This window comes from Trichococcus patagoniensis (genome assembly GCF_003051085.1).
In the GTDB taxonomy this organism is placed as follows: domain Bacteria; phylum Bacillota; class Bacilli; order Lactobacillales; family Aerococcaceae; genus Trichococcus; species Trichococcus patagoniensis.
The window spans coordinates 1-57,671 of sequence record NZ_QAOM01000020.1; the positions used below are offsets into that span (position 1 = coordinate 1).

Consider the following 57,671-nt stretch of genomic DNA (forward strand, 5'->3'; position numbering starts at 1 on the left):
GACAAATGAAATCACTCCTTAAAATATCTGGCTTAGTCACCTTTATTTTAACAGAGTATTTCATTTGTCCTTTTTTTTGCACTTTTCACAAAAAAGGTGTTGATGAAATTTACTTCATCAACACCATTTATTATAGAACCAATTACCTCAGTGTGCAGGCATCATGAACAAAAAATAGTATTACTATTTTGCGGAAATCTGCTTGCAGACAATCAGAATGTTGGGTAAAGTGGATAAGTACGCCCAGATTGTTCATCGGCAACAATCCAATCGGGCAAGCATCTTTATTCATAGAAAGGGGAAGTGATATGACAGACAGAAGAAAGGGACAGATCGGACTTATTTTTGTGACGATGATCTGGGGTTCGGGATTCGTCGTGAGCGCCATCTCATTGGACTATTTTTCCCCATACCAAATATTGACCATGCGTTTTTTGTTGGCATTTATACTGATGGGGGCTCTTTTTTTTGGCCAGCTGAAGCATGCGAACAAACAGACCTATCTGAAAGGTATAGGTCTCGGGACCATCCTATACTTGGCTTTCTTGTTTCAGACGGTAGGGTTGGTCTACACGACACCTTCGAAGAACGCGTTCCTTACCGCCTTTAATGTCGTGCTGGTGCCGTTCATCGGGGCACTGTTTTTCAGGAAGAAAGTTACAGCACCGGCCATCATAGGCGCGCTGTTGTCGATCAGCGGCATCGCCGTCATTTCGTTGACCGACTTCCATTCCGTCAACTTCGGAGACATGCTGACGCTGCTTTGCGCCTTGTTCTTCGCCTTGCAAATCATCTTCACAAATCGGTTCGTGTTGGGTGAAAACATTTACGCATTGACCACCATCCAGATTGGTACCGCCGCTGTATTGGGAATGATCGTATCGCTCGTAAGGGGAGAATTTTTGTTACCGGTCGCCGGGGAAGGCTACTTTTCCATCTTTTATCTGGGAACGGTCAGCACGATGTTGGGCTTTCTGATTCAAACGGCCTCGCAGCAGTTCACCAAAGAGACGGAAACGGCCATCATCCTGTCGTTGGAGGCCGTATTCGGGATGATCGCTTCCGCGCTTTTTCTGAAGGAAGCAATCACGTTGCGAATGCTCATCGGAGCAGCCTTGATTCTGACTGGCGTGCTTGTGGTTGAGTTGAAGCCGAAGCAAGAAAAAGTGAACCCAACATTCCGTGATCAGGATATACAGGGTTGAATGGGATAAGTATCCTATACTGCAAAAAACACAGGGCGGATTCCTAGACGGACTCACGTCACTGTGTTTTTATTTGCATTTGACGATTCTGAGTATTACGGGTATGATGAAGGTGAAATTTTTTACTGAAAAGTGGGTGCGAATATGGCAACGTTAAGGGATATCGCTAAAAGGACAGGTTTTTCGATTACAACTGTTTCACGTGTTTTGAACAATGATCCAACCTTGTCTGTTCCGGAGGAAACGCGTGATCGGATATATGAAGTAGCTACAGATTTGGAATACCGTAAAAAGGTCTCTCGGCCACTCGTCAAAAATGTCGCGCTGTTGTATTGGGTTTCCGATATGGAAGAATTGCAGGATGTCTATTTTAAGACCATGCGGACAGAATTGATCCGACAAGCGGATAAACAAAATGTATCGTTGACGGTATTCAAAAAAAACCAAGGTATGGAGATGATTCCAACAGACATCAATGGTTTTATTGCTGTGGGATCGTTCAGCAGCGAGGAAATCGCTTATCTTGAAACACTGACAAAAAACGGAGTGTTTTTGGACAGTTCACCGTATTCGGATATTTATGACGCCGTTCGTCCTGACTTGGATTATATCACCCGGAAAGCAGTCCGTTTTTTCAAGGATAAAGGACATGAGGAAATCGGGTTTGTAGGTGGCACCTATGTGAATCCTGATTCTCAGCTGGATGAAATGGATATACGGGAACGGTCTTTCCGTGACGAGATGCAACAACAAAATTTGCTTAATGAAGCGCATATCTATATCCGTAGGGGCTTTTCGCTGGAAACCGGGTATCAGTTGATCGAAGCAGCCTTGAATTCTGGGGAAAAATTGCCTAGTGCCATCTTTGCCGCTTCGGATCCCATTGCCGTGGGTGTGCTGCAGGCTCTGAATGAGCATCATGTCCGCATTCCGCAGGATGTCAGTGTCCTGAGCATCAATAATATCTCGGTTGCAAATTATGTTTCTCCTCCTTTGAGCACATATGCCATCGATATGAAGGAGCTGTGCCAGACTGCAGTCTCATTACTGTTGGAGCAGCTGATAGACAAAAGAGGCATCACCAAAAAAGTACTATTGAATGCTTTTCTCATAGAAAGGAAAAGTACATAGTCTTGAAAGATAAAGGCATTTTTGAACATCTAAACAGATGGGAGGAAGTGCTTTTTCTTATTTCACCAACAAGTAAAATATTTTACCAAATAATCAGTGAAAATTTGTTTACTTTATTTAACCGATTTGGTATTATGTTTTTAGTAAAGCGATTACATTATATGAAGGAGTGTTTCGGATATGAAGAAGAGAGCCTTATTGTTATCACTCAGCAGTGTAGTTTTATTATCGTTGGCAGCGTGCGGCCCAGCCGAAAGTAATTCGGATTCCACCAACGCAGCTGATTCAGCTGCTAGTCAAGGTGGAGATTTTGAGGGTCAAACCTTGGTCGTGTGGGAAGATATTGACAAATCAGTTGGTATCGAGGAGGCCATTACCGAGTTTGAGAGTGAGTACGGCGTTACTGTGGAAGTGACTGAAAAAGCATACGGGGGTCAACTGGAAGATCTGCGGTTGGATGGACCAGCCGGAACGGGACCCGATGTATTCACGATACCAGGGGACCAAGTCGGAACTGCAGTAGTTGAAGGCTTGCTGAAAGAGATGACAGTAGAAGAAGCTGTTCTGGATCTGTATACGGATGTAGCTCTAGAATCGCAGATGGTGGACGGAAAACTTTACGGATTACCGAAAGTCGTCGAGACGACCATTCTGTATTACAACAAAGATATTATTTCTGAAGCGGAAGTGCCTACGACTATTGAAGAATGGTATGAGCTTTCAAAAACTGCGACGAAGGATGGCCAATACGGGTTGTTGGCTTTATGGGATCAGATTTATTATGCACAAAGCGTAATCGGCGGTTATGAAGGCTATATTTTCGCAAAAGATGCAGAAGGGAAATACGATACAGCGGATATCGGCTTGAATACAGATGGTGCAATCGAAGCGGCAACCTATATTCAAAAATGGTATGAAGAAGGATTATTCCCGTCCGGTATGATTGGGGAGCAAGCCATCAATGTGTTGGATTCCTTGTTCAGTGAAGGGAAAGCCGCAGCTGTGATCTCGGGGCCATGGAATTTGGAACCTTTCTCAAGTGCCGGTATTGATTACGGCATCCTGCCTTTGCCGGAATTGCCGAACGGAAACCCGATGAGTGCATTTGTGGGCGTGAAGAGTTACAACGTGAGCAGTTATTCAAAAAATTCCGAATTGGCGGAATTGTTCATCGAGTTCATCACAAATGAAGAAAATTCGCTTCGTCGCTACCAAACAACAAAAGAAGTACCAGCCGTGAAATCTTTGGCTGAAGGAGACGCTCTAGCGGAGGATGCTGCAGCACAAGCAGTCGCACAACAAAGTCTGCATTCAGAATTGACACCAAATATTCCTGAAATGAATGAAGTCTGGTCTCCTGCGGATGCAGCATTACAAACCATCGCTACAGGGAAAGCAACACCTAAAGAAGCTATGGATCAAGCTGTAGAAACTATTGAAGGTCAAATTATGGCGAACCACGGTGGACAGTAAATAATACAACATATAAAGAAAATGGGGTGAGAAGAATTGAAACATAGTAAAACTGCAGCTGTCCTCTCTCTCTTGCCGGGAGGGGGGCAGTTTTATAATAAACAGTGGTTAAAAGGACTGCTCTACCTAGTCGTAACAGTAAGTTTTGCATTTGCTTTTGGGGATTTATTGAATATGGGCTTATGGGGCATCACTACCTTGGGGGAACAAATCCCGCGCGATAACTCGGTATTTTTGTTGGCAGAGGGCATTTTGGCCATCATCATTCTTTTTTTTGGAGTGACTCTTTACTATTTGAACATACGCGATGCCTACAAAAATGGTGAAAGAAGGGACCTTCAATTACCGGTTACATCATTAAAAGAAAGCTATTTCAACTTGGTTGAACAAGGCTATCCCTATTTGATCAGTGGCCCGGCAATCCTATTGCTTGTTTTTGCAGTGATCTTTCCAATCATGTTCAGCTTTGCTTTGGCATTTACCAACTATGATCTATACCACAGCCCACCGGCACATCTGTTTGATTGGGTAGGATTCAAGACTTTTGCAAATATCTTTACTGTTGATATTTGGCGCTCCACCTTCTTCGATGTGTTGGGTTGGACCGTCGTCTGGACATTGTTGGCATCTACATTACAAATTACAATCGGAGTATTTTTAGCTATATTGGTGAACCAAAAGGATTTGAAACTAAAACGCTTCATTCGCACGGTATTTGTTTTACCTTGGGCTGTTCCTGGATTTGTAACGATTTTAGTGTTTGCGGGTATGTTTAATGATAGCTTTGGAGCAATCAATAATGATATCTTGGCATTCTTCAGCATCAGTCCGATTCCATGGATGACAGATGCATTGTGGACAAGGGTTGCTCTGATTATGATTCAAGGTTGGTTAGGTTTTCCTTACATATTTATTGTCACAACGGGCATTTTGCAATCAATTCCAGAGGACCTTTATGAAGCCGCAGTTATTGATGGCGCCACTTCGTGGGATAAATTCATGAATATCACACTGCCAGTGATACTGACCTCGATGGCGCCAACGTTGATTACGCAGTATACTTTCAACTTTAATAACTTTAATATCATCTATCTATTCAACGGTGGAGGACCAGCAACACCAGGGTCTACAGCCGGAGGAACAGATATTCTCGTATCGTGGATTTATAAATTGACAATGCAGTCCAGTCAATATGCATTGGCTGCTGCGCTCACGATTCTGTTATCTATTTTTGTTATCGCGATTGCCATGTGGCAGTTCAGAAAATCTAATTCGTTTAACCAAGAGGGGAGATAAGTATGAAAACGACAAAAAATCGCAGATATGCACGATTATTCTTTTCTTACCTGATCATTGCATTCTTTGTTGTGGTTATTGCGTACCCTCTTTTGTGGACAGTCGGTGCAAGTTTTAATCCCGGGAATAGCCTAATCAGCACAAGTATGTTCCCTGAAAAACCGACATTAGACCATTATAGGGAGCTCTTTGCTGGGAAAAAAAACTTGCCGTATGGAACCTGGTATTTAAATTCTCTTAAAATTAGTTTATTCACGATGATTGGTACAGTCATTAGTGTGAGTATGACAGGATACGCATTCTCGAGATTCCGTTTTAAAGGAAGAAAGAACGGGCTGACGCTCTTCCTGTTGTTGCAGATGATTCCACAATTTTCGGCCTTAGTGGCGATATTCGTATTAGCGCAATTATTGGGATTGGTCAATAGTCATGTATTGCTGATTTTGTTATACATCGGCGGACAGATTCCAATGAACACGTATTTAATGAAAGGCTACATGGATACCATCCCGTATGATTTGGACGAAAGCGCACGGATTGACGGTGCAAGCCACACAAAAATATTTCTCGACATTATTCTGCCGCTTTCCAAACCCATGATTGCAGTAGCTGCCATGAACGGTTTTACTGGGCCTTTGGGGGATTTCGTCATTTCCTCAACGATATTAAGGAAGACGGAGGCTTATACGTTGCCGATAGGACTATATAATTTAGTGAACGATGTGATGGGGGCCAGTTACACAACTTTTGCGGCAGGCGCCATTTTGATCAGCTTACCCGTTGCAATCATCTTCATACTGCTGCAAAAAAACTTTGTGTCCGGTCTGACTGCAGGTGGGACAAAAGGTTAATATAATTAAAGGAGTTTTCAACTATGGCAATGAGAAAATACGTCACCAAGAAGAAACGTTTTCTTCACGGTGGTGATTACAATCCGGATCAATGGCTGGATCGACCGGATATACTGGCAGAAGATTTGGAGTTTATGCGCCTCTCTAAAACAAATACCTTTTCATTGGGGATTTTTGCATGGAGCGCACTGGAACCAAGTGAAGGTGAATATGAATTTGGTTGGCTGGATGATCTTTTCGAAACAATCCACAACAATGGCGGCAATATCATTTTAGCTACACCGAGCGGAGCCAAGCCAAGTTGGATGGTAAAAAAATATCCAGAAATTCGTCGTGTCACAAGTAAGCGAGAGCAGGAACTGCAGGGGCGGAGGCATAATCATTGTTTCACATCGCCAGTCTATCGTGAAAAGACAGCTCAGATGAATCGTAAGCTGGCTGAACGTTACGGGCAACATCCAGCTTTGTTGATGTGGCACGTATCAAATGAGTACGGTGGAGAATGTCATTGCAATCAATGTCAAGCAGCTTTCCGAGAGTGGTTGAAAGAGAAATACGGAAATGATCTAGAAAAATTGAACAAGGCCTGGTGGACGAGCTTCTGGAGTCATCGATACGGGGAATGGGATGAGATTGAGTCACCCTCACCTCTAGGAGAACACGAAATGCACGGATTGGTCTTGGATTGGAAACGGTTTGTGACAGATCAGACGATATCGTTCTATGAGAACGAAGCAGCCCCTCTTCGCGAATTGACGCCGGAAGTGCCGATTACGGTGAATTTTATGGCCGATACAGATGAGCTGATTCCTTTCCAAGCTTTGGACTACAGCAAGTTTGCTGAACATGTTGATGTCATTAGTTGGGATGCTTACCCTGCTTGGCATAAAGAAGGCGTTTCGACAGCCGATTTGGCGATGCGTGTTGGTTTTGTAGATGATTTATACAGGTCGTTGAAACAACAACCCTTCCTCTTGATGGAATCAACGCCCAGCGGAGTCAATTGGCATGGCGTAAATAAAACCAAACGGCCAGGCATGCATCTCTTGTCATCTATGCAGATGCTTGCGCACGGTTCGGACAGCATCTTGTATTTCCAATGGCGAAAATCGCGGGGCTCATCAGAAAAATTGCATGGTGCGGTTGTGGATCATGATCGTGATCCGAACAATCGTGTTTTCCAGGATGTGACTGAGGTAGGAGAAGTACTCGAGCGGCTCCAGGATGTTGTCGGTAGTTTCCGTGAGGCAGAGGTGGCCATTCTTTATGATTGGAACAACCATTGGGCTTTGCAGGAAATTCAGGGCTTCAGCAAAGAAACGCTGCGCTATCCGCAAACGGCGCAAGAACATTACCGCTATTTTTGGGAACATGATATTCCAGTGGATGTGATCACGGAGAAACACGATTTTTTGAACTATAAAGTGCTGGTTGCGCCGATGCTTTATATGTTGCCGATAGCCATGCAGGAGCGTTTAAAAGCATTCGTGGATGCAGGTGGAACGCTGGTGACTACTTACATTACGGGGATTGTGGATGAAAACGATTTGACTTATTTAGGCGGCTGGCCGGAGATCATGCAAGAAATCTGCGGAGTGAAATTGGGTGAAACGGATACTTTTTACCCATCCGATACCAATCGGATAACTTACGCTGGGCAGACCTTTGAAGTGAAGGATTACGCTGCTCTGCTTACGGTAACGAATGGGGAAGTGCTTGCGACCTACTTGGATGATTTTTATAAGGATACTCCAGCTGTGACGAGGCATGCATTTGGAAAGGGCCATACTTACGTGATAGGAGCCCGCACGGAACAAGCGTTTCATGAAATGCTTTATAAGGAAATTACCGATAAAATAGGAATTGGGGCACCTTTCGCGATTGAACATGAGAAGGGCGTTTCTGTGCAAGTACGTATGGCCGATGAAACAGCTTATGTATTCGTGATGAACTTTACAGAAGAGGAACAGACGATTCGTTTGCCTTTCCAACTCGAAGACATGATTACGCAACAGAAGGAAGAAGGGCAAGTCAGATTGGAAAAGTATGCCGTAAGGGTATACGTTCATAAGGGGATATAAATTGAAAGAGGCTGGGATGCGTTGATCCCAGCCTCTTTCGCATGTCCTGCTAGTAGAGTTTGAAAATGTTCTAAATGACAGTACCGCCTGAAATGATTTTTGAAGGGGCACTGTTTAACAATTAGTCCTGCACTTCAAATTTGTAGATTGTTTCAGCCGCATAAACCTCACCCGGCCGCAGCGTGATATCGCCAAAGCCCTCTTGATTGATGGCATCAGGTAACGCCTGTGTCTCCAAGGTGATGCCCGCATACTGGATGACCGGCTTGCCGGCGATCGTGTACTTATCGATGGCGGCGTTATGCATATAAATCACGACGCAATCCTGATCCGTGTACATCTTGACGCTTCGGCCGGATTCCGCCTCACTGAGGATCGCATCGGGTTTTCCATCATCATGCTGCAGCAGGAAAGGATGATCGAAGCCAGCGACTTTTTGAGTCTGCGGGTGGTTCTGTTCAGCGGCAATCGCAAGTTTTCCGCCGTTGCGGAAGTCAAAAGGGGTACCTTCTGCCGGCAACAAGGCTCCGGAAGGGAGATTTTCATCGCCCAATTCGGCAAAGACCGCGCTGTTCAGCTGCAGCTCGTGCTGCAAAATCGGCTTATTGATATCCCCGCTCAGGTTGAAATAGACATGGTTGGTCGGATTGAATAAGGTCGCCTGATCCGTCGTTGCCCGATAAGTGACTTTCCATTCGTTGTCGGTTGTGAGTGTATAGCTGACCGTTACCGAAAGGGTGCCGGGATAGCCGTTGGCACCGTCCGCATCGGTCGTTGTGAAATGGATGCTGGCTTCATCCGCGGATGCCTGGATCTCCGCATCCCAAACACGCGTATCCAATCCGGCCGGTCCGCCGTGGAGTTGATTCGCTCCCTCATTCACGACTAATTGATGTGATTTATCATCCAAAGCAAATGCCCCTTTGGTGATGCGGCCGGCGATCCGGCCGATTGTGGCTCCGTAATATGGCCGATGCGTCACGTAATCATCCAACGAATCCATCGCCAAAATCACATTTTCGGTCTTTCCGTTTTTATCCGGCATCAAAAGTTCCGTGATGGTTGCGCCATACGTCATCGCTGTCAGGGAGATACCGTTCGGATTCGTCAGAGTGTAAGCTGTGATATCCGTGCCGTTTACTTGCCCAATTATTGTTTCAGATACTTTCATTAATTTTCCACGCTCCTGGTTGTTTAGTTGTAGGCGAATCCATCGAATCACTTTCTGTTTCTTTGGAAGTATAGTCATGGTTCCTCTCTATTGTAAGCGTTTGAATTTCGCGAAGCAATAAAAATGGTAAAATATTCCGTAATTTAAGTAAATGTTTACTGATGTTTGTGCCCCTACTAGAAAAAATTGCTCACTTTCAGCAGAAAATGCCTGAAAAACGTGATTCCAGCAAGTGGAAGCGGTATAATGGAAAGAAGTGCGGGAATGCTGTTTCAGGATAAATCGGATGGTGGCAACGCACGTGAAAACTAACCAATTGGAGTGAGATATCTATGCTAGTAGGTGGAATTGAAGCAGGCGGAACAAAATTTGTGTGCGCCGTCGGAAATGAAAAAAATGAATTGTTGGAGCGGGTTGCTTTCCCGACGACGACGCCGGAAGAAACATTGGAGCAAGTATTTGCTTTCTTCGATCGTTTTGATTTAGCTGCAATCGGAATCGGTTCCTTTGGGCCAATTGATGTCAACAAAGAGTCGGAAACATATGGCCATATCCTTTCAACACCGAAGCTGGCCTGGAAAGATTTTGATTTCCTGGGTGCCATGAAAGCCAGATACGATGTTCCGATGGGGTGGACGACGGATGTGAATGGCGCTGCTTTAGGGGAATCTGCGATGGGCGCCGCCAAAGGGATGAAGAATATCATGTACATCACGATCGGCACAGGTGTTGGGGCCGGTGCGATTGTTGACGGGAAAATTCTGCAAGGCATCGGCCATCCGGAAATGGGGCATATGCTGGTGCGTCCGCATGAACACGACCACTATGAAGGTTTCTGCCCATACCACGGTAATTGCCTGGAAGGTATGGCTGCCGGTCCTTCAATAGACGGACGACTGGGTAAAGCCGGTAAAGACGTTGAACCTACCGATGCGGTCTGGGATTACATCGCTTATTATATCGCTCAAGCTTTGGAAGCTTACACGGTCATTCTGCGTCCGGAGCGTATTGTATTGGGAGGGGGCGTCATGAAGGTCCCTGGTATGCTTGATAACATCAAAGCGAAATTTACGAAGCTGCTTGCCGACTATGTGCCCGTCCCTGCTGTCGATGAGTATCTCGTGACGCCTGGCTTGGGAGATGATGCCGGCATTACCGGTGCGATCATTTTAGCAAACGAAGTGAAAGTGTAAGCAACTAGCGAACATTTTAAGACAAAAGGAGGATGTTATGGAATGAAAATCAGATGGGCAATACTGGGCACAGGAACCATCGCCACCGAATTTGCTTCCGGTTTTGAGGCAGCCAATGCGGAGTTGGTTGCAGTAGCATCCCGGTCCAAAGAAAAGGCACAGTTTTTTGCGGAAAAGTTTGCTATTCCCGCTTATTACGACGACTACGCGGAACTGTTGGCGGATGATGCGGTCGACGTCATTTACATCGCTTTGCCGCATAGCCACCATCATCAGTGGATCAAAGCCAGCTTGGAGGCAGGTAAGCACGTTCTTTGCGAGAAAGTCATCACAATCAATAAAGCGCAATTGGATGAACTCGTTCAATTAGCTGAAGCAAAGGGCTTGTATTTGGCCGAGGCGATGACCATTTACCATATGCCGCTCTACCGCAAACTGAAGGAGTGGATCGAAGAGCATGATTTGGGGCCGTTGAAAATGATCCAAGCTTCTTTCGGCAGTTTCAAGGATACCGATCCCTCCGTTTATTATTTCAATAAGGAATTGGCTGGCGGGGCGCTGTTCGATATCGGGACGTATGCTTTGTCATTCGTGCGCAATTTCATGACCAGCAAGCCAACGGAAATCATGACGATGGGCAATCTGCATGAGTCAGGCGTGGACGAGTCTTCAGCAATCATCCTGCGGAATGCGGAAGCGGAACTTGCGACAATCTCTTTGACTTTCCGGGCAAAAATGCCGAAACAAGGAGTCGTTGCCTACGAAAAGGGCTTCTTCACGATCATGGACTATCCAAGGCCGACTAAAGCTGTCTTCACTTCCTATGACGGGAAAGAAACCATCATTGAAGCAGGTGCATTTGCCCAAGGATTGAACTATGAAGTGGCGGATTTCAGCGAACTGATTCTCAACGGATCGGCAAACGAAACATTGGCCTACACATTGGATGTCCTTGAAGTGATGGATAAAGTCCGCAAAGACTGGGGTCTTGTCTATCCATTCGAGTAAGCAACAGAATGGGCTGTCTCGAGAGAGGCAGCCTTCTTTGTGCCCGCTGACCGGAGGCGTGCGTGTAATCCGTCCCCAGCTCCGGTGAACGGTCTGCTCACCGGAGTAAACCGGTAATAATCGGACTGAACTTCGACGAGGCCACCTTCACCGGAGAACGCAATTCGGAATGCATCCTGAACTCCGGCGAAGCCTCCGTTCGCCGGAGAAGAGAGGGACAGATAGCCTTATTATTACCCGACCAGCTGTTACTGAGGCTTCAAAAAAAAATAAAAGAGGCCCGCTCATTGAATTAATGAGCGGGCCCCGTTTTTTTAGCTGTTTTTCGGGCCTGGGTTGGAGGCTATCAGTTCCATGCTGCCGGATAGGGACCAAGCTGAAACGGTCGCAGGCAGGATGAAGTGAGCGCCTTTTTGCAACGGATAGGTTTTTCCGTCGACGGTCAGGTCGCCGCTGCCTTCGATGACGCTGACCAACGTATAGGGAGCTGTTTTGCTGAATGCCAGTTCCGAAAGGATATCCCATTTATAGACAGTGAAATAATCGCTCTCGATGAAAGTCGTCACGGTATTGCCGTCCACTGCGGTGGTTTCGAAATGGTTGGCAGGATCTTTGTGCGGAATCAGCGATACATCGATGGATTGTTGGATGTGCAGATCACGCGTGTTGCCTTGATCATCCTTGCGGTCGAAGTCGTAGACGCGGTAAGTCGTGTTGCTGCTCTGTTGCGTCTCCAAAATCGTGATGCCGCCGCCGATGGCATGGATGGTGCCGCTCGGTACGAAGAAGAAGTCGCCTTTTTTGACTTTGATGGAGCGAAGCAGGCCATCCCAGTTTCCTTCTGCAATCATGGCCGCGAATGCTTCTTTCGTTTGGGCATTGTGTCCGTAGATGATTTCGGCATCTTCATCGGCATCGATGATGTACCAGCATTCGGTTTTTCCTTGTTCTCCTTCATGCTTCAGTCCATAGTCATCATCCGGATGCACTTGGACGGATAATGCTTCGGCAGCGTCGATTATTTTGGTCAGCAACGGGAAGACGGGCGAAGCCGGGTTTTCGAAAAGTTCCGGATGCTCCTTGTAGAGGACATCCAGCTTGGTGCCGGCGTATTGGCCGTTCTCCACAGCTCCGGTGCCGTCGGGATGGGCGCTGATGGCCCAGCATTCCCCGGTATGCTCGCTGGGGATGTCGTAACCGTAGATGTCGCGCAGTTTTGTGCCGCCCCAGATTTTTTCTTGCAGGACAGGTTGGATGAACAATGGCTCTTGCATATTTTCCCTCTTTTCTTATTGTTTGATGATGTCCGTGATGGTGTAGGATCGTGTATCGAAGCGGCTGCGGGCCGTCGAATATTCGAAAGGGGTCCCGTTGGTCAAGTAGACGACCTGTTCCACTTCAAGGATCGGAGTATGTTGATCGCACACGAGTTCTTGCCAATCCAGTTCATTGGATCGGTCAGCATGGATTTTTCGGTAGGCACCACCAATTTTCAAGGATAGCGTATCGCGGATATGATCGTAGATGGAACGGTGGATGATGTCCTCCGTCAGATCCTTCACCAATCCGGCCACAAAATAGGTATTTTCCAATATATACGGTTTGTCGTCAATGATCCTCAGGCGTTGCAGATGATAGACTGGCTGATTATCCTCCAGCATCAACAAGGATTGGATATTTTTTGGAGGGAACAGGATTTCGAAAAGGATGATTTTGCTCTTTACAGCTTTATTCGGAAACTGCCTGGATAAGCCTGCATATTCATCTGCTTTGGAATCTCCACTGTTCCAGAGCGCACTCTTGATGACAAAGGTGCCGACACCCCTTTTGCGGAAAATCAGTCCTTCCATTGCGATCATGTCGATGGCTTTCTTTAAGGTCATACGGCTGACGCCGAATTCTTCTGCCAGGGCGATCTGGTCCGGGAGCATTTCATCTTCCGCGTATTCGCCATCAGCGATGCGGCGGCGCAGTTCATCCGCTATTTCTTCATATTTTTTCATAAAGTGAGTCCTCCCGGGAATTAAACGATTTCACACTCCATTATACCTTAACGGTTGCGTCCGAAACAAGGCGCCCGTGCCTTGGGAAAAGCAGACTTGGAACGATAGTTATCAAAAAAAGGCCCGAAGCTTGCTGCTTCGGGCCTTCATTTCGGGAAAACCAATTATGCAGCAACTTCCTCGACAGTAAGTGCCAAATTCGCTTTATCGACAACCATCAGGAATGGATACCACATTACTCCGACGATTGCGAAGTCAATCAATTGCAGCACGCCGCCCATAACGGAGTTGGTGGCCATCATACCGCTGAAAAACAACGGAACAGTCCAAGGAACCGTTACGCCTGTTGGAGTAGGGAACAATCCGGAGGCCATTGATAAGTAGTTTACGGTCGTTACGATTAAAGGTGTCAAAATCCAAGGGATAGCGATGGATGCGTTCAATACAATCGGCAAGCCGAAGATGACAGGTTCGTTTACGTTGAACAAGCCAGGTCCGATCGCCAGACGGCCGATGTCCTTCATTTGACGGCTCTTCATGACGAATGCCATCAAGATGACTACCATCAACGTCATGCCGGAACCACCTAAACCAACTGTGAATGTTTCCATGAATGGCTTTGTGATGATGTGCGGCAGTGCTTCGCCAGCTTTAAAAGCATCCAGGTTTTCCAAAGCCAAAGTGTTCCAGATCGGATCCATGACGGAGTTGACGATGATTTGGCCATGTAAGCCGAAGAACCAAAGGATTTGCACGAAGAATAGAGAAACCAAAGTAGCAGGCAAGCTGCTTCCCAATCCGACAAGCGGTTTTTGGATGACTGTGTAGATGACATCATGCAAGTTTGTCGTGAACACGCCAGAAACCAATGCATTAAGCAGCAGGAAAACGGTAAGTGTAGAAATTGCCGGAATCAGGGCAGCGAATGAGCGGGCAACGGCATCAGGAACACCTTCAGGCATTTTGATGACGATCCCTTTTTTGGTGATTCTCACATAAATCTCAGCTGCGATGAAGGCAGCCAACATGCCGATGAACATCCCTTTAGCGCCCAAACGATCCAAGGAAAGGGCGCCGCTGACTTCAGCACCGTCTGCAGTCGTAAAGTTGAAGGGTGTCAAAATCAGATAGGAAGCCAGTGATACAGCGCCACCGAAGATGCCATCCTCATCGTAGGAACGGGTCAGGTAGTAACCGATCCCGAAAGTGATGAAGATGGTCATGATGGACATGGTGGCATTTTGCCCATTGCCGAATAGGCCGCCGAGCGTTCCTTTCATATCATCACTCCAGAACGGTAGGTTGTTCAATACAACGACGATTGAACCGAACATCGTCAGTGGGAAAGAAAGCATAAAAGCGTCACGCAATACTGCTAAGTATCTGTTTGAGCCGAGTTTGCCGGCAAGCGGAGTCAATTTTTCGGCTAAATTATCAATAAAATTATTCATTAGTCATTTTCCTCTCTTAGAAAACTTATGCGTCAAAACCGTTGTTGTCTGAAACCTCTTTGAACCAGTAACCACTTTTCTTGATTGTGCGTTTTCCTTCATCCGCCAGATCCACCGCTATGAAGCCGTAGCGGTTTTTGTAGGCGTTGGTCCAGGACCAGTTATCCATGCACGTCCACATGTGGTAGCCTTTCACATTGCAGCCTTCCTGCAACGCTTGATGGACATACTTCAGATGATTTTGGACAAATTCGATACGGTAATCATCTTCGATCCTGCCATCCGCGTTGATGTAGCGCTCTTCGCCTTCCACACCCATCCCGTTTTCGGAAATGAAGCACGGCAGGTTGCCGTAGTTGTCTCGGACGTTGATCAGGCAATCGTAAATGCCTTTTTCATATATTTCCCAACCACGGTACGGATTCATTTTCCGTTCCGGCCAGATGTAGTTGTCGAAGTAGTCATCCGGCATCGGTTTATCCGACAAGCGTTCTGTGCTTTCTTTTTTCATGATGCGTCTTGGCTGATAGTAATTGATTCCCAGAATGTCGATGGTATTTTGTTTGATGAGTTCTAATTCCGATTGCGTATATTCTGGCAGGTAATCCAATTCCTTCAACAGCGAAACCAAATCTTCGGGGAAGGTGCCTTTGATGGCGGGATCCAAGAAGGAGCGATTGAAGAAGGCGTCAGCGAGACGGGCAGCCTTGACGTCTTCAGGATCGTTCTCATTGCGTGGGTAACTAGGCGTCAGATTGAGGATGATGCCGATTTGTCCGTCAAGGTTCATTTCATGGTAAATCTTTATGGCCTTCGCGCTTGCCAAAGTTTCATGATAAGCGACTTGAACGGCTTTTTTCATATCCACGACACTAGGGTAGTGGAATTGGTAGAGATAGCCGCCTTCGACCGGAACGATCGGTTCATTGTGAGTGAACCATTTTTTCACGCGGTCGCCGAACAGTTCGAAGCAGATGCGTGCGTAATCCGCATAGGCATCCACGACTTCTTTGCTTTCCCAGCCTCCTTTCTGTTGTAATGACAACGGCATATCAAAGTGATAAAGATTCATAAAAGGTTCGATGTCGTTGGCCAACAGCTCGTCGATGTAGCTGTTGTAAAAGGCTACCGCTTCTGGATTCACTGCGCCGACCCCGTCCGGAATCAGACGGCTCCATTGAATGGAGGTCCGGAACGTAGTGTGTCCCGTTTTTTTCATGAGTGCTATATCTTCTTTGTAGCGATTGTATACATAGGATGTGTCTTCAGGCCCGACTTGATTGAAGAACAGCTCAGGCTTTTGTTCGTACCAATGATCCCAGATGCTGGCACCTTTGCCGTCCCCGGGGATTGTCCCCTCTGTCTGCGGTCCGCTTGCTGCCGATCCCCACCAAAAACCTGCAGGAAATTCGTATTTCATCTAAACAACCTCTTTTCTATGTCTATACATAACTTCAAATAGAATTATACAAAACTAAAAAAGGAAATGCAATCGATTTCAACGAAAAATATATATATTTTTATTTTTGGGTTATTTTCGCCTTATAACGAGAATTCACAGCAAGATTATGGTATAAAAAGAACAAACAGGTTTGGAGGCGATAGATGATGAAGATTGGAGTCATCGGGTTAGGGAACATTGCGCAAAAGGCGTATCTTCCGGTTATGGTCGAGATGCAGGATGAGGTCGAATGGCATCTGTGTTCCCGGAATAGGGAGACGCTGGAAACTGTAGGGAAAAAATTCGGCTTCCAGCATTTGTATACGTCGATTGAAGAATGGTTGGACAGCGGCATCGAGGCGGCTTTTGTGCATGTAGCGACTGTTGCCCATGCGGAAATCATCCGCAAGTTACTGGAGCGGGGCATTTCGGTGTATGTGGATAAGCCCATCAGTGAGGATTTGGAAGAAACAAAGGAACTGATCGAGTTGGCGGATGCGAAGGGATTGCTCCTGACCGCCGGATTCAACCGCCGCTTTGCTCCGATGGTGGAACGTCTGAAAGGGATTCCTGACAAAAAAATGATCCTGATTCAGAAGGATCGCGTGAAGAACGTGGAACCGGTGCGTTTCGCTGTCTATGATCTGTTCATCCATATCGCGGATACGGCTTTGTATTTGTTGGATGATGAGATTGTTTCGGTGCAATCGCATCTGGTCGAAAACGAAGGGGAATTGAAACGGCTCTGGCTGATGCTTGAGACAAAGAGCACGACTTGTTTCGTCTCGATGAATTATGAAGCGGGCGCCAATCAGGAAGTCATGGAAGTCCAAAGTCCGGAGGGGATTGCGCGTGTGCTGAACTTGACGGATATGACATTAACGCAAAAAAATGGCAAGCAGCAAGTTGCTTTTGGCGATTGGGAAGGAACGCTCCGCAAGCGAGGATTCGCACCGTTGATCGGTTCGTTTGTCGCAGGCATAAAGGAACATACTAACCCCGTCTCCACAGAATCGAGCTACCTGAGCCACTCTTTGTGTGAGAAAATTCTCGCCGAAAACGGATTCGCAAGTAAGCAAAACGAATAGAACGGGATTTTTGTAGGTACAAATTATATATTTTTGTTAATTTGTTCGTACATATCTGGTATAATGTAAATCAGCAAGACCAGGATCATCAAATGGAGGTGAAGGATGACAAAAGATATGACTGCCGGCAGTCCTGCGAAACTGCTTCTGCTGTTCTCGGTCCCGATGCTGATAGGGAATGTTTTTCAACAACTGTACAGTTTAGCGGACACGATCATCATTGGCAGGACGATGGGAGTGGATGGGCTGGCTGCCATCGGATCGGTCGGAGGGGTGCTCTTTTTTATCCACGGTTTCGGGATCGGAGTCACTTCAGGGTTGGGGATTGTCATCGCGCAACGCTTCGGCACGAAAAATGAGGAGCGGATCCGTAAAAGCATCACGACCAGTGTCTGGATAACCCTAGTCATGACGGTCTGCATCACCGTGCTGAGCGTTTTGCTCGCGGAAGATATCCTATTGTTCATGAATACCCCAAAAGAAATATTCAAAGAAGCCGAAGCGTATTTTTTGACCTTGATGTGGGGCTCGGTGGCGATCATGGTATTCAATTTGTTGAGCAACATCTTGCGTTCGCTGGGTGACAGCAAACTGCCGCTCGTCATCCTGGTGATTTCTTCCATATTGAATGTCGCATTGGATTATGTGTTTATTGTCTGGTTTTCCATGGGAGTCGCAGGCGCAGCACTTGCGACGGTTGCAGCGCAATTGTTCGCCAGTTTTCTCTGCTTCTTATACATACGTAAAAAAATGGCAATCCTTCAATTATCCAGTGAAGATTGGCGCATGCAGCCCGCGGACTTCTCTTTGCCGTTGAAAATTTCGCTACCGATAGGTCTGCAAGCCTCCATCATTTCGATCGGTTTGATTGTATTGCAGAAAAGTCTGAATGGCTTTGGACCGGAAGCGGTAGGTGGATACGCCATCGCTCAAAAATTGGACATCATGGCAACTTTGCCGATAGCCTCCATCGGTATCGCGATGGCGACTTTCGCAGCCCAAAACTACGGGGCCGGATTGTATTCGCGTATTTGGGCAGGCGCGCGCATCAGTTTGCTGCTGTCCTTTGTCTACAGCATTGTTTTAGGAGCAGCGCTTTTGTTCTTCGGGACTGATCTCATCCGGCTGTTGTTCAATCAGAATGATCCGGTCGTATTGGCATATGCGCATACGTATTTTATTGCGACGGCCAGCTTCTATCTTGTATTGACGACGTTGATCATTTTGCGGTATACGCTGCAAGGTGTGGGCGACAATGCCGCGCCTACCTTTGGGGGTGTGATGGAGATGGTCGCGCGCGTCCTCGTTCCATTGGGATTTTCCGGTCTGCTAGGCTACAAGGCTGTCGCCTTTGCCAATCCCGTTGCGTGGGTGGGGGCTGCCATCCCCATGATGTACGCTTATCGTCAGTTGAAAAGGAAATTGACTCCATTGGAAGAGTACAGATGCAGGGAAGCCGAAGGGGAGCGGTTAGTGGAACTGTCGGATTGATAATCCATTATTGCTACATATCTAAGTTAATAAACTGATATAAACCGATTCGGAATATGTTATAATAGAATGAAATCATGTTTATAAAAGTTGGTTACCCATCAAATGAAATAGTTGAGGGCAATCCGGCATAGTTCAGGTTGTGTGTTCGTTTAGGAGTTCAATACTAGATTCACTATCTTGAGGAGGAAAAAAATGTTTGATCAAATTGATGAGTTAGCAGTTAATGCAGTACGTACACTTAGCATAGACGCCGTACAGAAGGCCAATTCAGGGCACCCTGGTTTGCCTATGGGAGCCGCTCCGATGGCATACGCGCTTTGGACAAAACATTTGAAAGTCAACCCTAAGAACAGTTTGTGGGCAGACCGTGACCGTTTCGTATTATCGGCTGGACATGGGTCATCCATGTTGTACAGCTTGTTGCACTTATCCGGCTTCGCTGTAAGCATGGACGATGTGAAGAACTTCCGTCAATTCGGCAGCAAGACACCAGGACATCCGGAAGTGCATGACACGGACGGCGTGGAAGCGACAACTGGTCCATTGGGACAAGGTATCGCGAATGCGGTCGGTTTCGCGATGGCGGAAGCGCACTTGGCGGCTACTTACAACAAAGAGAATTTCCCGGTTGTGGATCACTATACCTACTTCCTGAACGGCGACGGAGATCTGATGGAAGGCATTTCCCATGAAGCAGCCAGCTTGGCTGGCCACCTGAAATTGGGCAAACTGATCGGTCTTTACGACTCCAACGACATCTCTTTGGATGGCCCGACATCCAAATCCTTTACGGAAGATGTAGCTGCCCGTTTCGAAGCGTACGGTTGGCAACATATCTTGGTTAAGGATGGCAACGATCTGGAAGCCATCTCGAAAGCCATCGAAGAAGCGAAAGCTGAAACGGAAAAACCGACTCTGATCGAAATCAAAACCATCATCGGCTTTGGTGCTCCTGATGCAGGAACGCATAAAGTGCATGGCGCTCCATTGGGAGCGGAAGGCGTTGCCTTCGCTAAAGCGGCATACGGCTGTCCGGATGAAGCTTTCTGTGTTCCGGCTGAAGTCACAGCCCGTTTCAATGAAAAAATGGTTGAAGAAGGCCAACAGGCTGAAGCAGCCTGGACAGCATTGTTCAACGACTACAAAGCGGCTTATCCGGAATTGGCGCAACAATTCGAAGATGCCAGCGCGAACAAATTGCCTGAAGGTTGGCAAGACAAATTGCCGACTTATGAAGTGGGCAGCGCAGCCAAAGCAAGCCGTGTGACCAGCGCGGAATCCATCCAAGCATTGAGTGAAGCGGTACCGTACTTCTGGGGCGGTTCTGCAGACTTATCGTCTTCAAACAACACAATGATAAAATCGGCAAGCGACTTTGAGCCGGGCAACTATGCCGGACGCAACATCTGGTACGGCGTGCGCGAATTCGCGATGGCCGCCATCATGAACGGAATCGTATTGCATGGGGGAACCAGAACATATGTAGGGACATTCTTCGTCTTCACGGATTATCTGCGCCCAGCGATGCGTTTGGCAGCCATTTCACATTTGCCTGGCACTTACGTGATGACGCACGACTCAATCGCAGTCGGCGAAGACGGCCCGACGCATGAGCCGGTGGAACACTTGTCCAGCTACCGCGGCATGCCGAACTTGACGGTACTTCGCCCGGCCGACGGCAACGAAGTCAGCGCGGCTTGGGAAATTGCGATTTCTTCTGAGACCAAACCAACTATGTTGGTGCTGACGCGCCAAAACCTGCCTGTTTTGGAAGGCACTAAAGAAATGGCCCGCGAAGGCGTTAAGAAAGGTGCTTATGTCCTTTCTCCACAACAAGGCGAAACGCCTGTCGGCATCCTGATCGCAACCGGTTCGGAAGTGAGCTTGGCTGTGGAAGCACAGAAACAATTGCGTGAAGCTGGAGTGGACGTGTCTGTCGTCTCCATGCCGAGTTTTGACCTGTTCGAAGCCCAAGATGCAGCCTACAAAGAGCAAGTTTTGCCTGGCGCAGTCCGCGACCGTATGTCCATCGAAATGGGCGCGACCTTCGGTTGGGAACGTTATGTCGGTCTGGATGGCCTTGCATACGGCATCGATACTTACGGCGCAAGCGGCAACGGCAACGTTGTAATGGCGGAATATGGCTTCACTACTGAAAAAGTGGTTGCAGCCTACCAATCTAAATTCGCAAAATAGACTTCATAATAAATTAAAAGCGGGGGCTGTCTCAAGAGGAGGCAGCCCCCGCTTTGCTTACTGATCAGGATTCCGCATCGGAAAATCGGGCGGATCGGATGAAAATCCAGCAGATTAGCTTCTTACTCCGGCGAACGCAGGCTGCGCATTACTGGAGTCCGTCAGTCAATCGGAGGAAAGCCAAAAAAACTGCGACCCACTCCTTTCGGAGCGGATCGCAGCTTTTTTGTGTCTTGTCAGGAATAGTAGGCTTTGAAGTTGATATCCTGGTCATGATTTCCGAATTTCTTGCCAAATAGGGTCATACCTCCGACATGTGCGGCATCCGGCTTCACTTCGATGCGGATTTCCCATGTTTCGGATGTCGTATCCAAGTCGGATATACTTATTTGAGACAGCGGGTCTCCATCCATATAGGTACCGTGATGGGTTACCCTGAGTGTCTTCAACAAACCGTATTGGTTCAGATTCGAAGGCCACCAAGATGGATTCAGTTTTCCGCGCGTGTCCGCGAAGTCACCGGGACTCGTCCACGTGCCCAACTCAGTTCCATTCAAGGTGAACGTGATATCGGATGGCCAGACATCATTCGAAAAAGGAAATTCCGAACTGATTTCCATACTGATGTCAATTTGTTCCAGCGAATCATCAGGAGTCAGAAAATTCGGAGTTTTGTATTCCACATAACCCGAAGTGAACCAAAGGATACTGGCGTCCATTCTTCCGGAGTCCATGAAGTATTTCGGCTCATCCACCTGCCCGATGAAGTCTTTGGAATTAGCCAACCCGCACGTCGGAGTGACGTGATAATCTGTGTAGTGTCCGATCGGGATGGCGGTGTCGAAAGTTTCGAAGGAATGGTAAATTTTCTTCGGAAAATTGATGTCGATATGATCCACTTTCAGGATGGACACTTTTTGCATGCCGGATATTCCAGGGATTCTTTCCGTTTTGATTATGCCTACGCCTTCAAGTTTTTTGATGTGCTTTGAAATGATGGCACTGCTGAGATTAAGCTCAAGTGCCAGATCTTTTACATTCATTTTTTGTCTGGATAATAATTGGATGATCTTTAGGCGTACATCGCTGGCCAATACTTCATATACAGCCAAGGATGATTCGGATATGTCCAATTGCATAAGCTCACCACTTTTCTTAGTTTAGTTAACGATAAGGTTGATTATTACTTATGATAAATATAGAAGTTTATCATTGAGTTGTCAATGCTTTGTTTTCAGATTGTTTAATAAGTCAATAAGAACCGATGCTTTTGCTACCGACGGACCGAGTATACTGATTTGGAAACTTGCTACAGCAACGTTCGGACCTTTAGTTAACCGATATGTTGATTTAAAGATGTATTTTTTTATCAAAACAACACAATTAGCGTTGACAACGTTTGCATACTTATGTATGATTACCTCATAAGTTAATTTTATTAATCTTAGTAAACTGTTTAGTTAACCAAGTTAGTAAGGAGGACAAATGGAAGCAAAATTATCGATCAATAGGCAGAATACCATCAGCAAGATAGATAAGCGTTTGTATGGTTCGTTCATCGAACATTTGGGCAGGGCCGTCTATGACGGCATTTACGAACCAGAACACAAAGATGCGGATGCGGATGGCTTTCGGACAGATGTCAAAGAGGTGGTCGCGGAACTGAATGTACCGCTTATCCGTTATCCTGGAGGGAATTTTGTTTCAGGATATAAGTGGGAGGATGGGGTCGGGCCAAAAGAGACGCGTCCGAAGAAATTGGATTTGGCGTGGCGCTCTTTGGAAACGAATCAGGTAGGCATCCATGAATTCGCCAAATGGGCAAAAGAAGTCAACGCAGAAGTGAACATGGCAGTCAATTTAGGCACGCGCGGCATCCAAGAAGCTGTAGAATGTTTGGAGTATTGTAACTTCGAGGGCGGAACCCACTGGAGCGACTTGCGCAAAAAGAACGGATCAGTGGAACCTTTCGGGTTCAAAACATGGTCGCTCGGTAACGAAATGGATGGGCCTTGGCAGATCGGTCATAAGACCGCAGAAGAATACGGACGGTTGGCGGCCGAGACCGCTAAGGCGATGAAGTTAGTCGATGACAGCATCGAACTGGTTGTCTGCGGAAGTTCGACAAGCAAAATGCCGACTTTCGGTGACTGGGAACGCATCGTTTTGGAACATACCTATGATTATGTCGACTATCTTTCCTTGCATTGTTATTATGGAAATAAGGAAAATGATATAGGCAATTATCTGGCACAATCTTTGGATATGGATCGCTTCATCAAGACTGTCGTTTCCATCTGCGATTTCGTGAAGGTCAAAAAAGGCAGCGATAAACAGATCAATCTCTCGTTTGATGAGTGGAACGTATGGTATCACTCAAATGATCAGGATAAGGAATTGGAACCTTGGCAAATTGCACCGCCTTTATTGGAGGACATCTACAATTTTGAAGATGCCTTGATGGTAGGCTGCTTGTTGATTACGTTGTTGAAAAATGCTGACCGCGTCAAAATCGCTTGTTTGGCCCAATTGGTGAACGTCATTGCACCGATCATGACGGAAAAAAACGGAGACACCTGGAAACAAACCATTTTCTATCCGTTTATGCAAGTATCCAACTATGGAAGAGGAGTGGTGCTGACACCGCATGTCGATTCGGAAACCTATCAGTCGAAGGATTTTGCCGAAGTACCGTATATCGAAACGATTGCGGTGCATAACGATGAAACGGATGAACTGGTTGTCTTTGCGGTGAACCGTTCGCAAGACAGGGATATCGCATTCACCTTCGAAGAAGAAGGATTCGAGCTGGAGAGCATCGTCGAAGCGACTGAATTAGCGGGATATGATAAAAAAGCTACAAATGCAACAGATCATGATTTGGTCAAATTAAAAGAAAAATCGGATGTGGTATTGAAGGAAGGCAAGTTGTCCGTAGAATTGAAACCGTTATCTTGGAATGTCATCAGAATAAAAACCAAATAAAAAATGGAGGCATTAAAAATGAAAAATGCACATAGAAAGTTTTTATCAGCAGCGACGTTGGCAGGCATCACCTTATTGGCAGGTTGCGGTAACGCAAATACGATCACATTCTGGAACCCTTTGACCGGTGATGACGGTGCCTACATGGATGCCTTGGTTGCCGAGTACAATGAGACAGACCCTGAATTCCCTGTCGAGAGCGTCATCACAGCGGATATGTACACCAAGATATATACAGTCATGAACTCCGGCAAAGATATCCCCGATTTGGCCTTGATCCACGCGGACCGGGTTCCCCAATTCGCTGACCTGGATATGTTGGAGCCGGTCGAAGGCTTGATGGCAACGCATACCGATCTGACAGCGGATAACTACTTGGAAGTAGCCTGGAATGCGGGCAACTATGAAGGAACGCAATACACGGTTCCGTTGGATATCCACGGGAATGCAATGTATTACAATACCGATCTGCTGGAAAAATATGACGCAAACACTTTCCTGGATGATGATGTGGTGACGATTGAAGAAATCCTTTCCTTGGATGGAAAGCTTGATGAAGGGCAGTATGCCATCAATAATGCTTTGATCGAATGGGTTGCCTTAGCGAACGTCGTCAACATAGGTGGGGATATTTCCGACGAAGCCGGGAATCCTACCATCAATACGGATGCGATGAAAACGGTAGTCGAACAGTTGAAATCGGTAGCGGATGCAGGCTTGATGTCACCTTACGGAGAAGATGGCTACGCGATGTTCCAATCGGGAGACGTGTTGTTCTCTACTGACGGAACCTGGACATCCACAGCACATGGTTCAGTTGAAGGCTTGAACTTCGGCGTTACCAATATTTATTCCGTAACCCCTGACAAATTCACGAACCGTTCTTCGGCCCACTTATTCTCGTTGCTGAACAATGAAGACAGAACCGATGAAAAAGAACAAGGCGTTGCCGACTTCTTAAGCTGGATGCGTGAAAACTCGATCGACTGGGCAGGCGCCGGTCAAATCGTTGCAAGTAAAGAAGTGTTCGAGAGCGAAGAATATCAAAAGTACCCACAATCCTTCTTTACGAGTTCAGACGTTGAAAAAGAAGCTTCCTATATTTTCGATTACAAATACTACAGCTATGTCGAATCGGCTTTGGCTACCGTTTTATCGGACATGATCTACGGCAACATCGCCATTGATGAAGGCCTGGATCAAGCCCAAAAAACAGTCGAAGATCTGATTGCCGAAAATGCCAGCTGATCATCCAACCGCAATGGAGTGACAAGGAAGTAATCTGAAAATTCATATGGCATTCTTAATCGGAATCGCCATATGATTTTTTTTGAAAGGAAGATAATATGCAAACATCTGAAGTTATAACCACCAAAGTCAATGCTAAAGATAACAAGAAAAAAAGCTTTCAATTTCTGTATTTCATAGGACCCCACTTGATTTTGTTCTTTGTATTTGTACTTTTGCCGATCATATACGGTATTTATTCTTCATTCACACAGTGGAACCTTATTTCCGACCAGACTTGGGTAGGTTTGAATAATTACAAGACGATTCTGTTGGACCAAGAATCGACGTTCTATTTCCAATTCCGGAATGGGCTGAAAAATACCTTGCTCTTTGTGCTCTACACAATCCCTTTCCAAATTCTGTTCCCGCTGATAATCGCAACCGTCATGCAGCATAAAGGACTGAAATTCAAAGGATTGTTCCAAGCTATCTTTTATGTTCCAGGGCTCGTTTCCGCCTCGGCAGGTGCCTTGATTTGGCTATTGATCTTTAATCCAAGATTGGGCCCGATGAACAACTTGGTCAATTCGGATATCGTTTGGACAGCCCAGCAACCCTATGCCTGGATCGTCATCTTCGTGATGTCGATGTGGGGTGCGATCGGGGGCAACCTGATCATTTATCGTTCCGCTATGGCTGGGGTCTCGGAGGATCTTTACGAAGCAGCTGAAATTGATGGTGCGGGTTCGTTCCGGAAATTCATCAGCATCACGCTTCCTTCCATCCGTTTCCCGTTGTTCTATACATTCGTCATGTCCACTGCAGGTGCATTCAATGTCTACGTTCAGCCTTTGATGGCAACAAACGGAGGGCCTAATCAGTCCACCACCGTTCTGATGATGTATATCCGAAACTTGGCATTCGGCTCGGGCGAGTCCGTTGCGGGTATGGCCTCTGCAATGGCCGTCCTGTTGGGACTGGTCATTCTGGCAGTGTCAGCCTTGCAATTCTATGTCATGACGAAAAGATCGAAGGGGTGAAAAAGATGAAAAAAAACAATGTTTCAAAATATTTAGCCTATGCCTTCCTGGTTTTGTTGGCGCTTGTCTGGTTATTCCCGGCGCTTTTCGGACTGTTCACCTCCTTCAAATCCCAAGGCGATATCATGGACGTGGGCTTCCGGATGTTCCCGGCCAACTGGATCGTCACCAATTACCTAAAATTACTGCAGAATACGTCGAGTGCACCGATCATCACGTGGTTCTTTAACTCGTTGTTTGTTTCAACTACGCATGCCTTGTTGGTTGTGGTAGTCGTCTCCTTGGCTGCATTCGGTTATACAAGGGTCCATTTCAAAGGCCGGGATGCCTTGTTCTATGGCGTGCTTGCCATCTCGATGTTCCCCTCCGCCGTGAATATCATTCCTTCCTATAAAATAGTGGATTCGCTAGGCTGGGTGAACACTTACTTGGCAGTCATTATCCCAGGCTTGGGCGGCGTCGGAAATGTATTTTTGGTTCGCCAATTCATGCAGAATATTCCGAAAGAATACGATGAGTCCGCAAGAATGGATGGCGCATCGGATTTCGTGATCTACAAAAACATCATTCTGCCGTTAGTGAAGCCTGTGCTGATCGTTGCGGGCATGTTCTCGTTCGTCGGTTCATGGAATGATTTCCTCTGGCCGACCATCGTGTTGAGCGACGTCAAAAAAATGACGATTACAGCCGGTCTGCAGTTGCTGCAGGACTTGTACGGCAACTATGTGATGATCGGGCAACTGATGTCCGCTGCGGTCATCGCCATGATTCCGACCGTGCTGCTGTTCGTTTTTGCACAGAAATATTTCATTGATTCATTGAATCTCAATGTAGGCATTAAGTAACGGGGTGTAGAAGATGAAAAGGACTTTGGAAAGAAACCTATTAAGAGGCGGTGCCATCTGGAATCTCATCAATGGGATGGTCACAATATTGGGATATGCAACATGGATCAAGACATCCGGAATTGGTGCGCTGTCCTCCGGGCTGTCATCTGATATCAATTTCGACGGTTCTTTGATCGACTCCGTCTACACGATTGCAGTCGGGTACGGAATTCTGCAGTTGATCATCGGTGTGTTCAACATCATTGTGGTGCGCAGTCTACGGAATAACCAAATACAGAAACGGGTAATTGTTTGGCTGGGTGGATTGCTCCTCTTCTCCACCATTACACTGGATGTCATCGGCATCATCATCTACTCGGTGCTGTTCGTCATCTATCAATCACGCAATAAAGCGATCCGATTGGCAAACCAATTGTCCGTTTAGAAAGAAAAGGTGAGGCTGTGATTGTGCGTAAAAAGATACTAGTTAGTCTATCAGCCGTTGCCCTGTTGGCTGGCTGTAGTGAAGCAGCTGAAAATGCGAAAGCGGAACTGAACCAGGAGGTGGTCAGCCTGAATCAAGATTTTAAGGAAGCCTCCGTCCATGACCCTTCCATCATTTTTGCGGAGGATCAGTACTATGTCATCGGGTCGCATCTGGCATTCGCGAAGAGCGCGGATTTGATGAACTGGGAACAAATAGCGACCAGTGTGTCGACAAGCAAGCTATTCGAGGACGTCTCGGTTTCGTTGGCAGAAAGCTTCGCTTATTCCAGAACGGATACACTCTGGGCAAGCGACATCACCCAACTGAAGGACGGGAAATATTATCTTTATTATTGTTCCTGTGAAGGCAGCAGCCCGCTGTCGACTTTAGGCGTTGCTGTATCGGATTCAATTGAAGGACCCTATGAGGACAAAGGAATTTTTTTGACATCCGGCACTGAGAGTGTGACCGGCGGAGCGTTCGATGCGACGCAAGAGCCGAACGTCATCGATCCCCACGTTTTTTATGATGAGGAAGAAAGGCTATGGATGGTTTATGGATCTTACTCGGGAGGCATTTTTATACTGGAGATGGACGCCGCAACAGGTTTTCCGAAAGAAAATCAAGGCTATGGGAAAAAGTTGTTGGGCGGCAACCACAGCAGGATTGAAGCCCCATATATTCTGTACAACAAGGACACAGACTATTATTACTTGTTCTTGTCGTTTGGAGGCTTGGACGCAAGCGGCGGGTACAACATAAGGGTCGCGCGATCGAAGCATCCCGATGGGCCGTATGAGGATGCAAGCGGCAATGCGATGATCGATGCCAAGGGTGAAGAAGGGACCTTCTTCGATGATGAGGCGATCGAAAAATACGGGACCAAACTTATCGGCAATTTCGAGATTACGAATGATCAGGAGATTCCGATCGGTGGCTATGTGTCACCAGGGCATAATTCAGCCTATTATGATGAAGCTGAGGATAAGTACTACCTCATTTTCCATGCTCGCTTCCCGAACAAGGGCGAGCACAACGAAGTGCGAGTGCATCAATTGCTCTTTAATTCGGATGGTTGGCCGGTGATGACGCCACTGCGATATGCCGGAGAGTCACTCAGCACTTTGGGAGCAGAGGATATAGCGGGAGATTACCGCTTCTACAAAATGGACAATGCGATCGATGCCGAATATGAAGAGGAACTCGCGCTGACTTTGACTGCTTCGCATCTTGCTTACGGTCAAGGCGGCGGCTATTGGAAAGGGTCGGAATTGCCGAATGAATCGAGTTTGGTCGTGAATTTCACCGAGTACAAAGGCTACTTCATCAGACAATGGGATGAAGTGAACGGGGTTGAAACGACGACTTTTTCAGGCATGTCCAATGCAGGGGAAGTCTTGTTCGGTATCAAAAAAACAGAAGATTAGAGTAAAGAATAAAGAGGTGGATGCTTTGATTAAGGCTATGATAACTTACAAAAACCCAATCGTGATCGAAAGAGCAGATCCATGGGTCTACAAACATACGGACGGCTATTATTATTTCACCGGATCGGTTCCGGGCTATCAGGAGATCGAGGTGCGCCGCGCGAAAAGCCTGAACGAATTGGAGCATGGAGAGCGCGCAAGCGTCTGGCAGGCGCATGCAACGGGTGCCATGAGCAGCCTGATTTGGGCGCCGGAAATCCACTTCATCCAAGGGCGTTGGTACATCTATTTCGCCGCAGCAGGAACGGATGAAGTTGCCAAAGGAACGTTCCAGCACCGCATGTACGTGCTGGAATGCGACAATGAAAATCCGCTGACCGGCAATTGGATCGAAAAAGGCCAAGTCAAAACGGCCTTCGAAAGCTTCAGTCTGGATGCGACTGTGTTCGAATTGGGCAACAAACTCTATTACGTCTGGGCCCAAAAAGATCCGGCCATTCCGGGCAATTCCAATCTCTACATTTCCGAAATGCAGAACCCTTGGACGCTCTGCGGCAAGCAGACGCTCCTGAGCATTCCGGCATACGCTTGGGAAAAAGTCGGTTTCCTGGTGAACGAGGGGCCTGCGGTCATCATCCGCAACGGCAAAGTCTTCATCAGCTATTCCGGCAGTGCGACCGATGAAAATTATTGCATGGGCCTGTTGTGGGCGGATGCGGAAAGCAACCTGCTGGATGGCTACAACTGGCATAAACTGGCGGAACCGGTCTTCATGAGTTCCGAAAAAAACCGGTTGTTCGGGCCGGGACACAACAGTTTCACCCGCAGTGAGGACGGAAAGCAGGATGTACTGATCTATCACGCGCGGCCAAAAATCGTGACGGAAGGCGATCCATTGGATGTGCCGGACCGCCATGCGCATGCGCAAGTGTTTTCTTGGAGTGAGGACGGCTTTCCGGTTTTCGGTGAGCCGGGACAGCCAATGACTGGAAGGGAAGGATAGCGATTTGAATAAGATAAAAGTAACCTTGAACAGAGAAACAGGGACGATCAGCCGTTATATATATGGTCAATTTGCGGAACACCTGGGCAGATGCATCTATGAAGGCGTCTGGGTGGGAACCGATTCGGAAATCCCGAATGTCAATGGCATCAGACAAGATGTTGTGGAGGCCCTGAAAGCCATCCAGGTTCCGGTCATCAGATGGCCGGGCGGCTGCTTCGCGGACGAGTACCACTGGAAAGACGGCATCGGTCCTACCGAAGAGCGCGCAACCATCGTGAATACGCACTGGGGCGGTGTGACCGAAAACAACCATTTCGGTACGCATGAGTTCTTTGAATTGTGCAGACAGGTTGGGGCCGAAGCCTACATCAACGGCAACGTCGGCAGCGGAACGGTCCAGGAAATGCAGGAATGGGTCGAATACATGACGATGGACGGGATTTCGCCGATGTCGAAGTTACGGCGTGAAAATGGCCAAGATGAGCCTTGGAAAGTCAAATTCTTTGGCGTCGGCAATGAGAGTTGGGGCTGCGGCGGCAACATGCGGCCGGAATACTACGCCGATCTGTACCGGAGATACCAGACCTACGTCAGACAGTACACGAAAGAACCGCTGTACAAAATAGCTTGCGGTCCGAACATCGACGACTACAACTGGATGGATGTGCTGATGAAGAATGCTGCACCGTTCATGGACGGCATCAGCCTGCACCATTATGCGCTGGCGTCCGTATGGGAAGACAAGCGCCCGGCGTTGGGCTTCCCTGAAAAAGAATGGTTCTCGTTGATCGACAGCGCCTTGAAGATGGATGAATTGATCACGCGGCACAGCACAATCATGGACAAATACGATCCTGACAAACGCGTCGGACTGATCGTGGATGAATGGGGCTCCTGGCTGGCAGTGGAGCCGGGCACAAACCCTGGCTTCCTCTACCAACAGAACACGATTCGGGATGCGATGATCGCAAGTCTGACATTGAACATTTTCCATAAACATGCGGGTCGCGTGCAGATGGCGAACATTGCCCAAATGGTCAACGTACTGCAAGCCATGATCCTGACCGAAGGCGGCCAGATGATCAAAACGCCTACCTACCATGTGTTTGATCTGTACAAGAACCACCAAGACGCCACACTCGTGGACGCGGATGGCGCTGTTTCCGGCACAACCAGCTACACGGTCTCCAAAAAAGACGGCGTCATGACGGCATCCTTCTGCAATTACAGTCTGACTGATGCAGAAATTGTCACGTTGAGCCGTGTCGACGGCACTTTCGGGGAAGTAGCAGCAGAGGGGATTTTCGGAAACAAAACGGATGATCATAACTCATTCGAAAATCCTGAAGCTGTTTCGAAACAAGCATTCACTGATTTCGCTGCGGATGGCAATGAAGTGACGATTACGTTGCCTCCGATGAGTGTCGTTTCTTTATACGCAAAGGGAAATTGACATGACCTGCAAAGGCTGCGAACGCCACAATCAGATGATGGAGCTGGATATCGATAGCGCCATCGATGAGCAACTGTCGATGGAGCTGAACCACGCTTCCGAAGAGCTGCGGGACCAACGGCTTGCGGTCTGCAACGGGTGTCCTGCACTCTCGGAGCATACGTGCCGGCATTGCGGCTGCTTCGTGCGATTCCGCGCCAGCCTTCAGGAGAAACGTTGTCCTTTGGGCAAGTGGTGACCCTTATCCGCATTTACGCTCATAGTAACAAGAATAGCTGCCGGCTTGCTGGTGGCTTTTCTTGTATCATGATTTCGATAAGGAAAAAAATTTGGATGAAATGAGGATTCAGAATGAATAGACAAATGCTGCAGCAACAGCCGGAAGTGACAGTAACAGACAGCTTTTGGCGGCATTATATGCAACTGGTGAAGGAGGAAATGATCCCTTTTCAATGGGATGTCCTGAATGACAGAGGCGACATCATCATCGAAAGCGAACGGGACGATGCGACCATTCCCACAGAAAAAAGTCATGTGATCGAAAACTTCAAGATAGCGGCAGGGCTGAAGGAAGGCAATCATTACGGCTGGCTTTTCCAGGACAGCGACTTATACAAATGGATCGAAGCGGCAGCCAATACGCTTGCAATCGAAAAGGATCAGGCTCTCATCACCCAAATCGAGGAAACGATTGCTCTCTTGGAAGCGGCGCAGGAGGATGACGGATATTTGAGCACCTATTATCAGATCGATGCCCCGCAGCTGAAGTTCAGGAGGCTGTTCGAAAGCCATGAATTTTACTGCATCGGGCACCTGATCGAAGCCGCCATCGCCTATAATGAAGCGACCGGTTCCGATCGGCTGCTGCAGGTCGCCGATAAAGCGATCGCTTGCATCGAGGCCAATTTCGGAAAAGCTGAAGGGAAAATCGACGGTACGGATGGCCATCAGGAAATCGAGCTTGCGCTTGTGCGCCTGTACGAGCTGACGGGCAACCAAAGATACTTGGATCTGAGCGCTTATTTCCTAGCGGTGCGGGGCCAAAATCCGCACTTCTTTGCGGACCAGCTGGAAGAAAATGATCGCTTGGGTTTGAAGCAAGGATCGAAGCCCTTCATCAATACCGTCTATCATCAAGCGGATAAACCTGTCAGCGAACAGGATACGGCCAGAGGGCACGCTGTCCGGTTGGTCTATATGGCACAGGCGATGGCGGGTACCGGGCACCACAAGCAAGATGAAAAGTTGGTTGTTGCCGCAAAAAAAATCTGGAGCAATATCGTCCAAAAACGCATGTATGTCACAGGCGGCATCGGCTCGACTGTCCGCGGGGAAGCGTTCACCTATGATTATGACTTGCCGAATGATCTGATGTACTGCGAAACATGCGCGGCGATCGGGCTGCTGAATTTTTCGAATGAACTCTTGAAAAGCGAAACCGACAGCAAGTATGCGGATATCATGGAAAGGGTGCTCTATAACAGCATCATCAGCGGAATGGCCTTGGACGGAAAACACTTTTTTTATGTGAATCCATTGGAAGTGGACCCACTAGCGAGTGCCGGAAATCCGGACAAGAGCCATGTGAAGGCGACGCGGCCTTCTTGGTTCGGTTGCGCCTGCTGTCCGCCGAACTTGGCGCGCACGTTGCCTGCTGTCGGGAGATACGCCTTCACGCAAAAAGCTGATGAAGTGCTGCTCAATCTGTTCATCGACAGCGAGTTGGTCGCGGAACAAGAAGGCAAAGCATACACGATTCGACAAAACCATACATTTTCCGAAACGGGCAAGACGCTCATCACGGTTGAAAAAACATCCTCCGAACTGCTGCGATTGGGCATCCGCATCCCTTATTGGGCGGAAAATCCGCTGATAATTGTGGCCGGCGAAGCAGCGGTTGCTGAAATCAGCAATGGCTACACCTACGTGACCGTAAAGTCCGAATCGACGGAAATCGAATTGACCTACACCATCGCAATCAGCGAACTAGAGGCACACCCGCTCGTCAAAGCGGATAAGGGCAAAGTCGCCCTGCAACGAGGTTCGTTCCTTTATTGCATGGAAGAACAGGATAACGGGAAGCATCTGCATCTGCTGTCTTTGACCGGTGCAATCCAGCCGCGTTTCCAATCGGATCAGATACTCGGCGATATCGTCTGCCTGGAAGCCGAAGGAGAGTTGCAAGTGCTGGAAGATGAGTGGCAGGACAAGCTGTACCGCGTCCGTCAGGAACCGCAATCCGTTCCAAAAAAACTGACGTTCATCCCGTACTATAGCTGGGGCAATCGGTCTTTGGGAGAAATGCAGGTATGGATCGACAAGGAGGCTGCACATGTTTAGGGATTACGCACCGACACCACCAAAAGGGTGGAACAGCTGGGATTCTTTCGGAGCAAGCGTGACGGAAGCGGAAGTGTTGGGAAACGCCGAAGTGATGGCGGAAAAGTTGAAGGAATTTGGTTGGGAGTACGTTGTGGTGGACATCCAGTGGTACGAACCGCACGCCGATTCCTGCGCCTATCATCCGTTTGCAGAACTTAATCAGGATGAATACAGCCGCTTGCTGCCTGCCGAGAACCGATTTCCTTCGGCAGCGGGGGGGCGAGGCTTCAAACCGTTGGCGGATGCGGTGCACGGAATGGGGCTGAAATTCGGCATCCATATCATGCGCGGCATCCCGAGGCAGGCGGTTCACAACAATACCAAGATTTTTGGTGCGCAAATAACAGCACGGGAAATTGCGGATGCGAATTCCATCTGCCCGTGGAATACGGATATGTACGGAGTGGACCCATCGAAACAAGGCGCGCAAGCTTACTATGATTCGCTGCTGGCTTTATATGCTTCTTGGGGAGTCGACTTTCTGAAAGTGGATGATATAGCGGATTCAAAATTATATGGAACCCACACAGGCGAAATCGAGCTGATCCGGAAAGCCATCGACGGCTGCGGCAGGCCGATGGTGTTGAGCCTCTCGCCGGGTCCCGCGCCGATTGCGTTCGGCACCTTTTTCCAACGCAATGCCAACATGTGGCGGCTGACGGATGATCTGTGGGACAACTGGGATCAGCTCCACGATATGTTCGGACGCTGCGCGAAATGGTCGGCTTTTGTCGGCGCCGGCGCTTGGCCGGATTGCGACATGCTGCCGTTGGGACATATCGGCACCCGGACCGCGGCTGACGGAACCGAGGCGCGCATGACGCGGTTCACGAAAGACGAACAGCGCTCCCTGATGACGCTGTGGTCCATTTTCCGTTCACCGCTGATGTTCGGCGGTGATCTGCGGAACTTGGATGCTTGGTCGCAATCCCTGTTGACCAATCCGTATCTGATCGATGCGCATCAGGACGGGCGCGTTGCAAGGGAAGTGTACCGGAAGGATGATTTGGTGATCTGGGTTTCGGAAAGCGACGCCAGGCAATATGTAGCTTGCTTCAATCTTTCGGATGAACCAGTGCGTTTGCCTGAAGCGGCCGGGGAATGGCTGCAGTCCATTGGGGAAGAAATGCATGAAGTTTGGGGTAATCGGACGGTATCGGTGATAGATGCGCAAACGGCCTTCATCGCCCCGCACGGCGTCGCTTTGTATGTCACTAGGTAGGAGAAGATCCACAGAGTGACCGGATCGGAAAAGTTCCGTAAAGTGTTCCTATGCTTTTGGCGCAAAAAACGATAAAATGGGAAGTATCATATACTCGGAAGTTCAACTTCCTTTGACCGGAAGGCTTCGTTCAAGGAAGAAGGGACCGGAATGCGCCATGGAGGGGATAGACCATTGAAAACCGTTCAAGTGAAAGATGTCGTCTTCAACGAAGGCAGGCCAAAAATCTGCGTGCCGTTGGTAGGGAAAACAAAACAGGAAATCATTGCTGAAGTCAAAATGCTGGAAAACGTTGCTTTCGACCTGGCCGAGTTGCGCATCGATCTTTTCGAAGGGGTAGAACACCCGGAGCAGGTCGGGGCATTATTGGCCGAAATCAACAGCCTCTACAAAAAGCCGTTGTTGTTCACGTTCCGCACCAAAAAAGAGGGCGGGGAGCGTGAGCTGAGCTTGGAACGCTATTTTGAATTGAATCGTTTTGCGATCCGGAGCGGGCTGGTGGACTTGATCGATCTCGAACTGTTCAGCTCTGAAGAAGACGTAATCAAATTGATTGCCGAAGCGAAAGAAAAAAACGTGAAAGTCGTCCTGTCGAGCCACGATTTTTTCCGCACCCCCCCTAAAGAGGAAATCGTCGAAAGATTGGTGAAGATGCAGGAGCTTGGCGCGGATATCACCAAGATTGCGGTCATGCCGCAGAGCGAGGGAGATGTCCTGACGCTGCTGGCGGCGACACTGGAAATGAAAAAAGCGAAAGCTGATCGGCCGTGCATTACGATGTCGATGGGCAAATACGGCGTCATTTCGCGGTTGGCAGGAGAACTGTTCGGTTCCTGCCTGACGTTTGCGGCGGCCAAAGAGGTTTCCGCTCCCGGTCAGGTATCGGTCCGCGATGTCCGTACCATCCTGGAGATCCTGGCTTTGGATTGAATAAAAGGAGCGGGTTTGCATATGGCTGGCCGGAGTTGCATCGCCGGAAGCGGTCCTCAGCTCCGGTCAGGTCGGCGCCCGCCGGAGGACAACGGTAACTTTCAGCCGCAACTCCGGCGAAGCCTTCCTCATCGGAGAAGGCAAACGGAATGTTGGCTGAACTCCGGCGAAGCCTCCGTTCACCGGAGTTCATGAAAGAAATCCTGAATAACAAGCCAAAGACCGTCTCCTCTATTCGAGACGGTCTTTGGCTTGCGTGCTTTTTAGGGATTCATCTCGCTCTCAGTTTCTTGGTTTGAAGCTGCTTACTTTCAGCAAAATTTGATTGATGCCAAGCAGGAGTTCGTCCGTCAGCTCCACATCCACCGACTTGATGTTATCCTCGATCTGCTCCGGACGGCTGGCGCCGATGATGGCTGAGCTGACGCCGGGTTGGCGCAAAATCCAGGCCAAAGCCAGTTGCGGCATGGTTACTTCCAACTCGTGCGCGATGGCTTCGATTTCCCCCACGGCTTCCAACAGGGACTCGTTTTCCAGATATTTTTGCATCGTACTGTTCAGCTTGCTGTTGGCGGCCCGGCTATTTTCAGGAACTTGGTGGCCGGTCTTGTACTTTCCGGTCAGGATGCCTTGCGCCAGTGGAGAAAAGACGACTTGCCCCATGCCGTTGGCCACGGAAACAGGCAGCACATCGACCTCGATGTAGCGCTCGATCATATTGTAGATCGGTTGGTTGGAAATGAGCGGCCGGAAGTTATGCTGTTTTGCGATCCGGTGGGCTTCCTGGATTTTATCGGCGGGCCATTCGCTGACGCCGGCATAAAGGATCTTGCCTTGACGCTGCAGATCATCGAGTGCCCAGAGCGTTTCTTCCATCGGTACTGTCGGATCGTAACGGTGGCATTGATAGAGGTCCAGATAATCCATATCCAGGCGTTTCAGGCTGGCATCGCATGATTCGATGATGTGCTTGCGCGACAAGCCCCTGTCGTTCGGGCCATCACCCATCGGGAAATAGACTTTGCTGGCGACGACCAGACTGGAGCGGTGATAGTCCTTCAGCACTCTGCCGAGCACAGTCTCAGCAGCACCCTTTTCATAAACATTGGCTGTGTCGAAAAAGTTGATGCCTGCTTCGTACGCTGTCCGGATGCACTGTTCCGTTGTTTGATCCGCTACGGACTTTCCGTACGTCAACCAACTGCCTAGTGCGATCTCGCTGACGCGCAAACCACTTTTCCCTAGATTCCTGTATTTCATCCGCTCGTCCTCCTTGGTTCATTTAATCCGACTTTGATGATATGCAAAACAGTTTTATATTCTTATCATAAGCCACAAAATTGAAATCGCCAAAGGAAAAGGCCACCAAACTGAATAAAATGGAAGCGCTGTGAATATTTTTGTATTAACGACAAAAAAAGGTATACTTGATGTAAGGAACTGTGTCAAAGAACAGAAAGGATGGTGTCTGTAAATGACAAACATAGATGAACACATCATGGAGTCTCTGCGGAAAGAGAATACCAATCGGATGGTGGCGTTGCCGGATGGCAGCAGCATGCCGCAAGTTGGGCAAGGAACGTGGTACTTGGGTGAGGACCCTGCAAAAAGGCAAGAGGAGATTGAGGCTTTGCGTTTAGGTGTGCAGCTGGGAATGACCCTCATCGATACAGCCGAAATGTACGGGGACGGGGAGTCGGAACGCTTGGTGGGGGAAGCGATCAAAGGCATCCGCGACCAAGTCTATCTTGTTTCGAAAGTGTATCCGCACCGGGCGAGCCGGAATGAAATTTTGGCGGCCTGTGCCGAAAGTTTGCGCAGATTGGATACGGATCACTTGGACCTTTATCTGCTGCATTGGCGTGGAGATGTATCTTTGTCCAAAACGATAGCCGGAATGGAGCAGTTGAAGGCCGAAGGGAAAATCGGCAGATGGGGTGTTTCCAACTTTGACATCCATGATATGCAGGATCTGCTGTCCCTGGAAAACGGGAACCAGTGCCAAGTCAATCAGGTTTTGTATCACCTGGGCTCCCGCGGGATAGAGTATGATCTGTTAAAGTGGCAACGGGAGCATAACATTCCGATTATGGCCTACTCGCCATTAGCGCAGGGAGGCCGGTTGCGTGAGCAACTTTTGGAGAGCGAGGAAGTGCAGCGCATCGCCAAAAAACATGGTGTCGAAGCGATCCAAATCATTTTGGCGTGGTGCATCATTCATCCGGATGTTGCAGCGATACCGCGATCTTCCAACCCCGATCATACGTACCTCAATGCCCAGGCTTCAAAAATCCGCCTGGATGATGAAGAGCTGAAACTGCTGGACGGAAGGTTCCCGGCACCCACTTTCAAAACGGCGTTGGATATCCTTTGAGGATGAAACAAACTGTTTCATTACTGAAACAAAAATCATTATAGGGAACCTGCAATCAAAATGTAAGGGGATTCTACGGATGCGTCGGGGTTGTGCTAAAATGAAATCATGAAAGTGAAAAGCCCTTTTACGGACGGTCGGAATGAAAGCCTTTACTGGCCGGATTTTCTGGATCTTATCCGCTTTTGTCAGGGAATGCATTGTCACGACAGAATTTTTGAGCCGGAAAGCAAAAAGAAACCAAAAATAGGAGGAAGCATGCATGTCGAAAGAAGCTTTGAAGATTGTTACGATTGGTGGAGGTTCCAGTTACACACCGGAATTGATTGAAGGATACATCTTAAGAAAAGATGAATTGCCTATCAAAGAAATTTGGTTGGTGGATATCGAAGCAGGTAAGGAAAAACTGGAGATCGTCGGCGCAATGGCGAAACGCCAAGTCGAGGCGGCTGGATTGGACTGGGAAGTCCACTTAACATTAGATCGTTTCAATGCTTTGAAAGATGCGGATTTCGTAACGACGCAATTCCGTGTAGGTTTACTGAATGCTCGTATCAAAGATGAGCGCATCCCATTGTCACATGGTGTTTTGGGTCAAGAAACCAATGGTGCAGGCGGCATGTTCAAAGCTTTCCGTACGATTCCGATCATCGGTCAAATCATTGCGGATATGAGAGTGCAATGTCCAGACGCATGGTTGATCAACTTTACGAACCCTGCCGGTATGGTGACTGAAGCAGCCATCAAACATTTCGGTTGGAAGAAAACAATCGGCCTATGCAATGTTCCGATTGGACACCGCAAAGTCGCAGCAGAAAAATTAGCGATTCCTGAAGAGGAATTATTATTCAAATTTGCCGGAATCAACCACTTCCACTGGCACCGTGTCTGGGATGACAAGGGCGCTGAACGCACAGATGAAGTGATCGATATGGTTTACGGACCACAAAAAACCGAAGATGAAAACCATCTGAAAAACATCCACAGTGCGCAATTCCACTACGAGCAATTGAAGGACTTAGGGTTGCTTCCATGCGGATACCACCGTTATTACTATATCGAAGATGAAATGCTGAAGCATTCCATCGAAGAGTTCGAAAAAGGCGAAACGCGTGCACAAGTCGTCAAGGCAACAGAAACGCGCTTATTCGAACTTTACAAAGATCCTGCTTTGAACTACAAGCCTGAGGAATTATCGCAACGCGGCGGTACGCATTACAGTGATGCAGCCTGCGAAGTGATCGCGTCGATCCAAAACGACAAACGCACGGATATGGTCGTATCAACAGCGAACAACGGCACAATCCAAGATATGCCTTATGATTGCGTCGTAGAAGTTTCCGCCTTGATCACAGCGCACGGAGCAGAACCATACAACTGGGGCGAAATGCCTTCCGCAGCCCGTGGGTTATTGCAAGGCATGAAGGCGATGGAAGAAACAGTCATCCGCGCAGCCATCACAGGCAGCTACGGTGCAGCATTACAAGCATTCACAATCAACCCGCTTGTGCCGGGCGGTACAACGGCTAAGACTTTGTTGGATGAATTATTGTATGCACACAAAGAGCATTTGCCTCAATTCGCAGAGAAAATCGCTGAAATCGAAGCAAACCAACCGGAAACAGTTGCTTACGTCGATGAATTGATGAAATCAAACTAAAAAACAGATAGCGCAAAAAGAGTGGCTGCCATTTCGGGCAGCCACTCTTTTTGTGTTTGAGACCTCCGGTGAACGGAGGCTTCGCCGGAGGTCGCCCAACATTTTTACTTGCGTTCTCCGATTAGGAAGTCTTCGTCGGAGCTGAGGCTGATCCTCTTCTGTGTCCTCCGGCGGCGGTGGGCTGGCCGGAGTTGGGTCCACATTCAGCCGCCGGTCTCCGACCAGCAACTCCCTCGTATTGTTTTTAATTACAAATCAGTCCTCAAGGACCATGATACCGATTCCCAGTAATCCGGGTCCGGTGTGGACACCCAATACCGGCGAAATTTGGCCCTCTGCGTAGATTTTTGCCCCGGCAACCAGATCCTTCAGCTGTTCTTTCATAACGAGCATCTCTTCGTAGGCATCCCCATGGCAGATGGACAAGTAGTAATTTTGGTGCTGTCCCAGTTTTTCGCGGGTCATGTCGATCAGTTTCTGGATACTCTGTTTGCGGCCACGCACTTTTGCGACTGTGTCGTAGATGCCTTCTTCGTTGCAGGAGATGATTGGTTTGATGTTCAAGGCGCTTCCCAGGATCCCGGAAACTTTACCGATGCGGCCGCCTTTCATCAGGTATTCCAAGGTGCCGACCCCGAACAGGATGGTGGACTTTTTCACTGCTGCTTGTGTTTTAGAAACGACTTCATCGAACGGAAGTCCCGCTTCGATCTGCTCGGCGGCGAAAAGCGCCACAAATCCTGATGCGATGGCGATATTCAGCGTATCGATGACGACGATCTGCATGTCTTGGATATCCTCCGCCAATAATTTGATGGCTTGGCAGGTGCCGCTCAAACCGCTGGAAATGGCGGATACGATCACTTGATCGAAGCCGTCCGCTTTGATCTTGGCAAAAGTTTCCGCAATCGTCTCCGGCAATGGCAAGCTTGTCTTTGGTATCTCTTCTTGGAATCTTGCGTAGACTTGCTCCGGTGTGATGTCGACCCGGTCGCGGTAGCTCGCGTCTTTATAATTGATCATCAATGGCAAGGTGTAGATATGGTATTTGTCGAGCAGCTCCTGTGGAATATCATTGCAGGAATCGGCCAAGACGGCAATAGAATTAGGTTTCATCATTTGTATTTTCTCCTTTTTGGGATGCGTGACTGACGCCATCCACCAAAATGATTTTTTGTGTCAACAATTTCGAAGCAAGCGACAGCGTGATCATCTTCAGTGCGATGTTTTCGCTGTGGATATCCTCCAAGGTATACGTGAAATGCTCTTTCTTGTCGAGATCACGGAAGAGCATACCGAAAGCATACTCCAATTCTTGGCAGAAGGTGTCGTACGCAATCTGGAATCCGCGGATGGAGACTTGCAGTTCCAGTCCTTTTTTCACCTCCGACAACGGCAATACCTGCTTGAGCAAGGTGATGACGATCAGTTGGGCAATGTGGGTTTTGAAATATTTCTTTTTCTCTGGTTTATCGATCAGCTGTAGTTTTACGTAATTATTGATCATAGCCGGTGTGATGATGCGTTCTTCCTGCGTTGCGTTCAGGAAACTCAACTGTTTTTCGATGATGGCGATCACTTGATCGCTGTAGACGCCAAAATCAGGCAGCTCATCAAAACGGATGAACGCCAAGTCCAGCAGCTGTTGCTGATAGTCTTCCAATTCCGGTTTAAGTTTCACGGGACAACCTGCTTTCTGGAATAAAAAAATCAACCTAGTTTTAAAAACTAGATGTGATGCTTTTGATTACTAGATAAATGTACCAGTATTCGGCGGAAAATTCAATTCCGAAGGCTCGGCGCTGAGTAGGATAAGATTATTAAAAAAAGAAGCCATATTCAGGCTTCTTTCCAATCATCATATTCTGTCTCTGTTGCCGTACCGAAATAACGGGCGACTTCATGGGAGGCGTGGGCATCAGAACCCTTCTCGTAGGACAGGCCGATTTTTATGGCGTAAGCCATCATTTCCGGATCCGGGTAAGTTTTGCCGTAGTCCGGTTTGTCGATTCCGGCAAAATTGTAGTCAAGCTTATAACCGCTCTCCTTCACCTTTTCCAAAAGCAGTTTCCAATCGATGGGGTCACTGACGCTGTAGGCTTTTTGGAACTTATGGATCAGATTGATGTGCCCGATTTTTTTCGGGGTCAGCTCTCCATACGGAAGCGCCAACGCCTTTTTGACAGCCGCCTCATATAATCTGTAGAGCGTTTCGTAGCCGATTTCTGCACCTTTTTGCGTGAACGATTCGCGGTCCAAGTCGATGCAGAAGTACTCTTCCAGCGCGAGCTGCACGAAATGGACGCTCAGAATCGAGTGCGGGACCGTCTCTGGGTATTTTTCCAGGAAAGCGCGCGTTTCCGTTTCTTTTCCTTCCAGATAATCCAATTCAAAACCGGCATGGATTTCGATCCTTCCTTTATACTTCTTGGCAAGCGAGAGGACTTCGGATAAGTAGGCATCGACATCTTCAGGGCGCATAGAACTGTCCTTGTCCGGAAGCGGATCTTCCATCGGTAAGGGCGCGTGTTCTGTGAAAGTGAGGGACTCGAGACCGGCCTCGATGGCAACCTTCACATAATTTTCCATTGCATCGGTTGAACCGTGCAGGCAATAGTGGGTATGGACGTGTCTGTCGCTGTGCATCTTCTTCTTCCTTCCTTCATAAAGTGTCATCATTTTAGGATACAATGTAGCAGCTTTCTATGGTATGATAACACCAACGTCTAATGGTATTCTAACGATATTCTAAGGATAACAGATGACCTATCAAAAAGAAATGGGAGTGAGACAGTTTGGACGAAATGATGACGAATGAATCATTGCTAGCGAAGAAACAAAGAGAGATGGGGTTTCTCCATCATTTCCACCACTTAGGGTACGATCTGATCGACCTGGGAGTCGTAGAGAAATTTGAGTGGACACAACTGTCTCATGATGACTTGCACTTGATGCTGAACCGGCATAAATGGCAAAGCGGCGATCAGTTGTTCGCCCTGCGCAGTGACTGGACGAATGCCATCGTGAGATACCGCAAGCAGTACCATTTGCGCGCCGATAAAATTGCCTACTCCGGCCCGGTCTATTCGCTGCTTAAAGAGCGCCATCAATTGGGTGTGGAAACTTTTACTGATTCGATTCCGAAACAGATCGAGGTTTTGGGCGATATGATCACCTTCATGGAGAATGAATTGGAACTCTACTTATCCGTCGCAGTAGTCAGCCATAACAAATTATTGAAAAAAATACTGAGCCCGCGCGAGTTGGAAGATCCTTCCGTCCGAAAATTCATCTGCGAAAGAAACCAGGATGCCTTGAAGCATCGTTTGGGTGCGGACCATCCGCTGATCGGTTTGATGGATCAAGCACCTACGGAACAGGCCGGCTATCTGAAGGAAAACTATCCGGAACTGACCGGACATTTGAATGAACTCGCGGAATGGGAAGCGACGCTGAAAAGCAAGAACGTGGATTACGTCTACGCAGATATGCTGGCATTGCCGAACCAATCTTATTACAAGGGAATCTTTATTCAGTTGTACGGAAAAAACCAAACGGAACCCGTCGCATCGGGCGGTCAATATACAAGCTCTTCCAAAGCATTCGGAATGGCCATCAACAATTAACGGAGGGAAAAAATGATTACTATCGCGCTATCAAAAGGCAGACAGCTTAAGGATTTTATCCAATACTTGGACGAAATCAACCTGGCGGAATGGTCGACAGCATTGAAGTCCGTTTCTCGGGAATTGGTCATTCAGACAAAGGACACCCGCTTCATTTTGGTTAAAGGAGAAGATGTGCCTGTATATGTGGAAGAAGGGATCGCGGATCTGGGCATCACCGGAAGCGATATTCTGATCGAGCAGAATTGCAACATCAACAATCTGATGGATCTGCCTTTCGGCTATTGCCATTTCGCCATCGCCAGCAAAGAGAAGAAGGACGTTTATCCAGTGGTCGCGACGAAGTACGTGAACTACACCAGACAATATTTTGATTCCATCAAGCAACCCGTGAAAATCATCATGCTGAAGGGGTCCGTCGAATTGGCCGCGACCATAGATATGGCGGATGCCATCATGGATATCGTTCAATCCGGCAAGACTTTGCATGATAACGGTTTGAGCGAGCAGGTCCGACTTGATGACATCAACGCACGCCTGATTTCGAACAAGCATGCTTATTTCTCCAAATATGATGAGATCCAGACTATAATCAATCAATTGAAGGTGAAGAATAATGTACACAACTAAAACGTTCAAGGAAGCTTACAAAACCAAAAACACGATCGACTTTTCGAAGACGCAAGCCGTTATGGAAATCATCCAGACGGTCCAGGAAAACGGCGATGCGGCTCTGTTCGAATACGCAAAACGTTTCGATGGGGCGGACATCACGGAATTGGAAGTGCCGCAGAGCGTCATCAAGGAAGCCTATGATACCTTGGATGCGGACTTGCGCGCTGCTTTGGAGGAAGCCCGCGACAACATCACGGTCTATCAAGAAAGCATCAAGTGGCAACAGTCTCCGGCTGGGGAACTGTACCAGAAAATCCATCCGCTGAACAAAGTCGGCATCTATGTGCCGGGAGGCAAAGCGAGTTATCCTTCCACAGTGCTCATGACTGCCGTATTGGCAAATGTAGCGGGCGTTAAGGAAACAATCGTCGTGACCCCGCCGCAAAAGACCGCCATCAACCAAGCGACGTTGGCTGCTTGTTATATTTGTGATGTAAAACACGTTTATCAAGTGGGCGGTGCCCAAGCCGTCGCTGCTTTGACTTACGGGACGGAAACGATTCCGCGCGTCGACAAAATCGTCGGCCCCGGGAATCAATATGTCGCCTTGGCCAAAAAGTTGGTCTACGGAGATGTCGGCATCGATTCGATTGCCGGTCCATCTGAAATCGTCGTAGTCGTCGACGAAACGGCGAACAACGAATGGGTTGCCATCGATTTGCTGGCGCAAGCCGAGCACGATGAATTGGCCCGCACCTTCCTTGTCTGCGACAACGAAGAGAAATTGGCCGCCATCGAAGCCGAACTGCTTGTCCAGAAAGCGAAACAAAGCCGCATCGAAGTCATCGAGGAGAGCCTGAAGCACAACCACTTCCCGATTTTGACGAGCGGTAAAGAAGAGAACATCGAAGTCGTGAATCTGATTGCGGGAGAGCACGTCTCGATCCAGACAAAAGACGCAGAAGACTACATAGATGCCATCGAAACAGCCGGAGCGATCTTCATCGGCGAATATTCGCCTGAAGCGATCGGGGATTATGTTGCCGGACCGAGCCACGTGCTGCCTACCGGAGGCAATGCCCGCTTTGCGAATGGCTTGTCCGTAAACGACTTCCTGCGCCCGAATTCCGTCCTGAATCTAAAAAAAGAAACGTTCCGAAAAATGGCTCCGGCCGGGATGCTGATTGCGACTGAAGAATCACTGCAGGCCCACCACGACTCCTTGGCCGTCAGAATGGGGGACGACAGATGATCCGCATCAATAAAAATGAAAGTCCCATCCGGGCGCTGACAAATGAAGAAATTGCGGAAATAGCCGTAGCGACGCGCTTCCAGGAGTATACGGACGATGCCATCGACCGCTTGACGGAAGCGTACGCCGCTTTCCACGGAGAAGATCCAGCCCTGATCGCTTTTGCCAACGGATCGGATGAATGGATCCAGAAGTGCACAATCCTTTTGGGGGACGGACCGATCCTGATGCTGGAGCCGGATTTCGTGATGTACGAAGAATATGCCGCACAATTCCAGCGCGAAATCATCAAAGTGCCGTGCAGAGCGGATTATTCCTTTGACTATGACCAAGTCTACGCTGTCATCGAGAAGGAAAAGCCTGCTTATTTCATCGTTTCGCAACCGAACAACCCGCTGGGCGGGTTGCATCCTGCCGCTTTCATCGAAAAGACGGCGGATCTGCTGGCGGAATATGGCGGCTATCTGATTTTGGATGAGGCCTATATGGATTTCGTGGACCATCCACCGGCGCGTCCGGTCGGGGATCACGTCATCCTTTTGCGTACTTTGTCCAAAATATACGGCTTGGCAGGTTTGCGTATCGGCATCGCCAGTTCTACGGAGAAGACGATGCAGTTGTTGAACTCCATCTCTCATCCGTATCCGCTCAATACGTTATCTTTGAGCATAGCGGCCTTTTTGCTGGAGCATCCGGAAAGGTTGCGCGCCTTTATGGCTGACCAGTGCCGCCTTTCCGCCAAATTGAAGGGAATCTTCAATGAAGGAGTCGGGGATATCCTTTCCGTGCTGCCAAGCGAAACGAATTTCGTCTTCACTTACGGTGAGTTGGCGCCTGCGTTGGGCCAATGGATCATCGACCACGGCTATCAGCCGCGCACGTATGAAAAATCAGGCATCCCGTGCATCGAAACGGCTGTCCGTTACTCGATCGCGACGGATGAACAGTTGGATGCCTTAGCCGAAATCATCAGAGAATGGAGAGAACAGCTGTGAGCGTATCAAAAGAGCGCATTACCAAAGAAACGAAAATCGCCATCACCTTGAGACGAGGGTTGGAACCTTCCGTCATCAATACGGGTGTGGGCTTCTTGAATCATATGTTGGATCTGTTTGCTTTCCATGGCCACTTCGTATTGGATGTGCAGGTGGATGGCGACACGGACGTGGATGATCACCATACGACCGAGGATGTCGGTATTGTCTTGGGACAGCTGTTGGCCGAACTGGGTCAGGATAAAGGCGCCATCAACCGCTACGGGAGTGCCTATGTGCCGATGGATGAAACCTTGGCCCGTTCCGTCATCGACATCAGCGGACGCCCTTATCTGAGCTTCAATGCCGCGTTTTCGAAAGAAAAAGTGGGTAGCTTTGATGTGGAACTGGTTGAAGAATTCTTCCATGGTTTGGTCATCAATGCCCGCTACACGGCGCATATCGACCTGATCCGCGGGGGCAACACGCACCATGAAATCGAAGCCATCTTCAAAGCCTTTGCGCAAAGCCTGCGCATCGCGATGGCCGACTCCGACGTACAGCGCCTGCCGTCCTCAAAAGGAGTGATCGAATGATAGCAATCGTTGATTATGGTTTGGGGAACATCGCAAACCTGACGAACGCCATCCGATTTCTTGGCTATGAAACGGTCCTGACGCATGACGAAGCCGAATTGCGCAAGGCTGACGTCATCGTCCTTCCGGGTGTGGGCCATTTCAAGGATGCCATCGAGCGGATCGATGCAATCGGTTTGCGGGAACTCCTAACGGAATTGGAGCAAACCAAGCCATTCATCGGCATCTGTCTCGGAATGCAACTCCTCTTCCAACACAGCGAAGAAGGCGATGTGGATGGTTTGGGCTTTTTGCCGGGCGAAGTGAAATATATCGTCAGCGACCTGCCGGTTCCGCATTTGGGCTGGAACAATCTGCATTCAAGCCAACCAGGTTTGGACCGGGATGTTTATTTCATCCATTCCTACAAGGTAGTGACTGATGAAAATGTTGTGGCAACGGCGGACTACGGCCAGGAAATCGTGGCGATCGTCCAGAAGGATAACGTCATCGGCATCCAGTTCCACCCGGAAAAAAGCGGGGATTACGGTCTGGAAATTTTGAACCAAGCTTTGCAAGGGGGATGGAAATAAATGATAGAGATTTGGCCGGCGATCGACTTGATCGACAACAAGAGTGTCCGTCTGACCGAAGGGGACTACGGGACAAAAGAAGAAATGCAGCGCACGCCTCAGGAAGCCATCGCTTTCTATGCGCAATATGAGCAAGTGAAACGCATCCATATCGTTGATTTGATGGGCGCTTTGAACCAAAAACCGGAAGAAACACCGTTTATCGAACAACTTTTGCAGCAAAGTGCGTTGCCTGTAGAAATCGGTGGAGGCATCCGTTCCGAAGAAACCATCACGCACTATTTCGAAAAAGGCGCCAGCTATGTGATCGTCGGGACAAAAGGGCTGCAGGATCTGCCCTGGTTGGCTGAGATGACGGCGAAATATCCCGGCAAGATCTACTTGGGTCTGGATGCAAAAGGCGAACTGGTCGCCGTGAACGGCTGGACCGAAACGGGCCGCCAGACCATCTATGATGTCGTGGAAGCGACGAATCCGATGGCTTTGGGCGGCATCATCTATACGGATATCTCGAAAGACGGTAAGATGGCCGGGCCGAACTTTGAGTTGACGGGCAAACTTGTCGAACTCTCGACCCATCCCATCACCGCATCAGGCGGCGTCCGCAACATCGAAGACATCAAAAAATTGGAAGCTTTGGGTGTGGCGGCAGCGATCGTCGGCAAGGCGGCCAATACCGATGCCTTCTGGGAGGGCTTGGCATGATAAAGAAACGGATCATTCCTTGCCTGGATGTAAAGGACGGCACCGTCGTCAAAGGCATCCAATTCAAGGGATTGCGCGAAATCGGCGATCCGGTCGAATTGGCGAAGCGCTACAATGCTTTGGGTGCGGATGAACTGGTCTTTCTGGACATCTCCGCAACCGAAACCGGGCACAACCTGATGATCGATGTCATCCGTAAAACGGCGCAACAGCTGTTCATCCCGATGACAATCGGCGGCGGCATCAAGTCGACGGATGACATTTCCCGTCTGCTGAACGCCGGAGCGGATAAAGTGAGCCTGAATTCATCGGCATTGGCGAATCCGCAGCTGATCAAGGAAGCAAGCGACAAGTTCGGCAGCCAATGCATCTGCATCGCTGTCGATGCGAAATGGGAAGCCGACAAAGAGGAATGGTATTGTTATACCCACGGCGGCAAAAAACGGACCGACATCAAGACGTTGGACTGGGTGCAGCAAGTGGAAGCGCTGGGGGCCGGCGAATTGTTGGTCACCAGCATGGATTATGACGGCATGAAGCAAGGCTTCGATCACCGCTTGCTGAATAAGATTCAAGACTTGGTTTCGATTCCGGTCATCGCTTCCGGAGGCGGCGGCAATGCCCAACATTTCGCCGACTTGTTCAAGGAAACGGATGTATCGGCCGGGTTGGCAGCCTCCATCTTCCATGATGAAGAAGTGTCGATTGCCGAAGTGAAAGACTGCTGCACGGAGAATGGAGTGGATATGCGCAATGTCTAAATATGATGCACTGGTGCCTGATTTTTCGAAAGGGTTATTGACTGTCGTTCTTCAGCACTTTACAAACAAAAATGTTTTGATGGTCGGCTTCATGAATGAAGAGGCCTTCGAATTGACAAAACGGGACGAAGTTGTCTGGTTCTTTTCCAGAAGCAAGGACCGACTCTGGAAAAAGGGCGAGTCCAGCGAACATTACCAGTTCGTGAAGGACATGTACCTGGACTGTGACCAAGACGCTTTGCTGATCATGATCGATCCGGCCGGTCCTACTTGCCACCGCAACACAGAAAGCTGTTTCGATATCCCGGTTGCCTTCGGGTTGGATGACTTGGAAGAAACCATCCGCCAACGCGCGGTCGGACATGATGAAAAGTCCTATACGAACTATCTGCTGGACAAGGGCACTGATAAAATCGCCAAGAAATTCGGCGAAGAGGCTTTCGAAGTCGTCATCGGCGCCAAAAACCACGACAAAGAAGAAGTGGCCAACGAAACCGCCGACCTGCTTTACCACCTCGGCGTACTCCTGTACGACCAAGGCGTCGACGTTGCCGATGTGACCAATGTCCTCATCGAACGCCACCAAAAGAAAAACAACTTCAAAGGCGAACGAAAAGATGTAGAAGAATACTAGGATACGATGAATCCCGTTTAGAAATCGAGCACTAAGAAGAAATCGCCATAGCGACCGGGTTTTGGTCTCTATGGCGATTTCAGCTTAGGCGGAGATTTCTGGGATTCAGAGTTCAACTACTGAGAGTATGATAACCGAAGCTATCCCTTGACAGAAGGGCATGTTTCGGTTATTTTTTGTGTTGAAGAGATAATGTTTCCATATTAAACTAAAATGGGGCGATGACGATGAACGTGTTGGTTGTGGAACTGTCTATGCGGCTTTTTGATTCCAATTCTCTGAAGGACAAGCGCAGCGTTGTGAAAAGCATCCTTGCCAAGATGCATCAACGTTACAATGTCAGTATTGCGGAAGTATCGGCGCAGGATATGTTGAACCAAGCCGTCATCGGATTGGCGGTTGTCAACAGCTCGCGGGTCCTATGCCAACAAATCGTGGATAAAATCATTGAGGAAATCGAATCGAATTATCCTGTGGAAATCTACCAAATCAACGAAATCGAATGAAAAAAAACGCACTTCCAATGGGCCGTCTCATAATTCCAATGAGCCGGTCTCTTTTATTTGTTTTTGAAGCCTTGTTAACATCTGGTTGGGTATTAATAAGGCTATCTGTCCCTTTCTTCTCCGGCGAACGAAGGCTTCGCCGGAGTTCAGGATGCATTCCGTTTGCGTTCTCCGGTGAAGGTGGACTCGTCGGAGTTGAGTCCGATTATTACCGGTTTACTCCGGTGAGCAGACCGTTCACCGGAGCTGGGGACGGATTGCACGCACTCATCCGGTCAGCGGGCGCAAAGAAAGGAAGAGGCTGCCTCTTTTGAGACAACTCCCTGGAAGTGCGTTGATCTTTTATTTAAAGACTTTCAGGAGCTCGTAGCGGAAAGAAACGTACGTGTAATTTTGGCGATTGTACATCTCGCGCGCCGTATCCGCCGCATCAGCCACCAAAAGGACGGTCTTCCCTTCGGCGTTGTCCATGACGAAGTTTTGAAGCGCCGTTCCGATCCCTTTATGCCGGGCGTCCGCATCGACGTAAAAATTATCGATTTCGATGCTGTCCTCTTTCAGATACAGATCGATGGAACCGACCGCTGCATCGGAGCAAATGGCCACGATGGGCCGGAATGCCGGATTGTCGAATTTGGCTTGGGTGTAAGGCTGCTTCTGTTTTGCGAATTCCTCGCTGACTTCCTTGTCTGCCTGTGCGGACAAGGCCAGATAGGCATCGCGATTATCGGCGTTCACCCAGTCCACTTTGACGTCGGAAGGCATTTCGGTCCTCGTCGGCACAAAGATTCCGGGAGGAGCCGCGTAAAGTTCCAATACATCCAGACTAAAGTCGTTCGATCCCAGATAGGAAATGATCGGCTGCGGAATTTCGCAATCTTCGGGCCAAATGAATTTTATGAAATCCTGACCATTTTTTTGCTGTTCCGATTTCAAATAGGACTCTGCTTCCATAAATTCAGCGAAGGTCGGGACGCGATGGAAATCCAGGTAATTTTCGACATGCATGAAAAGGGCTTTTTCATTGCGGCAATGCGTGTACAGAGGGGTGTCGTTGACTACGGTCTTGCTGTGTTCGATATCCTTGAAAGAAAAGGTCATTTTCGGACTCCTTAAAAAGAAAAATTGATGGTAGCTTCAAGATATGATAGCATAGGAAAGGAATTTGTTACAATAAGCCGAAACCGGATAAGCGGCGGGAATCGCTGGGGACAGATGCCAAAAGAAGCGGCATCTTCTCTGCATTCCACTCTTATCAAGGGTTTGTGGTTTTGCTTTTTAGTAGATAGGAGATATAAATGAGAGATTATCAAAAATTGTACGAGAACATAAAGGCTTTCCATAAATTGAAGCCTTGGGACAAAATGAAAGACACGGACGTTGTCGGAATCAAATATTCCGACCGCAAGGAGCCGGTATTCTTTGCTTTGGATGGACTGGATGAGGACAGCATCGGATTGAGTGTGTTCCGGGATGTTTCGGAATACATCCTCTATTTGGATCTGTTGGAATCGGAGTTCACGGAAGCGGATGGCATCGGGGAATACACCGAAAAGCTTAAGAACATTCGACTGGAATTCGTCGATAGAGGCAAGCTGGAAGAAATCGATTATAATCGCATCCGCACAACGGATGTCAAATTCCGCGGCAAGAAAGCTTGGCCGGAACTTCTGGATTTTACGCCAGGCTTTGTTCCTTGGTCGGCGAGCGAAGAGGACATCGCTCTTTTTGAGCGGGTATTGGAGAGCTTTTTGGAAATGTTCCCTGTCTACAGCAAACTGGACTTTGATAAGTCTTTTGCTGCTGATGACGTTCCGACACGCTACTATTACCAAGCCGGAACAAAAGACAGTGTCTGGAAATTGAAAGAAGAACATATCCTCGCGTTCCTGACCGGAGGCGAATTGACGAAAGGTCCTTATGATCTGATGCTTTCCCAGTTCGAAATCCGCCGGCTGATGATGGAGAAGAAAACCTTCTTAAGAAACACCTTCGAAATAGACTTGTTCTATTTGCCGCAACCGATCACCTTCAAAGAAGGCGATCGACCGCGGTTCGTGAAGATGATGGCCATCGCGGATAAAAAATCAGGAGAAGTTCTGCTGGCAACTGTGCTGACTTCCGATAAATCACGTGATATTCAATTTGAACTGTATAAATATCTGTTTGAAGCGAAAGTTTTTCCTGCAAAAGTCGAAATGCGCGGTGATAGCGTGTTGGAAACCTACGAAATGTTGGTTCCCTTGTTGGATGAGTTGGACATCGCCCACAGTGAAAAGAGCAAATTACGCAAAATCGAGGCATTCCGCGAAAGCATTTCAGAGGATATCTTCTAAGAAACAGCCTCTTCTTCTGAAATAAGCATCACAAAAAAACAAAACAATTTTGCGTTCCGTGAAAATTGTTTTGTTTTTTGTTTTTTTTTAAATAAATGGTAAAATGGTTAAGTAGAAAAGACAACGAACTAATGCACGCCTCAGCGCTTATTTTGTTCCGGATAAAGGGGTTTTTACGTGTTCAATCAAGAAAATGTGAAGTTACTGACGAATACAGAGTTAAAGGTTTACGAGTACATCGTACAGCATACCCAAAAAGTCATCCGAATGAGCGTTCGTGAGATAGCTTCCGAGACCCATGTATCACCGGCAACGGTTACGCGGACCATCAGCAAATTGGGTTTCGAGAATATCTGGGAATGCAAACTGCACCTGAAGGAAATGGACAACCGGAAACACAACAAGAAGGTGTTTGAAACTTCCGAAATCGTCGAGGAGTTTTTCAGCCGTTCCATGCAATCTGAATATGAAGAAAAAATACAAGCAGCAGTCGAAATGATAGGCAATTCGGATGTCGCGCTCTTTTTCGGGATCGGCACATCTGGTCTTATCGCCGCCTACGCATCGCGCCAATTTTCGAATCTGGGCCAAAGCACCTTCCATATCCAGGATCCTTACTATCCATTCCATCTGATCAGCCGACAATACACGAACACGGTGGCGATCGTTTGTTCCGTGTCAGGAGAAACAGAAATCATGTTAAGAAAAGTGGGCGATCTGAAGAGTCTGGGGAGCAAAATCATCAGTATCACGAATTCCTCCACCAATTCATTGGCAAGACAATCGGATATCAACTTCGCCTATCATCTGACACCTGAATATGTGGACGAAGAAGTAAACGTGACTTCCCAATTGCCAGCCGTATTTTTGATTGAAACACTGGCAAGACGCAATTATAATTACATGCAGCAAGTACACAATAATAAGGCTTAATACTAAATAGGCTGAAACAATTCGTTTCTTTTCTGAAACATCATTCCAAAAACTGATTGTTGTTCCTTTACGATGTGAAACTGTTTACATTTCGTTCACAAACTCTATAATAGGGTTATATTGAAAAACAGAAAGCGCATTCGCGAATGAGAATGCAAAGCCGCTCTTTTTAAATTTAAGAGAGTTTGCTTTTCAAAAACATGTAACCGCTTAATGTTCTGTCTTCCGGAGTGGAGATTGACTGGGAAGGAATGAGAATATGTATCATAAGAAATTGAAACCGTTTAAAGAAAATTTTTTATGGGGTTCCGCAACAAGCGCTTATCAAGTTGAAGGTGCTTGGAACGAAGACGGAAAAGGACCCTCAGTTCAGGACGCGAAGGTAATCGTTCCGGATACTTCCGATTTTAAAGTAGCTACTGACCATTACCACCACATGGCAGAAGATATCGCATTATTGGCTGAGATGGGATTCAAGACCTATCGCTTCTCGATATCATGGTCGCGGGTCATTCCGGACGGTGACGGAGAAGTCAATCCGAAAGGCCTTCAGTTCTATAGCGATTTGATCGATGAATGTCTGAAATACGGGATCGAACCGTTAGTGACGGTCTACCATTTTGACTTGCCGCAAGGGCTTGCCGAAAAAGGTGGCTGGGAAAACCGCGACACAATCGCTGCTTTTGTCCGCTACTGCGATGTCCTCTTCGATAACTTAGGAGACCGCGTCAAATTATGGCTGACGATCAATGAACAGAATATGATGATTCTGCACGGCGCAGCTGTCGGTACAGGTGAAAGCACCTTGAAATCCTTGTACCAACAAAACCACCATATGCTTGTTGCACAGGCCTTGGTGATGAACAGCTGCCACGAAAAATTGCCGCATGTGAAAATCGGACCGGCACCGAACATTTCGGCCGTCTATCCGAAATCGAACAACCCGGCGGATGTCCAAGCAGCTGATCTGTATACCGCAATCCGTAACTGGCTTTATCTTGATATCGCCGTATACGGTGTATACAATCACCAAGTCTGGGCTTACCTCGAAGAAAACGATGCCTTGCCTGATATGGAACCGGGTGACTTGGAGATACTGAAATCCGCGGAATGCGATTTCATCGCCTTCAACTACTACAACAGTTCGACTGTTCAAGCCTATCCGGCCGGAACGGAACGCAAAGCAGGCAAAAAAGATCAGCAATTATCGGATAGCCAAGAAGGATTCTTCGCAGGATCCGACAATGAGCATCTTCCCTATACAGAATTCGGTTGGCAGATCGACCCCACTGGATTCCGCACAACGATTAACCAAATTTACTCTCGTTATCGTAAACCCCTGATCGTTACTGAAAACGGTCTAGGCGGTATTGATAAGCTGGAAGATGGGAAGGTCCATGATCATTACCGGATCGACTATCTCCGCAACCATATCGAACAGATGAACCTGGCTGTTACGGATGGAGCAGATGTGTTCGGTTATTGCACCTGGAGTGCGATCGACCTTATCAGCACCCACCAAGGGTTCCGCAAGCGTTATGGCTTTGTTTACGTCAATCGGGAAGACTTCGATCTGAAAGATCTGAAGAGATACCGGAAAGATAGTTTTTATTGGTATAAAGGAGTGATCGCGTCAAACGGGGAAAACCTGGAAGGTTAGAGGTAGAAAGCAAGAAAAGTTTTTCGCGCCATCCGTTGTTGATAAAGAACAGCGGCTAATGAATGCGAAAGGCGAAGGCCCATTGTTCTGAGACTGACTGGCAGAATCCGGACAAGCAATCATATCAATTTATTTTATTGTTACCGAAGACGGTGCGCTGTCTTCACAAGTGTTCCTAACAGAGGAGGATTTTATTATGGATAAATTCTTAGATACATTACAAGAAAAATTAGGACCTATTGCTTACAAATTAAACGAAAACCGTTACCTTTCAGCAATCAAGAGCGGGTTCTTCGGAGCAATGTCCCTACTGATCATCGGATCGATTTTCCTATTGTTCGCAAACTTACCGATTCCTGGTTATGCAGATCTTATGGCGGGCGTCTTCGGCGCTAACTGGACAGAATTCTTCATGGTACCTTACAACATGACAATGAACATCATGACATTATTCGTTATGATCGGGATTTCCCAAGACTTGTCCAAACACTACGGCTTGGATGATCTGGCAGGAATCATCTACGGTATCGTAGGATTCTTGATCTTGACTCCAACACTGATGAGTGCTGATAATGCATCAGGTATCCCAATGGGTAACTTGAGCGCCAGCGGTTTGTTCCTAGGTATGATGAGTGCTGTTTTCGCAGTCGAAATCATCCGTTGGGTATTGGCTCGTGGCTGGAAAATAAGCATGCCTGATTCCGTACCTTCAAACGTTGCAAAATCATTTGACGCATTGGTCCCTGGATTGTTCGTCATCCTGATTTTCAATATCTTGCGCATGGTATTCACTTTGACACCTTATGAAACAGCTCAATCTTTCATCTTCGAAATCATCCAAGCACCATTGACAAGTTTAGGCGCAACGTTACCTGCAACTATCTTGGTACTGATTTTGGAAACACTTTTGTTCTCATTCGGTCTTCACGGTCCAAACATCTTGGGTGCTATCATGAATCCGATTTGGTTGTCTCTGACAGCGGGAAATGCAGAAGCTTACGCTGCAGGTACTGAATTGCCGAACATCGTTAACGCCCAATTCTATGCAAACTTCATCAAACTTGGTGGTGCCGGTTCAACAATAGGTTTGGCATTGCTGTGCTTATTCGCTGCCAGATCGACTCAATTCAAAACACTCGGAAAATTAGCATTCGGGCCTGCCATCTTCAACATCAATGAGCCGTTGATCTTCGGTATGCCGATCGTATTGAACCCAATCTTGATGATCCCATTCATCTTGACTCCAGTAATCTTGGCTATCCTGACTTACTTCGTGATGAGTATCGGTCTGGTTCCACTTACGAACGGGGTAAACATTCCTTGGACAACTCCTCCGTTGTTCTCTGGTTTCTTGATCAGCGGCTGGAGAGGTGCTGTATGGCAAATCGTCGAAACAGTCATCAGTGCTGCAATCTTCTACCCATTCTTCAAAATCGAAGACAACAAAGCATACAGTGTTGAAATCGGTGAAGTTGAAGCTGATGCTTCAGGAAACGTAGTAGCATAATCAAATAGTCTCACAATGAGCCCCTTTTATAGGGGCTCAAATTAGATATAAGGGTGGAGAAATCTTATGGCAGAAAAAACAATCATGCTAGTATGTGCAGCTGGAATGAGCACCAGCCTGCTTGTATCAAAAATGCAAAAAGCGGCGGCAGCGCAAGGATTGGATGCTGATATTTTCGCAGTATCAGCTTCGGAAGCAGATGCACACTTGGCTAAGAAAAAAATCGACGTTCTGATGTTGGGACCTCAAGTCAAATACATGAAAAAACAATTCGAAGATAAAGTAGCCGGCACAGATACAAAAATGGATGTCATCAACATGCAGGACTACGGCATGATGAACGGCGAAAAAGTATTGAAAACAGCTTTAACTTTGATGGGACTATAATAAAAAGACCGGAGGAATTTATAACATGGCAGAACCAAAAAACCTGGATGTCATCATGCAGTTGATCATGCATGGGGGCGATGCAAAAGGAAATGCGATTGAAGCAATCGAAGCGGCAAAAGCAGGAGACTTTGCATTAGCAAACGAAAAAATGGTCGAATCGGAAAAAGCATTAGTGGAAGCCCACCATGCGCAGACCGGCCTGTTGACACAAGAAGCATCGGGGGATGCAGTGGAACTGTCGTTATTGATGGTGCACGGACAAGATCATTTGATGACTTCAATCGCATTTAAAGACTTGGCGAAAGAAATCGTCGAAATCTATGAGAAAATCGCAAAATAATCACTGATCACCAAACATAGATGGACCATAAATCGCTCGTATGATTTATGGCCCATTTTGTATTTTGGGAAACAGAAACAAACTAAACAGAAAGCGGGTCATACTATGCAACACAAAAAACTGAAGGATTTTCCGGAAGGATTCTTATGGGGTTCTGCC

At 47.9% G+C, this 57,671-nt stretch carries 53 protein-coding genes (1 of these 53 running past the window's edge); 42 read left to right on the forward strand and 11 right to left on the reverse strand.

Going from position 1 to position 57,671, the window contains the following annotated elements:
- Positions 1 to 308 precede the first annotated feature (308 nt).
- From C8U37_RS11960 to C8U37_RS11985, 6 genes are all read left to right on the forward strand, one after another.
- Positions 309 to 1,205, forward strand: a complete 897-nt coding sequence (locus C8U37_RS11960) for a DMT family transporter (protein WP_108033458.1) — start codon at positions 309 to 311, stop codon at positions 1,203 to 1,205.
- Positions 1,206 to 1,349: 144 nt separating this feature from the next.
- Positions 1,350 to 2,336 carry a LacI family DNA-binding transcriptional regulator gene (locus tag C8U37_RS11965; protein WP_108033459.1) on the forward strand — a complete coding sequence of 329 codons (987 nt, stop codon included), beginning with the start codon at positions 1,350 to 1,352 and terminating at the stop codon, positions 2,334 to 2,336.
- A gap of 180 nt (positions 2,337 to 2,516) precedes the next feature.
- Positions 2,517 to 3,809 carry a galactooligosaccharide ABC transporter substrate-binding protein GanS gene (gene ganS / locus C8U37_RS11970; RefSeq protein ID WP_108033460.1) on the forward strand — a complete coding sequence of 431 codons (1,293 nt, stop codon included), beginning with the start codon at positions 2,517 to 2,519 and terminating at the stop codon, positions 3,807 to 3,809.
- A 36-nt stretch (positions 3,810 to 3,845) separates the two neighbouring features.
- On the forward strand, positions 3,846 to 5,105 hold the full coding sequence (ganP, locus tag C8U37_RS11975) for a carbohydrate ABC transporter permease (protein ID WP_108033461.1): 1,260 nt from the start codon (positions 3,846 to 3,848) through the stop codon (positions 5,103 to 5,105).
- Between the two features lie 2 nt (positions 5,106 to 5,107).
- Entirely contained in the window at positions 5,108 to 5,956 is an 849-nt protein-coding gene (ganQ, locus tag C8U37_RS11980; protein ID WP_108033462.1) for a galactooligosaccharide ABC transporter permease GanQ, read from the forward strand.
- A gap of 29 nt (positions 5,957 to 5,985) precedes the next feature.
- Complete coding sequence (locus C8U37_RS11985) at positions 5,986 to 8,037, forward strand: beta-galactosidase (protein ID WP_211306233.1); 2,052 nt, start codon at positions 5,986 to 5,988, stop codon at positions 8,035 to 8,037.
- Between the two features lie 121 nt (positions 8,038 to 8,158).
- On the opposite strand, the gene C8U37_RS11990 is transcribed toward C8U37_RS11985, so the two are convergent.
- Positions 8,159 to 9,208: an aldose epimerase family protein gene (locus C8U37_RS11990; RefSeq protein WP_108033464.1), complete on the reverse strand. Its 1,050-nt coding sequence runs from the start codon at positions 9,206 to 9,208 to the stop codon at positions 8,159 to 8,161.
- A 332-nt stretch (positions 9,209 to 9,540) separates the two neighbouring features.
- Here C8U37_RS11990 and C8U37_RS11995 point away from each other — a divergent pair, with 332 nt between their 5' ends.
- Both C8U37_RS11995 and C8U37_RS12000 read left to right on the forward strand, forming a co-directional pair.
- Positions 9,541 to 10,401 carry an ROK family protein gene (locus C8U37_RS11995; protein WP_108033465.1) on the forward strand — a complete coding sequence of 287 codons (861 nt, stop codon included), beginning with the start codon at positions 9,541 to 9,543 and terminating at the stop codon, positions 10,399 to 10,401.
- 42 nt (positions 10,402 to 10,443) lie between these two features.
- Positions 10,444 to 11,409, forward strand: a complete 966-nt coding sequence (locus tag C8U37_RS12000; RefSeq protein ID WP_108033466.1) for a Gfo/Idh/MocA family protein — start codon at positions 10,444 to 10,446, stop codon at positions 11,407 to 11,409.
- A 314-nt stretch (positions 11,410 to 11,723) separates the two neighbouring features.
- Here C8U37_RS12000 and manA read toward each other — a convergent pair whose 3' ends face one another.
- The 4 genes from manA to C8U37_RS12020 all read right to left on the reverse strand — a co-directional run bounded on the left by manA (position 11,724) and on the right by C8U37_RS12020 (position 16,283).
- Positions 11,724 to 12,683, reverse strand: a complete 960-nt coding sequence (gene manA, locus C8U37_RS12005) for a mannose-6-phosphate isomerase, class I (RefSeq protein ID WP_108033467.1) — start codon at positions 12,681 to 12,683, stop codon at positions 11,724 to 11,726.
- A gap of 15 nt (positions 12,684 to 12,698) precedes the next feature.
- Positions 12,699 to 13,412, reverse strand: a complete 714-nt coding sequence (locus C8U37_RS12010; protein WP_108033468.1) for a GntR family transcriptional regulator — start codon at positions 13,410 to 13,412, stop codon at positions 12,699 to 12,701.
- A 164-nt stretch (positions 13,413 to 13,576) separates the two neighbouring features.
- On the reverse strand, positions 13,577 to 14,863 hold the full coding sequence (gene celB, locus C8U37_RS12015) for a PTS cellobiose transporter subunit IIC (RefSeq protein ID WP_108033469.1): 1,287 nt from the start codon (positions 14,861 to 14,863) through the stop codon (positions 13,577 to 13,579).
- 25 nt (positions 14,864 to 14,888) lie between these two features.
- Complete coding sequence (locus C8U37_RS12020) at positions 14,889 to 16,283, reverse strand: glycoside hydrolase family 1 protein (protein ID WP_108033470.1); 1,395 nt, start codon at positions 16,281 to 16,283, stop codon at positions 14,889 to 14,891.
- Positions 16,284 to 16,468: 185 nt separating this feature from the next.
- Here C8U37_RS12020 and C8U37_RS12025 point away from each other — a divergent pair, with 185 nt between their 5' ends.
- The 3 genes from C8U37_RS12025 (at position 16,469) to tkt (ending at position 21,082) form a co-directional block, all read left to right on the forward strand.
- Positions 16,469 to 17,392, forward strand: coding sequence for a Gfo/Idh/MocA family protein (locus tag C8U37_RS12025; RefSeq protein WP_108033471.1), 924 nt, complete (start codon positions 16,469 to 16,471; stop codon positions 17,390 to 17,392).
- A gap of 105 nt (positions 17,393 to 17,497) precedes the next feature.
- Entirely contained in the window at positions 17,498 to 18,883 is a 1,386-nt protein-coding gene (locus C8U37_RS12030) for an MATE family efflux transporter (RefSeq protein ID WP_108033472.1), read from the forward strand.
- A 195-nt stretch (positions 18,884 to 19,078) separates the two neighbouring features.
- Positions 19,079 to 21,082, forward strand: a complete 2,004-nt coding sequence (gene tkt, locus C8U37_RS12035) for a transketolase (RefSeq protein WP_108033473.1) — start codon at positions 19,079 to 19,081, stop codon at positions 21,080 to 21,082.
- A gap of 236 nt (positions 21,083 to 21,318) precedes the next feature.
- Here tkt and C8U37_RS12040 read toward each other — a convergent pair whose 3' ends face one another.
- Positions 21,319 to 22,221, reverse strand: a complete 903-nt coding sequence (locus tag C8U37_RS12040) for an ArsR/SmtB family transcription factor (protein ID WP_108033474.1) — start codon at positions 22,219 to 22,221, stop codon at positions 21,319 to 21,321.
- Positions 22,222 to 22,567: 346 nt separating this feature from the next.
- Here C8U37_RS12040 and arfA point away from each other — a divergent pair, with 346 nt between their 5' ends.
- From arfA to aroD, 12 genes are all read left to right on the forward strand, one after another.
- Positions 22,568 to 24,067, forward strand: a complete 1,500-nt coding sequence (arfA, locus tag C8U37_RS12045) for an arabinosylfuranosidase ArfA (protein WP_108033475.1) — start codon at positions 22,568 to 22,570, stop codon at positions 24,065 to 24,067.
- Between the two features lie 18 nt (positions 24,068 to 24,085).
- On the forward strand, positions 24,086 to 25,315 hold the full coding sequence (locus tag C8U37_RS12050) for an extracellular solute-binding protein (protein ID WP_108033476.1): 1,230 nt from the start codon (positions 24,086 to 24,088) through the stop codon (positions 25,313 to 25,315).
- Positions 25,316 to 25,413: 98 nt separating this feature from the next.
- Entirely contained in the window at positions 25,414 to 26,337 is a 924-nt protein-coding gene (locus tag C8U37_RS12055; RefSeq protein WP_108033477.1) for a carbohydrate ABC transporter permease, read from the forward strand.
- Between the two features lie 5 nt (positions 26,338 to 26,342).
- Positions 26,343 to 27,182 (forward strand): carbohydrate ABC transporter permease, encoded by an 840-nt coding sequence (locus tag C8U37_RS12060; protein WP_108033478.1) that lies wholly within the window; start codon positions 26,343 to 26,345, stop codon positions 27,180 to 27,182.
- A 13-nt stretch (positions 27,183 to 27,195) separates the two neighbouring features.
- Positions 27,196 to 27,609: a hypothetical protein gene (locus C8U37_RS12065; protein WP_108033479.1), complete on the forward strand. Its 414-nt coding sequence runs from the start codon at positions 27,196 to 27,198 to the stop codon at positions 27,607 to 27,609.
- Between the two features lie 23 nt (positions 27,610 to 27,632).
- Positions 27,633 to 29,078: a glycoside hydrolase family 43 protein gene (locus tag C8U37_RS12070; protein WP_108033508.1), complete on the forward strand. Its 1,446-nt coding sequence runs from the start codon at positions 27,633 to 27,635 to the stop codon at positions 29,076 to 29,078.
- A gap of 37 nt (positions 29,079 to 29,115) precedes the next feature.
- Positions 29,116 to 30,081: a glycoside hydrolase family 43 protein gene (locus tag C8U37_RS12075; protein ID WP_108033509.1), complete on the forward strand. Its 966-nt coding sequence runs from the start codon at positions 29,116 to 29,118 to the stop codon at positions 30,079 to 30,081.
- Positions 30,082 to 30,085: 4 nt separating this feature from the next.
- Positions 30,086 to 31,537 (forward strand): alpha-N-arabinofuranosidase, encoded by a 1,452-nt coding sequence (locus tag C8U37_RS12080; protein WP_211306231.1) that lies wholly within the window; start codon positions 30,086 to 30,088, stop codon positions 31,535 to 31,537.
- Between the two features lies 1 nt (position 31,538).
- Positions 31,539 to 31,775 (forward strand): DUF6171 family protein, encoded by a 237-nt coding sequence (locus C8U37_RS12085; protein WP_108033480.1) that lies wholly within the window; start codon positions 31,539 to 31,541, stop codon positions 31,773 to 31,775.
- 113 nt (positions 31,776 to 31,888) lie between these two features.
- Entirely contained in the window at positions 31,889 to 33,877 is a 1,989-nt protein-coding gene (locus C8U37_RS12090) for a glycoside hydrolase family 127 protein (RefSeq protein WP_108033481.1), read from the forward strand.
- Positions 33,870 to 35,141: a glycoside hydrolase family 27 protein gene (locus C8U37_RS12095; RefSeq protein ID WP_170100284.1), complete on the forward strand. Its 1,272-nt coding sequence runs from the start codon at positions 33,870 to 33,872 to the stop codon at positions 35,139 to 35,141. The genes C8U37_RS12090 and C8U37_RS12095 overlap by 8 nt, the downstream gene beginning before the upstream one ends.
- Before the next feature lie 150 nt (positions 35,142 to 35,291).
- Complete coding sequence (gene aroD, locus C8U37_RS12100) at positions 35,292 to 36,071, forward strand: type I 3-dehydroquinate dehydratase (protein ID WP_108033483.1); 780 nt, start codon at positions 35,292 to 35,294, stop codon at positions 36,069 to 36,071.
- A gap of 282 nt (positions 36,072 to 36,353) precedes the next feature.
- Here the strand turns inward: aroD and C8U37_RS12105 are convergent, their stop codons facing one another.
- Entirely contained in the window at positions 36,354 to 37,331 is a 978-nt protein-coding gene (locus C8U37_RS12105) for an aldo/keto reductase family protein (RefSeq protein ID WP_108033484.1), read from the reverse strand.
- A gap of 214 nt (positions 37,332 to 37,545) precedes the next feature.
- Here C8U37_RS12105 and C8U37_RS12110 point away from each other — a divergent pair, with 214 nt between their 5' ends.
- Both C8U37_RS12110 and C8U37_RS12115 read left to right on the forward strand, forming a co-directional pair.
- Positions 37,546 to 38,445, forward strand: a complete 900-nt coding sequence (locus tag C8U37_RS12110) for an aldo/keto reductase (RefSeq protein WP_108033485.1) — start codon at positions 37,546 to 37,548, stop codon at positions 38,443 to 38,445.
- Positions 38,446 to 38,707: 262 nt separating this feature from the next.
- Positions 38,708 to 40,105, forward strand: coding sequence for a 6-phospho-beta-glucosidase (locus C8U37_RS12115; RefSeq protein ID WP_108033486.1), 1,398 nt, complete (start codon positions 38,708 to 38,710; stop codon positions 40,103 to 40,105).
- 255 nt (positions 40,106 to 40,360) lie between these two features.
- On the opposite strand, the gene C8U37_RS12120 is transcribed toward C8U37_RS12115, so the two are convergent.
- The 3 genes from C8U37_RS12120 to hisJ all read right to left on the reverse strand — a co-directional run bounded on the left by C8U37_RS12120 (position 40,361) and on the right by hisJ (position 42,751).
- Positions 40,361 to 41,221: a DegV family protein gene (locus C8U37_RS12120; RefSeq protein ID WP_108033511.1), complete on the reverse strand. Its 861-nt coding sequence runs from the start codon at positions 41,219 to 41,221 to the stop codon at positions 40,361 to 40,363.
- On the reverse strand, positions 41,211 to 41,786 hold the full coding sequence (locus C8U37_RS12125) for a DUF1836 domain-containing protein (protein WP_170100285.1): 576 nt from the start codon (positions 41,784 to 41,786) through the stop codon (positions 41,211 to 41,213). The genes C8U37_RS12120 and C8U37_RS12125 overlap by 11 nt, the downstream gene beginning before the upstream one ends.
- 158 nt (positions 41,787 to 41,944) lie before the next feature.
- Complete coding sequence (hisJ, locus tag C8U37_RS12130) at positions 41,945 to 42,751, reverse strand: histidinol-phosphatase HisJ (protein WP_170100286.1); 807 nt, start codon at positions 42,749 to 42,751, stop codon at positions 41,945 to 41,947.
- 158 nt (positions 42,752 to 42,909) lie between these two features.
- On the opposite strand from hisJ, the gene C8U37_RS12135 reads away from it, so the two are divergent.
- From C8U37_RS12135 to C8U37_RS12180, 10 genes are all read left to right on the forward strand, one after another.
- Positions 42,910 to 43,731 (forward strand): ATP phosphoribosyltransferase regulatory subunit, encoded by an 822-nt coding sequence (locus tag C8U37_RS12135; protein WP_245879837.1) that lies wholly within the window; start codon positions 42,910 to 42,912, stop codon positions 43,729 to 43,731.
- Positions 43,732 to 43,743: 12 nt separating this feature from the next.
- Positions 43,744 to 44,361, forward strand: coding sequence for an ATP phosphoribosyltransferase (gene hisG / locus C8U37_RS12140; protein WP_108033490.1), 618 nt, complete (start codon positions 43,744 to 43,746; stop codon positions 44,359 to 44,361).
- Entirely contained in the window at positions 44,348 to 45,598 is a 1,251-nt protein-coding gene (gene hisD / locus C8U37_RS12145; RefSeq protein ID WP_108033491.1) for a histidinol dehydrogenase, read from the forward strand. The genes hisG and hisD overlap by 14 nt, the downstream gene beginning before the upstream one ends.
- Positions 45,595 to 46,593: a pyridoxal phosphate-dependent aminotransferase gene (locus tag C8U37_RS12150; RefSeq protein WP_108033492.1), complete on the forward strand. Its 999-nt coding sequence runs from the start codon at positions 45,595 to 45,597 to the stop codon at positions 46,591 to 46,593. Before hisD ends, C8U37_RS12150 begins: the two co-directional genes overlap by 4 nt.
- Complete coding sequence (gene hisB / locus C8U37_RS12155; protein WP_108033493.1) at positions 46,590 to 47,168, forward strand: imidazoleglycerol-phosphate dehydratase HisB; 579 nt, start codon at positions 46,590 to 46,592, stop codon at positions 47,166 to 47,168. Before C8U37_RS12150 ends, hisB begins: the two co-directional genes overlap by 4 nt.
- Positions 47,165 to 47,740, forward strand: a complete 576-nt coding sequence (hisH, locus tag C8U37_RS12160) for an imidazole glycerol phosphate synthase subunit HisH (protein ID WP_108033494.1) — start codon at positions 47,165 to 47,167, stop codon at positions 47,738 to 47,740. The genes hisB and hisH overlap by 4 nt, the downstream gene beginning before the upstream one ends.
- Entirely contained in the window at positions 47,741 to 48,445 is a 705-nt protein-coding gene (gene hisA / locus C8U37_RS12165; protein WP_108033495.1) for a 1-(5-phosphoribosyl)-5-((5-phosphoribosylamino)methylideneamino)imidazole-4-carboxamide isomerase, read from the forward strand.
- Positions 48,442 to 49,206, forward strand: a complete 765-nt coding sequence (gene hisF / locus C8U37_RS12170) for an imidazole glycerol phosphate synthase subunit HisF (RefSeq protein ID WP_108033496.1) — start codon at positions 48,442 to 48,444, stop codon at positions 49,204 to 49,206. Before hisA ends, hisF begins: the two co-directional genes overlap by 4 nt.
- Positions 49,199 to 49,840: a bifunctional phosphoribosyl-AMP cyclohydrolase/phosphoribosyl-ATP diphosphatase HisIE gene (gene hisIE / locus C8U37_RS12175; protein WP_108033497.1), complete on the forward strand. Its 642-nt coding sequence runs from the start codon at positions 49,199 to 49,201 to the stop codon at positions 49,838 to 49,840. Before hisF ends, hisIE begins: the two co-directional genes overlap by 8 nt.
- 227 nt (positions 49,841 to 50,067) lie before the next feature.
- Positions 50,068 to 50,346 (forward strand): DUF503 domain-containing protein, encoded by a 279-nt coding sequence (locus C8U37_RS12180; RefSeq protein WP_108033498.1) that lies wholly within the window; start codon positions 50,068 to 50,070, stop codon positions 50,344 to 50,346.
- Between the two features lie 342 nt (positions 50,347 to 50,688).
- Here the strand turns inward: C8U37_RS12180 and C8U37_RS12185 are convergent, their stop codons facing one another.
- A complete protein-coding gene (locus C8U37_RS12185; protein ID WP_108033499.1) occupies positions 50,689 to 51,447 on the reverse strand; it encodes a GNAT family N-acetyltransferase in 759 nt (252 codons plus the stop codon).
- Between the two features lie 197 nt (positions 51,448 to 51,644).
- Here C8U37_RS12185 and C8U37_RS12190 point away from each other — a divergent pair, with 197 nt between their 5' ends.
- The 7 genes from C8U37_RS12190 to C8U37_RS12220 form a co-directional block, all read left to right on the forward strand.
- Complete coding sequence (locus C8U37_RS12190; RefSeq protein ID WP_108033500.1) at positions 51,645 to 52,682, forward strand: DUF7309 domain-containing protein; 1,038 nt, start codon at positions 51,645 to 51,647, stop codon at positions 52,680 to 52,682.
- Positions 52,683 to 52,859: 177 nt separating this feature from the next.
- Positions 52,860 to 53,615, forward strand: a complete 756-nt coding sequence (locus C8U37_RS12195; RefSeq protein ID WP_108033501.1) for a MurR/RpiR family transcriptional regulator — start codon at positions 52,860 to 52,862, stop codon at positions 53,613 to 53,615.
- Between the two features lie 259 nt (positions 53,616 to 53,874).
- Positions 53,875 to 55,275, forward strand: coding sequence for a glycoside hydrolase family 1 protein (locus tag C8U37_RS12200; protein WP_108033502.1), 1,401 nt, complete (start codon positions 53,875 to 53,877; stop codon positions 55,273 to 55,275).
- Positions 55,276 to 55,471: 196 nt separating this feature from the next.
- Positions 55,472 to 56,782, forward strand: a complete 1,311-nt coding sequence (locus C8U37_RS12205; protein ID WP_108033503.1) for a PTS sugar transporter subunit IIC — start codon at positions 55,472 to 55,474, stop codon at positions 56,780 to 56,782.
- A 66-nt stretch (positions 56,783 to 56,848) separates the two neighbouring features.
- Positions 56,849 to 57,169 carry a PTS sugar transporter subunit IIB gene (locus C8U37_RS12210; RefSeq protein ID WP_108033504.1) on the forward strand — a complete coding sequence of 107 codons (321 nt, stop codon included), beginning with the start codon at positions 56,849 to 56,851 and terminating at the stop codon, positions 57,167 to 57,169.
- 25 nt (positions 57,170 to 57,194) lie between these two features.
- Positions 57,195 to 57,512 (forward strand): PTS lactose/cellobiose transporter subunit IIA, encoded by a 318-nt coding sequence (locus tag C8U37_RS12215; RefSeq protein WP_108033505.1) that lies wholly within the window; start codon positions 57,195 to 57,197, stop codon positions 57,510 to 57,512.
- A gap of 105 nt (positions 57,513 to 57,617) precedes the next feature.
- Positions 57,618 to 57,671, forward strand: the start of a protein-coding gene (locus C8U37_RS12220) for a glycoside hydrolase family 1 protein (protein WP_108033506.1). It continues 1,383 nt past the right edge of the window; only the first 54 of its 1,437 coding nucleotides appear in the window; it begins with the start codon at positions 57,618 to 57,620; its stop codon lies beyond the right edge, outside the window.

Excerpts from the sequence above, each read along its gene's own strand:
- C8U37_RS12030 (WP_108033472.1), top strand. The coding sequence starts at position 17,498 with ATGACAAAAGATATGACTGCCGGCAGTCCTGCGAAACTGCTTCTGCTG.
- C8U37_RS12020 (WP_108033470.1), bottom strand. The coding sequence starts at position 16,283 with ATGAAATACGAATTTCCTGCAGGTTTTTGGTGGGGATCGGCAGCAAGC.
- C8U37_RS12150 (WP_108033492.1), top strand. The coding sequence starts at position 45,595 with ATGATCCGCATCAATAAAAATGAAAGTCCCATCCGGGCGCTGACAAAT.
- C8U37_RS12120 (WP_108033511.1), bottom strand. The coding sequence starts at position 41,221 with ATGAAACCTAATTCTATTGCCGTCTTGGCCGATTCCTGCAATGATATT.
- C8U37_RS12055 (WP_108033477.1), top strand. The coding sequence starts at position 25,414 with ATGCAAACATCTGAAGTTATAACCACCAAAGTCAATGCTAAAGATAAC.
- C8U37_RS12190 (WP_108033500.1), top strand. The coding sequence starts at position 51,645 with ATGAGAGATTATCAAAAATTGTACGAGAACATAAAGGCTTTCCATAAA.
- C8U37_RS11965 (WP_108033459.1), top strand. The coding sequence starts at position 1,350 with ATGGCAACGTTAAGGGATATCGCTAAAAGGACAGGTTTTTCGATTACA.
- C8U37_RS12065 (WP_108033479.1), top strand. The coding sequence starts at position 27,196 with ATGAAAAGGACTTTGGAAAGAAACCTATTAAGAGGCGGTGCCATCTGG.
- C8U37_RS12040 (WP_108033474.1), bottom strand. The coding sequence starts at position 22,221 with ATGCAATTGGACATATCCGAATCATCCTTGGCTGTATATGAAGTATTG.
- hisG (WP_108033490.1), top strand. The coding sequence starts at position 43,744 with ATGATTACTATCGCGCTATCAAAAGGCAGACAGCTTAAGGATTTTATC.
- C8U37_RS11990 (WP_108033464.1), bottom strand. The coding sequence starts at position 9,208 with ATGAAAGTATCTGAAACAATAATTGGGCAAGTAAACGGCACGGATATC.
- hisH (WP_108033494.1), top strand. The coding sequence starts at position 47,165 with ATGATAGCAATCGTTGATTATGGTTTGGGGAACATCGCAAACCTGACG.
- C8U37_RS12185 (WP_108033499.1), bottom strand. The coding sequence starts at position 51,447 with ATGACCTTTTCTTTCAAGGATATCGAACACAGCAAGACCGTAGTCAAC.
- C8U37_RS12115 (WP_108033486.1), top strand. The coding sequence starts at position 38,708 with ATGTCGAAAGAAGCTTTGAAGATTGTTACGATTGGTGGAGGTTCCAGT.
- C8U37_RS11985 (WP_211306233.1), top strand. The coding sequence starts at position 5,986 with ATGAGAAAATACGTCACCAAGAAGAAACGTTTTCTTCACGGTGGTGAT.
- C8U37_RS11960 (WP_108033458.1), top strand. The coding sequence starts at position 309 with ATGACAGACAGAAGAAAGGGACAGATCGGACTTATTTTTGTGACGATG.
- C8U37_RS12090 (WP_108033481.1), top strand. The coding sequence starts at position 31,889 with ATGAATAGACAAATGCTGCAGCAACAGCCGGAAGTGACAGTAACAGAC.
- C8U37_RS12010 (WP_108033468.1), bottom strand. The coding sequence starts at position 13,412 with ATGAAAAAATATGAAGAAATAGCGGATGAACTGCGCCGCCGCATCGCT.
- tkt (WP_108033473.1), top strand. The coding sequence starts at position 19,079 with ATGTTTGATCAAATTGATGAGTTAGCAGTTAATGCAGTACGTACACTT.
- arfA (WP_108033475.1), top strand. The coding sequence starts at position 22,568 with ATGGAAGCAAAATTATCGATCAATAGGCAGAATACCATCAGCAAGATA.
- ganQ (WP_108033462.1), top strand. The coding sequence starts at position 5,108 with ATGAAAACGACAAAAAATCGCAGATATGCACGATTATTCTTTTCTTAC.
- C8U37_RS12060 (WP_108033478.1), top strand. The coding sequence starts at position 26,343 with ATGAAAAAAAACAATGTTTCAAAATATTTAGCCTATGCCTTCCTGGTT.
- C8U37_RS12025 (WP_108033471.1), top strand. The coding sequence starts at position 16,469 with ATGATGAAGATTGGAGTCATCGGGTTAGGGAACATTGCGCAAAAGGCG.
- C8U37_RS11995 (WP_108033465.1), top strand. The coding sequence starts at position 9,541 with ATGCTAGTAGGTGGAATTGAAGCAGGCGGAACAAAATTTGTGTGCGCC.
- hisA (WP_108033495.1), top strand. The coding sequence starts at position 47,741 with ATGATAGAGATTTGGCCGGCGATCGACTTGATCGACAACAAGAGTGTC.
- hisIE (WP_108033497.1), top strand. The coding sequence starts at position 49,199 with ATGTCTAAATATGATGCACTGGTGCCTGATTTTTCGAAAGGGTTATTG.
- C8U37_RS12110 (WP_108033485.1), top strand. The coding sequence starts at position 37,546 with ATGACAAACATAGATGAACACATCATGGAGTCTCTGCGGAAAGAGAAT.
- hisJ (WP_170100286.1), bottom strand. The coding sequence starts at position 42,751 with ATGCACAGCGACAGACACGTCCATACCCACTATTGCCTGCACGGTTCA.
- C8U37_RS12000 (WP_108033466.1), top strand. The coding sequence starts at position 10,444 with ATGAAAATCAGATGGGCAATACTGGGCACAGGAACCATCGCCACCGAA.
- C8U37_RS12105 (WP_108033484.1), bottom strand. The coding sequence starts at position 37,331 with ATGAAATACAGGAATCTAGGGAAAAGTGGTTTGCGCGTCAGCGAGATC.
- C8U37_RS12215 (WP_108033505.1), top strand. The coding sequence starts at position 57,195 with ATGGCAGAACCAAAAAACCTGGATGTCATCATGCAGTTGATCATGCAT.
- hisF (WP_108033496.1), top strand. The coding sequence starts at position 48,442 with ATGATAAAGAAACGGATCATTCCTTGCCTGGATGTAAAGGACGGCACC.
- ganS (WP_108033460.1), top strand. The coding sequence starts at position 2,517 with ATGAAGAAGAGAGCCTTATTGTTATCACTCAGCAGTGTAGTTTTATTA.
- hisD (WP_108033491.1), top strand. The coding sequence starts at position 44,348 with ATGTACACAACTAAAACGTTCAAGGAAGCTTACAAAACCAAAAACACG.
- aroD (WP_108033483.1), top strand. The coding sequence starts at position 35,292 with ATGCGCCATGGAGGGGATAGACCATTGAAAACCGTTCAAGTGAAAGAT.
- manA (WP_108033467.1), bottom strand. The coding sequence starts at position 12,683 with ATGCAAGAGCCATTGTTCATCCAACCTGTCCTGCAAGAAAAAATCTGG.
- C8U37_RS12085 (WP_108033480.1), top strand. The coding sequence starts at position 31,539 with ATGACCTGCAAAGGCTGCGAACGCCACAATCAGATGATGGAGCTGGAT.
- C8U37_RS12205 (WP_108033503.1), top strand. The coding sequence starts at position 55,472 with ATGGATAAATTCTTAGATACATTACAAGAAAAATTAGGACCTATTGCT.
- C8U37_RS12050 (WP_108033476.1), top strand. The coding sequence starts at position 24,086 with ATGAAAAATGCACATAGAAAGTTTTTATCAGCAGCGACGTTGGCAGGC.
- C8U37_RS12075 (WP_108033509.1), top strand. The coding sequence starts at position 29,116 with ATGATAACTTACAAAAACCCAATCGTGATCGAAAGAGCAGATCCATGG.
- C8U37_RS12095 (WP_170100284.1), top strand. The coding sequence starts at position 33,870 with ATGTTTAGGGATTACGCACCGACACCACCAAAAGGGTGGAACAGCTGG.
- C8U37_RS12210 (WP_108033504.1), top strand. The coding sequence starts at position 56,849 with ATGGCAGAAAAAACAATCATGCTAGTATGTGCAGCTGGAATGAGCACC.
- C8U37_RS12135 (WP_245879837.1), top strand. The coding sequence starts at position 42,910 with ATGATGACGAATGAATCATTGCTAGCGAAGAAACAAAGAGAGATGGGG.
- celB (WP_108033469.1), bottom strand. The coding sequence starts at position 14,863 with ATGAATAATTTTATTGATAATTTAGCCGAAAAATTGACTCCGCTTGCC.
- C8U37_RS12180 (WP_108033498.1), top strand. The coding sequence starts at position 50,068 with ATGAACGTGTTGGTTGTGGAACTGTCTATGCGGCTTTTTGATTCCAAT.
- C8U37_RS12200 (WP_108033502.1), top strand. The coding sequence starts at position 53,875 with ATGTATCATAAGAAATTGAAACCGTTTAAAGAAAATTTTTTATGGGGT.